Origin of the sequence: Halolactibacillus sp. JCM 19043 (assembly GCF_001310395.1) — a bacterium.
Lineage (GTDB): Bacteria > Bacillota > Bacilli > Bacillales > Amphibacillaceae > Halolactibacillus > Halolactibacillus miurensis.
In genome coordinates this window covers 1-56,472 of record NZ_BAXD01000021.1, presented here as the reverse complement: position 1 = coordinate 56,472, position 56,472 = coordinate 1, and the positions used below count along the sequence as shown (strand labels likewise).

49 protein-coding genes and 7 pseudogenes are annotated in these 56,472 nt (G+C 37.8%); 46 read left to right on the top strand and 10 right to left on the bottom strand.

What is annotated here, in order from left to right:
- Window positions 1-159: 159 nt before the first annotated feature.
- From JCM19043_RS18885 to JCM19043_RS16505, 10 genes and pseudogenes are all read left to right on the top strand, one after another.
- Complete coding sequence (locus tag JCM19043_RS18885; protein ID WP_369813845.1) at window positions 160-324, top strand: hypothetical protein; 165 nt, start codon at window positions 160-162, stop codon at window positions 322-324.
- Window positions 321-763, top strand: a pseudogene (locus JCM19043_RS18880) (YitT family protein); the annotation flags it as partial. The gene JCM19043_RS18885 and the pseudogene JCM19043_RS18880, both read left to right, overlap by 4 nt.
- An 18-nt stretch (window positions 764-781) precedes the next feature.
- Window positions 782-1,024 carry a YitT family protein gene (locus JCM19043_RS18875; RefSeq protein ID WP_369813847.1) on the top strand — a complete coding sequence of 81 codons (243 nt, stop codon included), beginning with the start codon at window positions 782-784 and terminating at the stop codon, window positions 1,022-1,024.
- Between the two features lie 286 nt (window positions 1,025-1,310).
- Entirely contained in the window at window positions 1,311-1,997 is a 687-nt protein-coding gene (ftsE, locus tag JCM19043_RS10615; RefSeq protein WP_062322391.1) for a cell division ATP-binding protein FtsE, read from the top strand.
- Window positions 1,987-2,880, top strand: a complete 894-nt coding sequence (gene ftsX, locus JCM19043_RS10610; protein WP_062322389.1) for a permease-like cell division protein FtsX — start codon at window positions 1,987-1,989, stop codon at window positions 2,878-2,880. Before ftsE ends, ftsX begins: the two co-directional genes overlap by 11 nt.
- Window positions 2,881-2,948: 68 nt before the next feature.
- Window positions 2,949-4,379, top strand: a complete 1,431-nt coding sequence (locus tag JCM19043_RS10605) for a murein hydrolase activator EnvC (protein WP_062322387.1) — start codon at window positions 2,949-2,951, stop codon at window positions 4,377-4,379.
- Between the two features lie 161 nt (window positions 4,380-4,540).
- Window positions 4,541-5,622 (top strand): annotated as a pseudogene (locus tag JCM19043_RS10600) (S41 family peptidase); the annotation flags it as partial.
- Between the two features lie 144 nt (window positions 5,623-5,766).
- Entirely contained in the window at window positions 5,767-6,015 is a 249-nt protein-coding gene (locus tag JCM19043_RS18870; protein ID WP_369813846.1) for a peptidoglycan-binding domain-containing protein, read from the top strand.
- 283 nt (window positions 6,016-6,298) lie between these two features.
- Complete coding sequence (locus tag JCM19043_RS10595; protein WP_062322385.1) at window positions 6,299-7,183, top strand: hypothetical protein; 885 nt, start codon at window positions 6,299-6,301, stop codon at window positions 7,181-7,183.
- Entirely contained in the window at window positions 7,147-7,350 is a 204-nt protein-coding gene (locus tag JCM19043_RS16505; protein ID WP_156321398.1) for a hypothetical protein, read from the top strand. The genes JCM19043_RS10595 and JCM19043_RS16505 overlap by 37 nt, the downstream gene beginning before the upstream one ends.
- A 150-nt stretch (window positions 7,351-7,500) precedes the next feature.
- On the opposite strand, the gene JCM19043_RS10590 is transcribed toward JCM19043_RS16505, so the two are convergent.
- Window positions 7,501-10,311: a DEAD/DEAH box helicase gene (locus JCM19043_RS10590; RefSeq protein ID WP_062322383.1), complete on the bottom strand. Its 2,811-nt coding sequence runs from the start codon at window positions 10,309-10,311 to the stop codon at window positions 7,501-7,503.
- A gap of 19 nt (window positions 10,312-10,330) precedes the next feature.
- Window positions 10,331-10,660 carry an SWIM zinc finger domain-containing protein gene (locus tag JCM19043_RS10585; protein WP_062322381.1) on the bottom strand — a complete coding sequence of 110 codons (330 nt, stop codon included), beginning with the start codon at window positions 10,658-10,660 and terminating at the stop codon, window positions 10,331-10,333.
- Window positions 10,661-10,956: 296 nt separating this feature from the next.
- Here JCM19043_RS10585 and JCM19043_RS10580 point away from each other — a divergent pair, with 296 nt between their 5' ends.
- The 30 genes and pseudogenes from JCM19043_RS10580 to JCM19043_RS10440 all read left to right on the top strand — a co-directional run bounded on the left by JCM19043_RS10580 (window position 10,957) and on the right by JCM19043_RS10440 (window position 43,939).
- Window positions 10,957-12,540: a peptide chain release factor 3 gene (locus tag JCM19043_RS10580; protein WP_062322379.1), complete on the top strand. Its 1,584-nt coding sequence runs from the start codon at window positions 10,957-10,959 to the stop codon at window positions 12,538-12,540.
- A 207-nt stretch (window positions 12,541-12,747) separates the two neighbouring features.
- Window positions 12,748-14,724 carry an excinuclease ABC subunit UvrB gene (gene uvrB / locus JCM19043_RS10575; RefSeq protein ID WP_062322377.1) on the top strand — a complete coding sequence of 659 codons (1,977 nt, stop codon included), beginning with the start codon at window positions 12,748-12,750 and terminating at the stop codon, window positions 14,722-14,724.
- Entirely contained in the window at window positions 14,721-17,567 is a 2,847-nt protein-coding gene (uvrA, locus tag JCM19043_RS10570; protein ID WP_062322375.1) for an excinuclease ABC subunit UvrA, read from the top strand. The genes uvrB and uvrA overlap by 4 nt, the downstream gene beginning before the upstream one ends.
- Before the next feature lie 84 nt (window positions 17,568-17,651).
- Window positions 17,652-17,849: a PspC domain-containing protein gene (locus tag JCM19043_RS10565; RefSeq protein ID WP_062322374.1), complete on the top strand. Its 198-nt coding sequence runs from the start codon at window positions 17,652-17,654 to the stop codon at window positions 17,847-17,849.
- Entirely contained in the window at window positions 17,849-18,190 is a 342-nt protein-coding gene (locus JCM19043_RS10560) for a phage holin family protein (protein WP_062322373.1), read from the top strand. The genes JCM19043_RS10565 and JCM19043_RS10560 overlap by 1 nt, the downstream gene beginning before the upstream one ends.
- A gap of 153 nt (window positions 18,191-18,343) precedes the next feature.
- Window positions 18,344-19,162, top strand: a complete 819-nt coding sequence (locus JCM19043_RS10555; protein WP_062322371.1) for a chorismate-binding protein — start codon at window positions 18,344-18,346, stop codon at window positions 19,160-19,162.
- 17 nt (window positions 19,163-19,179) lie between these two features.
- Window positions 19,180-20,079: an aminotransferase class IV gene (locus JCM19043_RS18205; RefSeq protein ID WP_197274798.1), complete on the top strand. Its 900-nt coding sequence runs from the start codon at window positions 19,180-19,182 to the stop codon at window positions 20,077-20,079.
- A gap of 103 nt (window positions 20,080-20,182) precedes the next feature.
- Window positions 20,183-21,133: an HPr(Ser) kinase/phosphatase gene (gene hprK / locus JCM19043_RS10545; protein ID WP_062322367.1), complete on the top strand. Its 951-nt coding sequence runs from the start codon at window positions 20,183-20,185 to the stop codon at window positions 21,131-21,133.
- 32 nt (window positions 21,134-21,165) lie between these two features.
- Window positions 21,166-21,681, top strand: a complete 516-nt coding sequence (gene lgt, locus JCM19043_RS18865; protein ID WP_231631505.1) for a prolipoprotein diacylglyceryl transferase — start codon at window positions 21,166-21,168, stop codon at window positions 21,679-21,681.
- Window positions 21,618-21,995, top strand: coding sequence for a prolipoprotein diacylglyceryl transferase family protein (locus tag JCM19043_RS18860; protein WP_231631504.1), 378 nt, complete (start codon window positions 21,618-21,620; stop codon window positions 21,993-21,995). Before lgt ends, JCM19043_RS18860 begins: the two co-directional genes overlap by 64 nt.
- An 81-nt stretch (window positions 21,996-22,076) precedes the next feature.
- Window positions 22,077-23,006: a nucleoside recognition domain-containing protein gene (locus JCM19043_RS10535; RefSeq protein WP_062322364.1), complete on the top strand. Its 930-nt coding sequence runs from the start codon at window positions 22,077-22,079 to the stop codon at window positions 23,004-23,006.
- Window positions 23,007-23,014: 8 nt separating this feature from the next.
- Entirely contained in the window at window positions 23,015-23,683 is a 669-nt protein-coding gene (gene ppaX / locus JCM19043_RS10530; RefSeq protein ID WP_062322362.1) for a pyrophosphatase PpaX, read from the top strand.
- Window positions 23,656-24,149 (top strand): annotated as a pseudogene (locus tag JCM19043_RS10525) (DapH/DapD/GlmU-related protein). Before ppaX ends, JCM19043_RS10525 begins: the two are co-directional and overlap by 28 nt.
- Window positions 24,139-25,710: an FAD-dependent oxidoreductase gene (locus JCM19043_RS10520; protein WP_062322360.1), complete on the top strand. Its 1,572-nt coding sequence runs from the start codon at window positions 24,139-24,141 to the stop codon at window positions 25,708-25,710. Before JCM19043_RS10525 ends, JCM19043_RS10520 begins: the two are co-directional and overlap by 11 nt.
- 78 nt (window positions 25,711-25,788) lie before the next feature.
- Complete coding sequence (locus JCM19043_RS10515) at window positions 25,789-26,832, top strand: lipopolysaccharide assembly protein LapB (RefSeq protein WP_062322358.1); 1,044 nt, start codon at window positions 25,789-25,791, stop codon at window positions 26,830-26,832.
- A 79-nt stretch (window positions 26,833-26,911) separates the two neighbouring features.
- Window positions 26,912-27,862, top strand: a complete 951-nt coding sequence (gene trxB, locus JCM19043_RS10510; protein ID WP_062322357.1) for a thioredoxin-disulfide reductase — start codon at window positions 26,912-26,914, stop codon at window positions 27,860-27,862.
- 717 nt (window positions 27,863-28,579) lie between these two features.
- A complete protein-coding gene (locus JCM19043_RS10505) occupies window positions 28,580-29,686 on the top strand; it encodes a ring-opening amidohydrolase (RefSeq protein ID WP_062322355.1) in 1,107 nt (368 codons plus the stop codon).
- Between the two features lie 214 nt (window positions 29,687-29,900).
- Window positions 29,901-31,151: a hypothetical protein gene (locus JCM19043_RS10500; protein ID WP_062322353.1), complete on the top strand. Its 1,251-nt coding sequence runs from the start codon at window positions 29,901-29,903 to the stop codon at window positions 31,149-31,151.
- Between the two features lie 48 nt (window positions 31,152-31,199).
- Window positions 31,200-32,495 (top strand): uracil-xanthine permease family protein, encoded by a 1,296-nt coding sequence (locus JCM19043_RS10495; protein ID WP_062322351.1) that lies wholly within the window; start codon window positions 31,200-31,202, stop codon window positions 32,493-32,495.
- Window positions 32,496-32,929: 434 nt separating this feature from the next.
- On the top strand, window positions 32,930-33,388 hold the full coding sequence (locus tag JCM19043_RS10490; RefSeq protein WP_062322348.1) for an 8-oxo-dGTP diphosphatase: 459 nt from the start codon (window positions 32,930-32,932) through the stop codon (window positions 33,386-33,388).
- A 14-nt stretch (window positions 33,389-33,402) separates the two neighbouring features.
- Window positions 33,403-34,284, top strand: coding sequence for an RNase adapter RapZ (gene rapZ, locus JCM19043_RS10485; protein ID WP_062322346.1), 882 nt, complete (start codon window positions 33,403-33,405; stop codon window positions 34,282-34,284).
- Window positions 34,285-34,286: 2 nt separating this feature from the next.
- Window positions 34,287-35,264: a YvcK family protein gene (yvcK, locus tag JCM19043_RS10480; RefSeq protein WP_062322344.1), complete on the top strand. Its 978-nt coding sequence runs from the start codon at window positions 34,287-34,289 to the stop codon at window positions 35,262-35,264.
- A 7-nt stretch (window positions 35,265-35,271) separates the two neighbouring features.
- Window positions 35,272-36,234: a DNA-binding protein WhiA gene (gene whiA / locus JCM19043_RS10475; protein WP_062322341.1), complete on the top strand. Its 963-nt coding sequence runs from the start codon at window positions 35,272-35,274 to the stop codon at window positions 36,232-36,234.
- Window positions 36,235-36,304: 70 nt separating this feature from the next.
- Entirely contained in the window at window positions 36,305-36,559 is a 255-nt protein-coding gene (locus JCM19043_RS10470) for an HPr family phosphocarrier protein (protein WP_177220639.1), read from the top strand.
- Window positions 36,560-36,637: 78 nt separating this feature from the next.
- Window positions 36,638-37,539, top strand: a pseudogene (locus JCM19043_RS10465) (ABC transporter ATP-binding protein).
- Window positions 37,532-38,797: an ABC transporter permease gene (locus JCM19043_RS10460; RefSeq protein WP_062322337.1), complete on the top strand. Its 1,266-nt coding sequence runs from the start codon at window positions 37,532-37,534 to the stop codon at window positions 38,795-38,797. The pseudogene JCM19043_RS10465 and the gene JCM19043_RS10460 overlap by 8 nt, the downstream one beginning before the upstream one ends.
- A gap of 458 nt (window positions 38,798-39,255) precedes the next feature.
- Window positions 39,256-40,467 (top strand): DNA repair exonuclease, encoded by a 1,212-nt coding sequence (locus tag JCM19043_RS10455; RefSeq protein WP_062322335.1) that lies wholly within the window; start codon window positions 39,256-39,258, stop codon window positions 40,465-40,467.
- On the top strand, window positions 40,457-40,993 hold the full coding sequence (locus tag JCM19043_RS10450; protein WP_062322333.1) for an AAA family ATPase: 537 nt from the start codon (window positions 40,457-40,459) through the stop codon (window positions 40,991-40,993). Before JCM19043_RS10455 ends, JCM19043_RS10450 begins: the two co-directional genes overlap by 11 nt.
- Window positions 40,956-43,313, top strand: coding sequence for an ATP-binding protein (locus JCM19043_RS10445; protein WP_062322331.1), 2,358 nt, complete (start codon window positions 40,956-40,958; stop codon window positions 43,311-43,313). Before JCM19043_RS10450 ends, JCM19043_RS10445 begins: the two co-directional genes overlap by 38 nt.
- A gap of 68 nt (window positions 43,314-43,381) precedes the next feature.
- The gene (locus JCM19043_RS10440) at window positions 43,382-43,939 is read left to right on the top strand and encodes a GbsR/MarR family transcriptional regulator (protein ID WP_062322329.1); all 558 of its coding nucleotides are present in this window, start codon (window positions 43,382-43,384) and stop codon (window positions 43,937-43,939) included.
- A 57-nt stretch (window positions 43,940-43,996) separates the two neighbouring features.
- Here the strand turns inward: JCM19043_RS10440 and JCM19043_RS10435 are convergent, their stop codons facing one another.
- The 3 genes from JCM19043_RS10435 to JCM19043_RS10425 form a co-directional block, all read right to left on the bottom strand.
- Complete coding sequence (locus JCM19043_RS10435) at window positions 43,997-45,235, bottom strand: hypothetical protein (RefSeq protein WP_062322327.1); 1,239 nt, start codon at window positions 45,233-45,235, stop codon at window positions 43,997-43,999.
- A gap of 205 nt (window positions 45,236-45,440) precedes the next feature.
- A complete protein-coding gene (locus JCM19043_RS10430; RefSeq protein ID WP_062322325.1) occupies window positions 45,441-46,397 on the bottom strand; it encodes a peptidylprolyl isomerase in 957 nt (318 codons plus the stop codon).
- Window positions 46,398-46,672: 275 nt separating this feature from the next.
- The gene (locus JCM19043_RS10425) at window positions 46,673-47,167 is read right to left on the bottom strand and encodes a GbsR/MarR family transcriptional regulator (protein WP_062322322.1); all 495 of its coding nucleotides are present in this window, start codon (window positions 47,165-47,167) and stop codon (window positions 46,673-46,675) included.
- 344 nt (window positions 47,168-47,511) lie between these two features.
- Between JCM19043_RS10425 and JCM19043_RS10420 the strand changes: the two genes are divergently transcribed.
- From JCM19043_RS10420 to JCM19043_RS10410, 3 genes and pseudogenes are all read left to right on the top strand, one after another.
- Window positions 47,512-48,708: a glycine betaine/L-proline ABC transporter ATP-binding protein gene (locus JCM19043_RS10420; RefSeq protein WP_062322320.1), complete on the top strand. Its 1,197-nt coding sequence runs from the start codon at window positions 47,512-47,514 to the stop codon at window positions 48,706-48,708.
- Window positions 48,701-49,539: pseudogene (locus tag JCM19043_RS10415) on the top strand (ABC transporter permease). Before JCM19043_RS10420 ends, JCM19043_RS10415 begins: the two are co-directional and overlap by 8 nt.
- A gap of 141 nt (window positions 49,540-49,680) precedes the next feature.
- Window positions 49,681-50,595 (top strand): glycine betaine ABC transporter substrate-binding protein, encoded by a 915-nt coding sequence (locus tag JCM19043_RS10410; RefSeq protein WP_062322318.1) that lies wholly within the window; start codon window positions 49,681-49,683, stop codon window positions 50,593-50,595.
- A 44-nt stretch (window positions 50,596-50,639) separates the two neighbouring features.
- On the opposite strand, the gene JCM19043_RS10405 is transcribed toward JCM19043_RS10410, so the two are convergent.
- The 4 genes from JCM19043_RS10405 to JCM19043_RS10395 form a co-directional block, all read right to left on the bottom strand.
- On the bottom strand, window positions 50,640-51,089 hold the full coding sequence (locus tag JCM19043_RS10405; RefSeq protein WP_231631503.1) for a YtxH domain-containing protein: 450 nt from the start codon (window positions 51,087-51,089) through the stop codon (window positions 50,640-50,642).
- A 150-nt stretch (window positions 51,090-51,239) separates the two neighbouring features.
- On the bottom strand, window positions 51,240-51,395 hold the full coding sequence (locus JCM19043_RS18855) for a tryptophan transporter (RefSeq protein WP_369813844.1): 156 nt from the start codon (window positions 51,393-51,395) through the stop codon (window positions 51,240-51,242).
- A 41-nt stretch (window positions 51,396-51,436) separates the two neighbouring features.
- Window positions 51,437-51,757: a tryptophan transporter gene (locus JCM19043_RS18850; protein ID WP_369813843.1), complete on the bottom strand. Its 321-nt coding sequence runs from the start codon at window positions 51,755-51,757 to the stop codon at window positions 51,437-51,439.
- 106 nt (window positions 51,758-51,863) lie between these two features.
- Window positions 51,864-52,292 (bottom strand): HIT family protein, encoded by a 429-nt coding sequence (locus JCM19043_RS10395; RefSeq protein ID WP_062322316.1) that lies wholly within the window; start codon window positions 52,290-52,292, stop codon window positions 51,864-51,866.
- A 92-nt stretch (window positions 52,293-52,384) separates the two neighbouring features.
- On the opposite strand from JCM19043_RS10395, the pseudogene JCM19043_RS10390 reads away from it, so the two are divergent.
- The 3 genes and pseudogenes from JCM19043_RS10390 (at window position 52,385) to JCM19043_RS10380 (ending at window position 56,078) form a co-directional block, all read left to right on the top strand.
- Window positions 52,385-53,129 (top strand): annotated as a pseudogene (locus JCM19043_RS10390) (ABC transporter ATP-binding protein).
- Window positions 53,113-54,335: pseudogene (locus JCM19043_RS10385) on the top strand (ABC transporter permease). The pseudogenes JCM19043_RS10390 and JCM19043_RS10385 overlap by 17 nt, the downstream one beginning before the upstream one ends.
- A 423-nt stretch (window positions 54,336-54,758) precedes the next feature.
- On the top strand, window positions 54,759-56,078 hold the full coding sequence (locus tag JCM19043_RS10380) for a hypothetical protein (protein ID WP_062322312.1): 1,320 nt from the start codon (window positions 54,759-54,761) through the stop codon (window positions 56,076-56,078).
- A 142-nt stretch (window positions 56,079-56,220) separates the two neighbouring features.
- On the opposite strand, the gene JCM19043_RS16895 is transcribed toward JCM19043_RS10380, so the two are convergent.
- A partial coding sequence (locus JCM19043_RS16895) for a M20/M25/M40 family metallo-hydrolase (protein WP_369813842.1) occupies window positions 56,221-56,472 on the bottom strand: 252 nt, incomplete at its 5' end.

Sequence of the window (56,472 nt, the reverse complement as noted above, 5' to 3'; positions counted from 1 at the left end):
GTGGCCTCGTTAAATGCTGGATGTCTCCTTTTTTAGTATGATTTTAATCCTTTACTCTAATAATGAGATGGTGTGTTAACGGGAAAAAGCCAGTTGTTTCCTATGAGATTATCTGATATACTCCTTTAGGTTGTGATAAATTGCTAAGGGGTGGATGTAATGATACAAAGATATAGACGTGAACCGATGCCAAGACCTTTAGTATTGACATTTGAGTATAGTTTAGTCTTACTCGGTTCTTTTATGATTGCGATTGGCTTTAATTTATTTTTACTACCGAATCAAGTCGCCTCTGGTGCGTTGCCGGTATTAGTACGATTTTGAATAGTGTCTTTGGCTATAGTCCAGAAATTGTCCAGTGGGCGATTAATATCCCGCTGTTTGTCTTAGGGATTTTTATTTTAGGTAAAAACTTTGGGATGAAACATTTGTTGGTACGGTCGCTGTTCCGTTTTTTGTTGGTGTGAGTAGCGCCTGGCCAGCAGCGACACCGGATCCATTACTCGGCGCGATTTTTGGTGGCATGGCTTGTGGTGTCGGAATCGGCATTGTCTTTCGCGGGAAAGGATCGACTGGTGGTATTGATTTAGCGGCACAGATCTTACATAAATATGTGCCCCTTCCTTTTGGTATTTGTATAGCTCTTTTTGATGGGGTAATCGTTTTAACAGCTACATTTGTCTTTTCGGTTGAACAAGGGTTATACGCATTAATCGGACTTTTTGTTACGAGTCGAACGATTGATTTAGTCCAAGTTGGACTGAATAGTTCGAAGAACTTAATGATTATTACTGATCATGTGGAACCAGTGAGAGAAGCTTTACTTAATCAAGTTGACCGAGGTGTCACTGTCTGGCAAGCAGAAGGCGGTTATACAAAAGAAGAACGCCGCATGATTATGTGTGTGGTGAATCAAAATGAATTTAGTCGTACGTCACAAATTATTAAATTGATTGATCCTAAAGCTTTCATTGTCGTCATGAATGCTAGTGAAGTGATTGGTGAAGGCTTCACGAAGCATTAATCAAATAATATCAAAACCTCTTTCAACCGTTATTAGGTTAAAAGAGGTTTTTTTAATAAAAGAAACTAAAACACTTATTATATTAGGTGTTTTAACTAAAATAGTCTCTTCCCCCCCTTACTTCTAGGATTCGGAAATTTATTGAAGGAAATGAAATCAAACTGTAACATTATAAAGGTAAAAAAATGGCGGATGAAATGTTATAATAGTAAAGCATGAGCAAATATGTCACAAAAACAGGTGAATTGTTTGCTTAATCAAACATAGTAAAGGTGATTGGATAATTATGATAAAAATGAAAGACATTCGAAAAACATATCCAAATGGTGTACAAGCCTTAAATGGCATAACGATAGATATCGACCTCGGCGAATTTGTTTATTTAGTTGGGCAAAGTGGTGCCGGGAAATCAACATTCATTAAAATCATCTTCGGAGATGAGAAAGCAACATCGGGTGATGTGCAAGTCGCCGGACATGATGTTGTCAATATGAAGCGTAAAGAAATCCCTTACTTACGACGGGATATTGGCGTCGTCTTTCAAGATTTCAAACTCTTACCGACCATGACTGTTTATGAAAATGTTGCTTTTGCGTTAGAAGTTGTAGAAGAAACACCAAAAAATATTCGTAAACGTGTGATGGAAGTTCTTGACCAAGTGGGACTTAAAAATAAGGCAAGGTTTATTCCGGATGAACTCTCTGGTGGCGAACAACAACGGGTCGCGATCGCAAGAGCTATTGCCAATTATCCGAAATTACTCATTGCTGATGAGCCTACGGGTAACTTAGATCCAGATACATCGTGGGAAATTATGAAAATATTAGAAGAAATTAATGCAGCAGGAACGACCATTATTATGGCAACCCACAGTAAAGAAATTGTGAATACAATTAAACGACGTGTTATCGCTATTGAAGGCGGTATGATTGTGCGTGACCAGCATCGAGGTGATTACGGCTATGAGAGCTAGAACTTTTAAACGACATATTAGAGAAGGACTTAAAAATACTTGGCGTAACAGTTGGATGACGTTAGCTTCAGTTGGGGCCGTTACGACAACGCTAATTTTAGTTGGTGCTTTTTTAGTCTTATTGTTAAATATTAACCATATTGCAGAAAATCTCGAAGAAGATGTAGAAATTAAAGTGCTTGTCGATTTAACGGCGAATGAGGCAGAAACAGCCTCTGTTGGAGACGAACTTGAACGGCTCGATAATGTAAAGAGCGTCACGTTTTCAACTCGAGAAGAAGAACTTGAACGATTAATGTCAGGTTTAGGGGATGAGGGAGATATCTTCGGTCTACAAGACCAAGAGAATCCGTTAAACGATGCTTATATTATAAAACTTGACGATCCAACCCAAACCGTCGCAATGGCACAAGAAATTGAAAGCTTTGACCATGTTGAAGATGTCAATTATGGTGAGGATTTTGTGCAAAACCTCTTTGACTTTAATGCCTATGCAAGAAACATTGGTCTAGTATTAATTGTAGCCTTGCTCTTTACCGCGATTTTCCTTATTTCTAATACGATTAAGATTACCATCTTTGCAAGACGTAAAGAAATTGAAATCATGCAGCTTGTTGGTGCGACGAAATGGTTTATTCGTTGGCCATTCTTCGTAGAAGGTATGCTACTCGGAGTATTAGGTAGTGTTATACCGATCAGTCTTTTGATTGGTGGCTATTACTATTTAGATCAAAACATGAGCGTCGTTCAACAATTTGATTTTATCACGCTTCTCCCTTTCTCACCATTTGTTTGGCAAGTATCGGGTGTCATCATCCTCATTGGTGTCGTCATCGGTATATGGGGTAGTGTGATGAGTGTACGGAAATTCTTAAAAGTGTAACGAGAAATGCAGATGGCGCTGTTATAGCGCCATCATTCTATAAAAATTAGAAAGAAGGAGTTGGCAAAATGAAAAAGATATTGGCATACATATTTATTTCTGTTTTGATGGTGAATATGGTTGTTCCTCTCTCACAGCCTGTGGTAGCTCAATCGATTAATGAATTAAAGCAGGAACTTGAGGCGTTAGAAGAAGAACGTCAAAACATAAATAGCAATGCGAGTGACGCTGAAGAAAAGATAAAAGAAAATGAAGCGCGTCAACAACAAGTAAAAGCGAAAATTGCGGAATTAGATGAAGATTTAGCCGTCACAGCCGATCAACTAGAGACCAAAGAAAATGAAATCACTGTCACTGAAAATGAGATTTCAACGATTCAAACGAACATAACAACAACTGAAAATGATATTACTGAAACAGAAGCAGAAATCGTTCAATTAAACGAAGAAATTGAAGATTTAATGAAGCGTATTGATGAGCGACAGGAATTAATTAGTTCGCGTCTTCGTTCGATGCAACGCACCGGTGGAAATGCAACATACCTAGAGCTCGTCTTTAGTGCGCAAAGTTTTAGTGATTTTATCTCCCGATTAACAGCAGTATCGAAGATTTTAGATTCAGATAAAAATATTATGGAAATACAAAAACAAGATAAATTAGATTTAGAAACAAAACGGGTAGAAGTTGAAACGAAAAAGGCCGACTTAGAAACAAAACGAACAGAATTAACAGCGGCTAAAGAAGAGTTAGAGTCGAAAAAAGCGACACTTGTTTCTCAAAGACAAGAACTTGCACAAATCCAAGAACAATTAAACATTCAGCGTGCCAATCAATCTGACTTAATGGTACAGTTAGAAGAGGAACATGCTGAGTTAGAAGAATATAAAGTCACATTAGCTGACCAACAAGAAATTAAACGTAAGGAAGCAGCAGCCATTCAACAAGCTATTAAAAATGCTGAAGAACAAGCTAAAAAAGAAGAACAGTTAAGTCAAGAGGATGGTAATTCAGCAAGTGCGGGTTCACCTGATTCAGGATCATCTGGCGGTGGGACACTCTTTTGGCCAGCTTCTACTCGCCGTGTGACATCACCCTTTAATCCAAACCGTGTGCACCCGGTTACCGGTGTCGTAAAACCACACCGAGGAATGGATATTGCCGCACCAGGTACACAACAAATTTATGCCGCAGCTGATGGTGTGGTTGTGGATACGTATACCGAATATGACGGACGCATGAATGGATATGGTGATGCGATTCTATTAACGCACTATATCGACATAGATGGTGATGGTGATAAAGAACAAGTATCCACGCTATATGCTCACTTGCGTTCAGGTACAACGCGTGTAAGCCCTGGACAATCAGTCTCAAGAGGCCAACAGATTGCGCTTATGGGGAATACGGGTATCGGAACCGGTCAACACTTACACTTTGAAGTTCATCTAGGGGGTTGGGCGCATGCGAATGCCGTTAACCCAGCCAATTACTTGTATTAAGTTAAAATAACCTCATCAAATATTGATGGATTATGATTTGAGGCATCACGCGACAGGCGTGGTGCCCTTTTAATATCGTACTAGCAAAAAATATGTTAGACTTAGTAAAGTAAACGCTTAGTTAAACAAATGTTAAAGATGTGGAGTGGTCAGGGTTGCGTATGAAAAAAAGTGTTCTTATGATGTTATTAATTGCTGCTTTAGTTTTAGGTGGTGGCATAAGCTATGCGGTAACTGAATGGGTATTGGTCGATGAAAGTAAGACAACACCGTCAGGAATCACAGAAGAACGTTATGAAGAGATGTTAAATGAGTTATCAGATTCCGTTCAGCTACCGAAAGTTGTACAAGCTTTTAATCAAATTCAGTCGAATTATATTGAAGATATTACCGAACAACAACTCATAGAAGGTGCCATTAGCGGTATGCTTGAGAGTTTGGGTGATCCTTACAGTGAGTACTTAGATGTTGAAACGATGGAAGCTTTCAATGAACAAATCGAAGCCTCTTTTGAAGGCATTGGGGCAGAAGTCAGCATGATCAATGGCGTTGTGACGATTGTGTCACCTTTAAAGGATTCTCCCGCTGAAAAGGCAGGTTTACGTCCAAACGATCAAGTTGTGACTATTGAAGGTGAGTCGACAGAAGGTTTGGATTTACTTGAAGCGGTCTCAAAAATACGTGGAGAAAAAGGAACAGAAGTTAAGATTGAAGTGAGACGTCAAAACTCTGATCAACTCATTCCGTTCACTATTACTCGAGATACAATTCCTTTAGAAACGGTCTATAGTGACGTGATTGAACAGAATGACGAACAGCTTGGTTATATTGAAATAACGAACTTTTCAGAGACAACCGCTACACGATTTAAAGAAGAATTAACGACGTTTGAATCGAAGGGTATTGATGGATTAATCATTGATGTCCGCGGGAATCCAGGTGGTTTATTAGATGTTGTTCAAGAAATCTTGCGGGAATTTATCCCAAGTGATCGACCGTATATGCAAGTAGAAGATGGTAACGGGGAAAGAGAACGCTTCTTTTCAAATACTGAGGCAGAAAAACCCTATCCCGTGACAGTGTTAATTGATGAAGGGAGTGCTTCTGCTTCTGAAATTTTGGCGGTGTCATTAAAAGAAGCCATTCATGCGAATATTGTCGGTCAGAGAGCTTTGGTAAAGGCACGGTTCAAACGACATTGGATATGGGCGATGGCAGTTCACTTAAGCTAACAATTTTAAAATGGTTATCTGCCGAAGGGACGTCGATTCATGAAGTTGGTGTAGAGCCGACAGTGGCAGTTAAGCAACCCGATTATTATTACTCATCACCTATCGTTCTTGATGAGACTGTAAAAGTGGACGCCGTCTCGACTAACGTAAGATTTATGCAAGAAATGCTAAAAGGTCTGGGCTATGATATTGACCGGACGGACGGTTATTTCTCTAGCGAGACTGCTTCCACGTTAAAAGCTTTTCAAGATGATCAAGGGTTATCAGTGACAGGAGACCTCAATCAAGAAACAGCTGAGCGGCTTCAAGGTGAAATTATACAGCGCATTCGTGATGGAAAGGACGATCGACAAAAAGAAGAAGCGATTGATATCACAAGACAACAAGCACAAACAAATGAATAAAGCTTAATTAAGAGCCCCTGTCTCATCGATAGGGGCTCATTTGTTAGTAATATTTTAATTGGGAATCATATCCGTGCTTTAAAATATGATATAGTAGAAGTGGAGAATTTATAAATGGTCTGTTGTTGAATAGCATGCCGTATAGATATTTTTAACTGTAAAAGGAGTGAGTGAGCCACGTGGAAGTTATCATCATTGAAGTATTAAAGGGGATTGCTGGTTTTTTATTAACCCATTATTTTATTGGTTTTTTATTCTAATATACATATCCTCAACTAAAAGAGTGGAAAAGGAACGGTTAACATTTGGTTATAAAGTATTTCCAACGCTAGATGAGTGGTACGGCTTAAAGCGCATTGGATTAATTTTGAGCGTCTTACTTTCCTTGCTTTTTATTGGCTTAGGTATCTTTTTACCGCCATTGATGATCGGTTTACTCATCATCTTTTCACTGCTCTTTTCGTTCACTGGCAAATTTAGCTGGCTTAATAGTGTTTATATCTTTGGCGCAAGTAGTTTAACTTTATTGTTTTATCCCTATTATGAAAGTTACTTACCTGATTTACTCAAAGTGACGTTAACCCTTGATCATTGGATTATTTTCACGATTTTAATGGGCATATTTATTCTAGCGGAAGCCTTTCTTTTAACGCGTACGCGTGATGATCAAACGTTCCCGGAGCGTTTTATTGGATCGCGTGGAAAGCAAGTGGGGCAACACCGGATTAAAAAACTGGCGCTGCTTCCCTTACTGTTTATTTGGCCAATTGGTGACCTTGATATCTTCTTCCAGTATTGGCCGGTCTTTGATTATCAAGGAGAAAGTTACGGTTTAATTTTCTTTCCATTACTATTAGGACTTGAGCATGTCATTCGTACGCAACGACCAAAGGTGTTTAGTCAGTGGTTACTTAAACGTTTAACGCTATTAGGCTTAATCGTTATCGGATTTAGTTTATTGGGATTTCTTTATGCGCCATTTATTCTTTTAAGTATCATTGTTGGCCTGATTGGCCGGGAAATTTTGCTTTTTATGACAAGGCAACATGAAGCCAATCATACGTCTTTATATAGTCCCTCTGCACAAGGATTAAAAGTACTAGCGTCCATCCTTTCTCACCTGCGAGTGACATGGGCATTGAAATTGGAGAAGTCATTACTAAAGTGAATGGTCATCGAGTGTCTAACGGTGATGAGTTTTATGAAGCTCTTCAATCTAATTTAGCTTTTTGTAAGATAGAAATTTATAACCTTGATGGTGAGATTCGCTTTACACAACGTGCCTATTATGAAGGAGATCATCACCAACTCGGTTTAGTATTTGTCGAAGGTTGATAAGTTTGAACACAAACTGTTACTAACCCCTCCTATAATCTTTGAATTTGAGGGAGAGGTTCACGCATATACTGTCACACAAAACAGCCACTAGCGGCTGTTTTTGTGTGAGCTGAAGGTTGGTGGATGATTATAGACATCAAAGAAAATTTATAACTCAGATTCAACAGATAACAGTGAGAGGATATCGTCTTTTGATAACGAGGAAAGTAATGTTTCCCCTGGTTCAATCACTTCATTGACTAATGCCCGCTTTTTTTGCTGGAGGTTAAAGATTTTTTCTTCAATCGTTCCCTCAGTGATTAAGCGGATCACTTCTACTTTCTTTGTTTGTCCAATCCGGTGTGCCCGTCCGGCTGCTTGCTGTTCAACGGCAGGATTCCACCATAAGTCAAATAAGATGACCGTATCCGCGCCGGTGAGGTTAAGTCCAGTCCCACCCGCTTTTAAAGAAATAAGAAACAGATCTTTTGCCCCGTCATTGAACTGATCGACTTTTTCTAACCGTTCCATTGACGGGGTTTGTCCATCAAGATAAAAGTGAGTTATTCCAAGGTCTTCAAGTTCATTAGCGATTATTTTCAACATACTTGGAAACTGTGAAAATAATAGGACGCGGCGATTTTCTTCTTTTAGCTGTGTTAATAATATTTTCAATAAATCAAGCTTCCCTGAGTCACCCGTATAATTTTCTAAAAATAGACTAGGATGACAACAAATTTGTCTTAATCGGGTTAAGCCAGATAAAATATCAAGTTTATTTTCATTAAAGGGCGTCTTATTTAATGTATCTTTTATTTTATTGACATAAGATAGGTACACTTGTTTTTGATCACGTGTTAAATCGGTGTATTTCTCGTATTCGAACTTTTCTGGTAAGTCAGTAAGGACATCGGTTTTTAAACGACGTAAAATAAATGGTCGGACCATCTGTTTGATTGCGGCTGTGTCTAGGGATAGAAAATATTTCTTTGTCCCTAAGAAACCAGGAGAGAGCGTTTGGAAAATAGACCATAACTCTTCTAACCGATTTTCAATGGGCGTTCCGCTAAGGGCGAATCTGTGCGTCGCCGTGATGGCTCTGGCAGCTTTTGCTGTTTGGGTTAAGTGGTTTTTAATCGCTTGTGCTTCGTCTAAAATAAAGTGAGTGAACGTCATCGTTTGATATAAATCACTATCCTGACGTAGTAATGGATAAGAAGTAATCCATACATCACTTGGTTGTTCAATTTGTTTCTTTCGTTCTTGTTGATTCCCACTGACCACTTGAACCGTTAAAGTTGGAGCAAAGCGTTCGAATTCTTTCTTCCAGTTATAGATGAGTGAAGAAGGGGCAACGATTAAACTTTTTGTTTCGTGTTTTTCTTCATAGTCACTCAATATATAGGTGATCGTTTGTAATGTTTTACCTAACCCCATTTCATCAGCTAAGATACCGCCTAAATGATACGCACTCAACGTTTTAAACCACTGGTAACCGACATGTTGATAGTCCCGCAGCTTGGCTTCGATATGAGGTAAAGGATACGTTGTGTTCTGAGCCACTTGTAAATCCATAATTAAAGTGTCAAAGGTTGCTTCATAAGCGGTCGTATCACGGAAATAATCATCAACGACAGTCGCGTGTACTGGACTTAAATGAAGGCCATCCTTTTTAACATCACTTTTTTTCAATTTTAACGAAGCAGCAAAAGCTTTAAATTGTTCGAACGCCTCACTCTCTAAATCAACAAGTGGTCCTTGTTTCGGACGAAAATAGCGTTTTTTTTCAATCAATGCTTTCATTAATTCATGAACGTCTTGCTCATTTATTCCATTGATATCAAAATCAATGGATAAGACGTTTAAACGGTCATCAAATCGAATCGAGGGGTCAAATTGAATCGCTTCATCATTGACCATGGCTTTTAGTTGATCTGATAAATAGACGTGATATTTTTCTTTTAACTCAGGCACAACGTCTAAAAGAAAGTCATAGATTTTATCCACATGAAAGAGTTGAAAACGCTGATTGATATATTGGAAGCCGAACTGTCGTAATTGTTCAATCACTATCTCTTCTCCCTTAATATCACGCACAATAATTTGATCAGTGTCTTTTAATGACTGATTAAAAGAAAAGCGGAAATCACCATATTGATAGTCGACAGTCACACCGAGTGATTCACCGATGAACTCTAAATAAATATGGACAAGAAGCGGTGCTTCATATAATTTTGATTTGACATTATCCGTCATAGTAACCGTGCCGATGGCTTCAAGCATTGGCAATACAAACGTTAAAAAGCTTTGGAAATCGCTTGGTGAAAGACTGAGTTGTTGTGATAAGTGTCTGGGCATTTCTTTCATAATTTTATCTACAATAGTCTTTTGTTGGTCGGATAACGTGTAAATACTGGATTGCTTGATAAAGACTTGATAATAAGGTGAATAGCGATAACTTAAAAAATCATCAAAGGAAATCACCTGGCTCTCTGTCTCAGTATCAATGGTGAACTCAATGCGATGGTCTAGCGGTAAGAGTGATAATTCGCTGTACTCTTTTTGTGTATCTGATTTAAAGGTTAATGGTTGTGTCATTAATAACGTGAATAATTCTTCAAATAAATAAGGCGGAACAATCATCAAACGCTGTTGTTGTTCAGCGTATAAGTCTTTATAGGCGCGCTCGTTCGTAAGGGCATATTTTAGTAAATGTAAAATTCTTTGGTCTGTTTCTTGAAATTGATGTTGTTTTGGTGAATATGAAAATTTATCGGTAATTTGATAGGATTGTTTGTAATATACCGCTTCGATAAAATCGCGCAAATCCTTCACAATAAATGGTTTGGCATCACCGACATACAACCCAATGACAAACCGCTTATCATCAGTAAAAGATGGACTCACTTCATTTAAGAGATAGTGAACGCGTAACGTGTGTTTTTCTTTAGGAATAACCGGTTCTTTAAAAGCATCCAATAACCGTAAGGAGAAAGGATCACTTTTTTTTAGCCTCGGGTACGTTTGCTTCTAAATGCGGTTGTTGATGCTTACTGATGGCCAGTAACACCGCAGCAATGTGCTTACACGTCCCGTGCGTATGAAACGCAGGACACGTACAACGCGTTTCTAAATCATCGTCATCATAGACGAAGATATTGACATGGAAGGTTTCGCTGCCTCTGACATCAGCTTTCCACATGTTAATCGCTTGATTGTAACTTAAATGATTCACACGTCCTTTTTTATAGTAATCCAGACCACGACGGTAGAACCGTTGGCCTGTTAATGTCATAATTTCTTTTGGTTCAAAAATCATCCGTGGCATAGAAAAACCCCTTTTAAAAAATGCTATCTTATTATTATAACAAAGATTAAGCGTAAAGAGCAGAACTTACGACAATAGTCATTGACTTTTTTTCGTGTTTTGTGCTACTTTCATTAACAGAGTGACAAGAAATCGAACGTGTGAGGGGTAAAAACATGTAAAGGCAATAGACTTAATGAAGAGTAATGACGGTAAAGATGAAATGATGATAAAATTTTTCTCAGCTATAAATTTTCTTAGGTGTGTATATTACCCCCTTTAAAAACGAATAGACTGTTAAGAGAGAAGGAAATGAAATGAGTATTAAAGAAGAAAAAGATATGCGTAAAACGTTTGCGATTATTTCCCACCCAGATGCGGGTAAAACGACCATGACTGAAAAACTACTCATGTTTGGTAATTTAATTAGAGAAGCTGGGACCGTAAAAGGAAAAAAATCAGGAAAATTTGCGACAAGTGACTGGATGGAAATCGAAAAGCAACGTGGGATTTCAGTCACCTCTAGTGTAATGAATTTTCCTTATAAAGACTATAAAGTTAATATCCTTGATACCCCAGGGCACGAAGACTTCAGTGAAGATACGTACCGGACATTAACGGCGGTGGATAGCGTAGTCATGATTATTGATGCGACAAAAGGAATCGAAGCACAAACGATTAAATTATTTAAAGTTTGTAAAATGCGCGGAATTCCTATTTTTACATTTATCAATAAATTAGACCGTGAAGGACGTGAACCCTTTGATTTATTAGACCAAATTGAGGAAGTATTAGAAATCGAAACCTATCCGATGAACTGGCCGGTCGGTATGGGGAAACGATTCCTCGGTATTTTAGACCGTTATAACGATCAATTTGTTAAGTTTAACGGGAATGAACGTGAAAGTTTCATTCCGTTTGATGCATTACACAGTGGTGATTACAAAGACATCACCGAAGATCCAACATTTAAAGAAACAGAGGAAGAAATGTTGCTGTTAGATGAAGCGGGGGATCAGTTTAATTTAGATAAAGTATTAAAAGGTGACCAAACGCCGGTCTTCTTTGGTAGTGCGTTAGCTCCATTTGGTGTTGAGACGTTTTTTGATACCTTTATTGATTTAGCTCCAACACCGCAAGCCCGTAAAACGACAGAAGGTTTAATTGAACCAGAACAAGAACAGTTCTCAGGCTTTATCTTTAAAATTCAAGCCAATATGAATCCCGCTCACCGTGACCGAGTAGCATTCTTACGTGTTTGTTCAGGGAAGTTTGAGCGCGGTATGTCAGTCACCTTACCACGAACGGGGAAATCATTCAAATTAAATCAGACTCAACAATTCGTCGCCTCAAGTCGAGATACCGTTGACGAAGCTTATCCAGGTGATATCATTGGCATTTATGATCCAGGCGTTTACCGGATTGGGGACACACTTCTTGAAGGAAAACAAACATTTGAATATGATGAATTACCACAATTCCCACCAGAATTATTTAAGCGTGTAACCGCGAAGAACGTCATGAAATCAAAGCAGTTTAAAAAAGGTTTAGAACAGCTCGTTCAAGAAGGGGCTATCCAGCTCTTTAAGACCTATCCGATGGAAAATTATATTATTGGAGCTGTAGGTGAGTTGCAGTATCAAGTATTTGAACATCGAATGAAATATGAGTACAATGTCGATGTCATGTTCGAATCAATTGGCGAACGTATTCCGCGCTGGTTAACAGATAACCAAGTCGATACGTCACTGTTTGATGACCGGAATTTACTCGTAAAAGACCGGGAAGGAGCATTTTTAGTCTTATTTAAAAATGACTTTGCCTTGCGCTGGTTTACCGATAAACACAAAGACATTGAATTAATCGATTTATTTGAAGTCAATCAATACAATCAAGGGTAAGTTAAAGGCTTAGGAGCAACACTCCTAAGCCTTTTGGTTTGGTTTCTGGTCTAAATCATGCTTCAATAAGAAAAGCACCACAAACCATGACAGAGTTGATGATATTAAAGAATGTTTGTTCGCTTTTCGACTAATATTTGTGTATAATAGGTTTACACAAAGCGTCGGAAGGTAAACTATATAAGTGAAAAGAACGGAGGAAAGAAGATGTCTCAATCTTTTGAGCTTATCTCACAATATCAGCCCGCAGGTGATCAACCGAAGGCGATTGATGCACTTGTTAAAGGCGTCAATGAAAATAAACGCATGCAAACGTTACTCGGGGCAACAGGGACTGGTAAGACTTTTACGGTCTCGAATGTTGTCACAGAAGTAAAAAAACCAACACTCGTTATTGCGCATAATAAAACACTTGCGGGTCAACTATATAGTGAATTCAAAGAATTTTTCCCGAATAATGCAGTAGAGTATTTTGTCAGCTACTATGATTACTATCAACCAGAGGCGTACGTCCCATCAACAGATACTTTTATCGAAAAAGATGCATCGATTAATGATGAAATAGATAAATTACGCCACTCAGCAACGTCATCCTTATTTGAACGAGAGGATGTGTTAATCGTTGCGAGTGTGTCATGTATTTATGGCTTAGGTTCACCAGAAGAATATCGCTCGCAAGTCCTGAGTCTGCGTGTCGGTATGGATAAAGACCGTGACCAATTATTGCGAGAACTGGTGGATATCCAATATGCGCGTAATGATATTGATTTCCAGCGCGGCACGTTTAGAGTGAGAGGCGACTCGGTAGAGATTATTCCAGCGTCTAGAGAAGAACATTGTGTCAGAATTGAATTTTTCGGTGACGACATTGACCGGATTAGGGAAGTCGATGCTTTAACAGGTGAGATTTTAGGCGATCGTGAACATATCGCTATTTTCCCGGCTTCTCACTTTGTGACTGGTGAAGATAAATTGAAAATTGCGATGAAAAATATCGAAGCCGAAATGAAAGAACAAGTAAAGTACTTTAAAGAACACGATAAACTAATCGAAGCTCAACGCATTGAACAGAGAACCCGCTATGATTTAGAGATGATGGCGGAGATGGGCTTTTGTTCTGGGATTGAAAATTATTCACGCCACTTAACGTTGCGTGAAGCCGGATCAACGCCGTATACGCTCATCGATTACTTCCCAGATGACTTTTTGATTGTCATCGATGAGTCACATGTCACCTTGCCTCAGATCCGGGGAATGTTTAATGGTGATAAAGCGCGTAAACAAGTCCTTGTTGATCATGGTTTTAGACTGCCGTCAGCTCTTGATAACCGTCCTTTGACATTTACAGAGTTTGAAGAAAAGGCAAATCAACTCATTTTCGTCTCGGCAACACCTGGTCCATATGAATTAGAACATACACCAGAAATGGTGGAACAAATTATTAGACCTACAGGTCTGCTTGATCCATCCGTCGATATCAGACCGATTGAAGGTCAGATTGATGACTTGATCCATGAGATTAATCTCCGTGCGAAACAAAATGAACGGGTATTGATTACAACGTTAACGAAAAAAATGTCTGAGGATTTAACGGATTATTTGAAAGAGATTGGGATGAAGGTCGCTTACTTACACTCGGAAATTAAAACGCTAGAGCGGATTGAAATTATTCGTGATTTGCGGGTCGGTAAATATGACGTCTTAATTGGCATCAACTTATTACGGGAAGGAATCGATATCCCTGAAGTGTCGCTTGTCGCAATTTTAGATGCTGACAAAGAAGGTTTCTTACGTTCAGATCGGGCCCTTATCCAAACAATGGGCCGAGCGGCGCGTAATGAACATGGTCAAGTAATTATGTATGCCGATCGTGTGACAGACTCCATGCGCCGAGCCATTGATGAAACGGAACGTCGTCGTGAAAAACAGATGGCTTACAATGAAACACATGGTATTGTACCGAAAACTATTAATAAAGAAGTACGTGATGTCATCCGCGCAACGGTTGAAGCGATGGATGAAGAGACGTTACCGAAAACAAATATTGATGAGATGACAAAGAAAGAACGGGCCATCTTTATCGAACAAATGGAAGTAGAAATGAAGCAAGCAGCCAAAGACTTAAACTTTGAAAAAGCCGCAGAATTGCGTGATTTAGTCTTTGAACTGAAAGCGGAAGGATGAGTGTATTGGTGAAAAAACACATATCAATTAAGGGTGCCCGCGTGCACAACTTGAAAAATATCGATATTGATATTCCAAAAGATAAACTCGTCGTCTTAACGGGTTTATCAGGTTCAGGGAAGTCTTCACTTGCCTTTGATACGATTTATGCCGAAGGGCAACGCCGTTATGTTGAATCGCTATCAGCTTATGCGAGACAGTTTTTAGGTCAGATGGACAAACCGGATGTCGATACGATTGAAGGTCTGTCTCCAGCCATTTCAATTGATCAGAAAACGACGAGTAACAACCCGCGTTCCACGGTCGCAACCGTGACAGAAATTTATGATTACATGCGGTTATTATGGGCAAGGATTGGTCACCCGACGTGTCCGATTCATGGCGTTGAGATTGCGTCACAATCTGTTGAAGAGATTGTTGACCAAATCTTAGCACTAGAAGAACGCTCGAAATTACAACTCTTAGCACCGGTAATTTCAGGTCGTAAAGGTGAACATGTAAAAGTATTAGAAAACTTACAAAAAGAAGGATACGTTCGTCTTCGCATTGACGGCGAGATGGTAGAGATTACTGATGATATTCAATTAGAAAAGACAAAAAAGCATACCATTGAAGTTGTTGTTGACCGTATTGTCGTAAAAGAGGGGATTAAGAGCCGCTTAAGTGATTCAGTTGAAGCAGCACTTAAGCTCGGTGATGGGCAATTAATTGTTGATGTCATTGGACAGGAAGAATTACAGTTTAGTGAGCGTCATGCGTGTCCGATGTGTGGTTTTTCCATTTCAGAACTTGAACCACGACTGTTCTCATTCAACGCTCCTTACGGTGCTTGTCCAACGTGTGATGGCTTAGGACATAAAAAAGAAGTCGATGTTGATTTAGTGATTCCAGATAAGACCCTCACGTTAAATGAAGGGGCCATTCTGGCTTGGCAACCGACGAGTTCGCAGTATTACCCGCAATTACTGAAAAGCGTCTGCGATCACTATGATATTGATATGGATATACCGGTGAAAGATTTACCGAAAAAGCATATGAATAAGATTTTACATGGCAGTGGCAAAACGAAAATTCGCTTCAAATACGAGAATGATTATGGCATGAGCCGTGATACGAAAATTGAATTTGAAGGTGTATTAAATAACATTGAACGACGCTTTAAAGAAACGTCTTCTGACTATATTCGTGAGCAAATGGAAAAATATATGGCAGAGTCTGACTGTCCGACGTGTGACGGGTATCGGTTAAATGAAGAAGCACGAGCGGTGTTAATTAACCACCGTCATATTGGTGAAATTTCTAACTTGCCTGTCACTGAAGCTCGTGATTTCTTTGAGACGTTAACGTTAACCGAACAAGAAAAGCAAATCGCTAAGCTGATTCTAAAAGAGTTGGATGAACGTTTAACTTTTCTCATCAATGTTGGACTTGATTATTTAACGCTCTCTAGAAAAGCAGGGACACTCTCAGGCGGTGAAGCACAGCGTATTCGTCTTGCGACACAAATTGGGTCGGCACTGACTGGTGTCTTATATGTGCTTGATGAACCATCGATTGGTTTACACCAACGGGATAATGATCGATTAATTGGGACATTAAAAAACATGCGAGATTTAGGGAATACCCTTATTGTCGTTGAGCATGATGAAGATACGATGCTCGCAGCCGATCACCTGATTGATATAGGACCAGGTGCGGGTGAACACGGGGGAGAAATTGTTGCCCAAGGAACACCCAAGCAAGTGATGGCTAATAAGAAATCATTAACCGGGCAGTATCTATCGGGTAAAAAACAAATCCATGTCCCAAATGAGAGACGCAAGCCAGATGAACGTTGGTTACGCGTTAAAGGGGCGTCTGAAAATAACTTAAAACATGTGGATGTCGATATTCCCATTGGGGTCATGACGGGTGTGACCGGGGTATCTGGTTCCGGTAAAAGTTCGTTAATCAATCAGATTGTGCATAAAAAACTGGCTCAATTGTTAAACCGATCGAAACAACGTCCGGGAAAACATGATAAGTTAGAAGGGCACGAACATTTAGAAAAAGTGATTGATATCGATCAATCACCGATTGGCCGAACACCACGTTCAAATCCGGCGACTTACACGGGTGTCTTTGATGATATTCGTGATGTATTCGCTCAAACGAACGAAGCCAAAGTAAGGGGTTATAAAAAAGGCCGTTTTAGCTTTAACGTCAAAGGTGGACGTTGCGAAGCTTGTCGTGGCGACGGGATTATTAAAATTGAAATGCACTTCTTACCAGATGTTTATGTTCCTTGTGAAGTCTGTGATGGTAGAAGGTATAACCGGGAAACATTAGAAGTAAAATATAAAGGGAAAAATATTGCGGATGTGTTAGAGATGACAATTGAAGAAGCACTTGATTTCTTTAAAAACATTCCGAAAATTAAACGTAAGCTCCAAACAATTTATGACGTTGGACTTGGTTATGTGAGACTAGGTCAGCCAGCAACGACCCTGTCAGGTGGGGAAGCACAACGGGTGAAACTAGCTAGTGAGTTACACAAACGTTCTAACGGTAAAACACTCTATATTTTAGATGAACCGACGACAGGATTACATGTCGATGATATTTCCCGGTTATTAGAAGTATTAAATCGTTTGGTTGAAAATGGCGATACGGTTTTAATTATTGAACACAACTTAGATGTCATTAAAACATGTGATTATTTAATTGATTTAGGCCCTGAAGGGGGCGACCGCGGGGGGACAATCGTGGAAACGGGCACCCCAGAAGTCATCTGTGAACACGAGGAGTCGTACACAGGGAAATATCTAGCTCCGCTATTGGCTAAAGCAAAAAACAATAGTTAAACGATAGGTTTAAAACGGCTTAAAAAAAGGAATAAATAAACGACTCATTATTAATATGAATTGTTTTGAATGGAGGAATGACAGATGAGTAAAAAATTATATCGATCTAACCGAGACGTGATGTTGGCGGGTGTATTAGGTGGTTTAGCTGAGTACTTTAACGTCGATTCTACTTGGGTGAGACTAGCTTTTGTCGTGATTCTATTATTCACCGCAGGTATGCCTATCTTTTTATATATCGCCGCAGCGATTATTATCCCAAAAAGTGACGTGTATAACTGATGCGTTGGATACTTTCATTAATACTACAAGCACTGGCGATTATTACCGCTGGATATTTATTTGATGGGTTTTATATTGAATCATTTTGGGTTGCGATTATTGCCGCCGTTATTTTAACACTGCTCAATGCGATTGTTAAACCGATTTTAGTGATTCTAACGTTACCAATTACCATTCTTACCCTTGGGTTGTTTATGTTTATTATTAATGCCATCACATTAATGCTTGCACAAGCGATTATTGGAAGTGGTTTTGTGATTGAAAGCTTTGGTTTGGCTATACTTGCTTCAATTGTGATTTCATTTATTAATATGGTCTTACAAAAAGGTTTAAATGATTAATACTTGTAAACTTTTAAGTCAGATGCCTTTGGTGTCTGGCTTATTTTTCTCTTAGTTGTTTTTAAGTATCTTTAATCGCATGTCGGATAAAGTTTTGATATGATAAGACGTATGTTAGATAAGTTTAGATTTAGATAGGAAGCAGGGAACCGTATGTCTCTTTATTTTCAATTTGATTTTAATCAACCAGATCATCATGAACAACCGCTTGTTTTTGCTAACCCCAAACAGATGTGGCAAACGTCCGCCATTGACGAGGTCATACCGTTATTAAAAGAAGTAGAACAAGCACACCACAACGGCTTGTATGTGGCAGGGTATCTTGCCTATGAAGCAGCACCTGCCTTTGATGATCATTTTGATGTAAAAAAAAACGATCAACCACTACTATTATTTGCAAGTTTTGACGCCCCGTCTGTTAAAAGACAAGACAAAGCGTTACCTTACTATGTTCATCCATGGCACATCGATGAGGACGAAATAAACTATCAAGAAAAAATACATCAAATAAAAGAAGCGATTAGACAAGGCGATACATATCAAGTTAATTATACCGTTCGATTATTTAGCCGATTTTTTGGTGATCCTTATGGCTATTATTTAACATTAAAGGATAAGCAACAGGCGAATTATAGTGCCTATCTAAAACACAACCATCAGCATATTCTCTCGCTCTCACCTGAATTGTTTTTTCATGTCAATGAGTCGCGTATTACAACAAAGCCGATGAAAGGTACGAGTAAACGGGGCGATACACTAGAAGAAGATAGGCAAAACAAACAACATTTAACGTCATCTGAGAAAGAACGCGCAGAAAATATGATGATTGTTGACCTATTAAGGAATGACTTAGGTAGACTTGCCACGAAAGGTTCTGTGAATGTCTCTCAGTTATTATCGGTTGAAACGTATCCGACCGTGCATCAAATGACGTCAACCATTGAAGCAACATTAGATGAAACGAGTGGCTGATTGACTGGTTTCGTGCCTTGTTTCCTTGTGGATCGATTACGGGCCCTAAAATTAAGACGATGTCTTATATTAATGCACTTGAAGAATCTCCTCGCGGTGTTTATTGCGGCACCATTGGTTATCTTACACCTAATAAAGAAGCGATTTTTAATGTACCGATTCGAACCGTTACGATTAATGAGCTCACTCATGAAGCAACGTATGGCGTTGGGGGTGGGATTACGTGGGATTCTATTGACACCGCTGAATACGATGAAGTTCACACGAAGGCGAAAGTATTGGATATTGACACGCACGATTTTTCCCTCTTAGAGTCCTTTTGTTTAAAGGACGGTGTCCTGCAGCGGTTTAGTCAACATATGAATCGCTTAACACGAGCGTCAGAGGTGTTCGGTTATCCGCTTGATTTACAACAAATCAAACAGGCGAAACATCAACTTCAAATCAACTATCCAACGGGACAATATAAGGTAAGATGGCTCGTTGATAAGACCGGTCATTTATCCGTTGATGTGCTTAAAATAAAAGAATTGACAACACCGGTCATCTGTTATTTAGCGAAACAACCCATCGCTAAAAATCATCTATTCAGTCGTTATAAAACAACAAACCGTAAGCATTATCAAGCGTGTGAAGTAAGCGGGCCGACCAACTTTTCAACGTTATTATATAACGAAGACAACGAGTTAACCGAGTTTACGATTGGGAACGTGATTCTTCAAATAAATGGTGTCTTATACACCCCACCGGTGTCCTCAGGGTGTCTACCCGGGATTTATCGTGAAACGCTCCTTGATAAAGGGGAAGTGACTGAAAAAGTCTTAACTTTAAGAGATTTAAAAGAGTCGGAAAAAGTATATCTGACTAACAGTGTGAGAGGTATGGTGGAAGTATCGATGAAGTCAGCGCATAGTTAATGCTTGCCGGGCTATTTCGTGCTACAATAAAGAATGGCAACGCATAGAGCATACGTATGAGAAGTATTCGAAAGTGAACATTTAGAGAGAAGGTGGATTCACCATGGCTAAAGTACAAACAAAAGATTTATTAGACGAGTTTAAACTCGAACTAGTCGCTGGAAAAGACGGACTTGATCGTGAATTTATAATGAGTGATATTTCACGACCAGGTATTGAACTTACTGGTTATTTTAGATATTATCCGAAAGCGCGATTACAGATTCTAGGGAAAACGGAGTTATCTTATTTTAATGAATTAACATCTGAAGAAAGAAAAGACCGGTCATTAAAGCTCTGTTCGAAAGTCACCCCTTGTATTGTGATTACAAGAGGAATGGATATACCGAAAGAAATTATCGAAGCGTGTAATGAAAAAGGTGTCCCATTGTTACGCTCACCGTATAAAACGACGCGTGTCGTCAGTCGGTTAACAAACTTTTTAGAAGCCCGCTTTGCGCCGTTTACGGCCATTCATGGTGTCCTTGTTGATATTCACGGGGTTGGTGTTATGATTATGGGGCAGAGTGGTGTCGGTAAGAGTGAAACGGCACTAGAACTTGTGAAGCGCGGTCACCGCTTAGTCGCAGATGACTCTGTTGAAATTAGACAAGAAGACTATGATCGTTTAATCGGGACAAGTCCTAAACTCATTGAACATCTCCTGGAAATTAGAGGGTTAGGTATTATTAACGTGATGACGCTCTTCGGTGCAAGTGCGGTGCGTTCACATAAAGAAATTGATTATGTGATTAATTTAGAAAATTGGGATGAGAAGAAACAATATGACCGGATTGGAATGGAAGAAGAAACACTCAAAATTATTGATGTAGAAATTCCAAAAGCGACGATTCCTGTGCGTCCTGGTCGTAACGTCGCCGTTATTATAGAAGTAGCGGCGATGAATTTCCGCTTGAAACGATTAGGTTTAAACGCCGCGGAAGAATTCACAGCACGACTGGCTGAAACAATTGAATCGGAAAAACATAACTTAGAACAAAATAAAGAGTTTTAATTAGGTGTCATTAGCTGTTAGGAGGAACACATGTGTTTAGTTTAAATCAAGCGTTAAGCCCTATCTTTTTAGATATTGGGCCGATTACGATTTATTGGTATGCGATTATTATTGTCACCGGGGTTGTCCTCGGACTCGTCCTTGCGACGAAAGAAAGTGTTCGACTTGGTTTGAAAGATGAAACATTCACCGACTTAATTGTTTGGGCGTTGCCAATCGCGATTGTATCTGCCCGGTTGTATTATGTTATTTTTGAATGGGATCGCTACTCAGACCGTGAATGGTGGGCACCGTTTGCGGTTTGGGAAGGCGGGATCGCCATTCACGGAGCCCTCATTGGTTCAGTGATTTTTGCTTATTACTTCTGTAAAAAGCGTGGTATCCCGTTCTATAAACTTGCGGATATTGCCGCTCCGAGTATTATTATCGGTCAAGCCATTGGCCGTTGGGGAAACTTCATGAATCAAGAAGCACATGGTGCCCAGTGTCTGATTGGGCTTACGATACATTTTTACAATACTTACCGTCGTTTATTGAAAATCAAATGACGATTGATGGTGTGCTGTACCACCCGACATTTTTATATGAGTCTGTTTGGAACTTAATCATTTTCGCGCTGCTTATATATCTGCGTCGCGTCAATCCGTTACGCGGGGATATTTTCTTAACGTATGTGATGGGTTACTCAGTCGGCCGCTTCTTTATTGAAGGCATGCGGACGGATAGTTTATATGTTGTTGGTAACTTAAGAACAGCGCAACTTATTTCGATTGTGTTAATTATTGTCAGTCTCGTACTGATGTACCTTAATCCGAAGAAGCATTGGGTCACCGTTCAATACAATGGCAAGAAGCGCAAATAACCTTTTAACCTGTTGATTTTTCAACAGGTTTCTTTTAAGGTAAAATGGTAAAAAAAGATTATAAGAGCTTTGGGGGAAACGATGAAGACAATTTTAACAAGAGGTTTAAATAAAGGGCTGCGTGTGACGTGGACATTAAGTAAGGTGATTTTTCCTATTACATTGATCATTACTTTACTACAATATACACCGGTCTTGCCCTTCTTTATTGACGTGATTGAGCCACTGATGAGTGGAATCGGCCTACCCGGTGAAGCAAGCGTGCCACTTGTGTTAGGATTTTCACTAAATTTATATGCCGGCATTGCGGCCATTATTTCTTTTGAATTTACTGTCAAACAAGTGTTCATTTTAGCTGTGATGTTGAGTTTTGCACACAACTTGTTTGTCGAATCGACCGTTGCGGTTAAGGTTGGCGTGCGTTGGTACATTGTGATTCTTATCCGGTTAAGTTTAGCGCTCATCTCAGCTCTCACGATTCACCATTTTGTGCCTTTTGAACAAACACTCGCACAGTATTCGTTTGAAGAGGTACAGGAAGAAACAGTGTCAGGTGTCGTTAATGTTATGATCCATGCATTCACGACCGCCTTTGATAGTGTATGGGGATTAGCGATGATTGTTGTACCACTTATGATCGCGATGCAGCTGTTCCGTGATTTAGGTTGGCTCGATGTTTTGACAGAATGGCTTTCTCCGTTTACACGGTTACTCGGGATTAAAAGTAACGCGGCGATGACGTTAGTTGCTGGACTCACGATTGGTCTCGCTTTTGGGGCAGGTGTCATGGTCGAGGCGATTAAAGATGATCACGTAGAGAAAAAAGACATGTATTTGAGTTTTATATTTCTTGTCAGTTGTCATGCGGTGGTGGAGGATACCTTGATATTTATTCCGCTTGGCATTCCCATACTCCCACTCTTTTTCATTCGCTTATTGACAGCGGTCACTCTAACTCGTATTGTAAGTATTATCTGGACACGATTTGAAACAAATAAACAAAACATTTAGCGGAGGGTATTATGATTAACACATTATTATTTGACTTAGACGGAACATTAATTGATACAAATGAATTAATTATCGCGTCATTTACACACACATTAAAAAAACATACAGGGAAAGACTATACGAAAGAAGAAATCTTACCGTTTATCGGGCCGCCATTAATTGAAAGCTTGACAAGTGTAGACGCGACACAAGCAGAGGCCATGATGGACACGTATCGTGAACATAACATTGCTGAACACGAAACTTATGTTAAAGCGTATCCTACGGTAGTAGATACAATCAAACGTCTACATGAGTTAGGCTATAAATTAGCGATTGTGACAACGAAAATGACAGATACAGCTAGGCTCGGTTTAGAAATGACAGGTCTTGCGCCTTATTTTGATGTCGTTATCGGTTTAAATGAAGTTGAACATGCTAAACCGCACCCAGAGCCTGTATTAAAAGCGCTAGACGCACTTGGTGAAACACCGATGCATGCACTAATGGTTGGTGATAATTCACATGATATTGAGGCAGGACAAAATGCCGGGACCAAAACAGCAGGTGTGGCATGGACAATAAAAGGAAAAGGCTTTTTAGAACGTTTTAAGCCTGACTATATGTTAGAAGAGTTGAAAGATCTGTTAACCATTCTTGAGGTGGAACTATGCGACAAACAGAACGGTTCAAAGTAGAAGGACCCAATAGTTTATGGCAACTCTATCAAACGGTCCCATTTTTTAAAGTGATGAAGAACTTTGTGGTCATTCAACTTGCAAGATACACGCCGATTTTGCCAGTGAAAAATTGGTTTTACCGGACGTTCCTAGGTATGCGTGTAGGGAAACAAACGTCTTTTGCCTTAATGGTGATGGTCGATCTTATGTTTCCTGAGCGTATTACAGTAGGAAATAATAGTATTATTGGATACAATACAACGGTTCTTACACATGAATATTTAATTAAAGAGTACCGATTAGGTCATGTCACCATTGGTGAGAGGTGATGATCGGTGCGAACTGTACAATCTTACCTGGTGTGACCATTGGCGACGGTGCCATTGTTGCCGCAGGAACCGTTGTTTCTAAAGATATACCAGCTTATGCCTTTGCGAAAGGTAATCCAGTTATGATTACTGAAACAAAAATAGATGGAGAGTAAAGAAGGGATTGCGGTGAAGTTAACGAATACAAATCGAGAAGAGACCATGCGACAGCTTCTTGAAACAACGTATGATGTGATTGTCATAGGTGGTGGTTTAACAGGTGCCAGCATCTTATTTGATTTACAGATGCGTGGATTAAAGACGTTATTAATAGAGAAAAATGATTACGCCTCAGGAGCATCAGAAAGTTTTGATTTACTCGTTTATGATAAAAATACGTTTCAAACGTTGTCTAAACAAAAAAAACAAGAATTACACCAGTTGAATCAAAACATTGGAAAGGCGTTTCAATTCATACCGGCCATTGAACTGGTGGCTAAGGACGTACCAGTGACATCAGAACTTAAAAAGCGGTTATGGCCACTATTAAATAAACGTGCGTTAGATAAACCGGTTGCGTCGGTTCAGTTATCAATGGCGCAAAAAAAGCAATTTGAAACTGTCGGGACAATCACACATACAACCCTCCCATTTGTCGATACAGCACGGTTAACGATTGATTTAATTAAAGCCAGTGTGGCCTTAAATGCAGACGCAATCAATTATCAGATGGTGACGGATATGTATCTATCAGACAACGCCTTACGTGGTGTGTTTGTAGAAGATCAAATCACAGGAGAAACGCATGTCATTTATGCTAAAAAAGTTGTCAACGCGACTGGTTTAGCTAGCTTAGATTTGCACGAACGCCTTCAAAATAAAGCCAGTCCTTCCTTTGCGTTAACACCTAGACGAAAATACCAATGGCTGGTACCTTCATCGGTGTTCACACTTGATTTTCCAGTCATCATTAAACAAGGCTTGTATCCTTATACTGTTTCACTGATTCCAAGGGAGCAGGGTGTGCTTGTGAGTACGGTTCGTCCGAACGGTGAGATGCTCTCAACTAAAGCTGTTTTTTTGGAAGTGAAACAAGAAATCGAGCGTGTGTTTCCTGAGGTTACGTTGGATACAAATCATATCTTCACGTTTAGAACAACGAAAGAAGTCGATACTAATGCCGAAAAAACACCGTTTAATTTTTATAAGTCAAGTCAGGACGTAATCACCGCGATTGGCAGTCCAGTCTCAAATTATCGACAGTATGCTGAAAAAGTTGGCGATGAGGTGACTAAACAATTTAAAGCAGAGTCGGCTATTTTGTACGAACGATCCGATACGAGAACACGCGTTGTATCAACAGATGTGGCAAAAGAGACGGTGTATAGTTTAAATGAAGATATTAGTATGATTCAACTGATGAATAAATATCAAGTGGAACAAAGCCAATTAGAACAGTTAAGTCGCGACGTCGATCGCTTAATGATTCATTATCCTATTCCTAGTCGATTGTTTATGGAGCTTCTCTATACTGTCGAATGTGAAGGGGTATATAAAGCATCGGACTTTCTTCAGCGGCGTTTACGTTTAGGTGTGTTTGATTATACGATACACGGCGCCATTACTTTTCAAATCCTCCGATTTCTTGAATATCGTCTGGCCTGGACAAAAGAGGAACGGTCTTACTATGAGCGGGAAGTTAAGCAATTTATGGTGGAACGTCACCAATTTGATTGATGATAAATAGTGTGAGAATCGCTGTGTCTATGCTATACTTACGGTGAAAGAACACAATCTGTTTAGAAGGGGTATTAAATGACTGTGGAAAATGAGATGTCAAACCCAACCTTACCTAAAAATATTATTCCATTCATTCATGATGGAGATTTTTTCTTTACAAAAGGCGTTGAAGCTTTTTATAAAAGGAAGTTTGATTTAGCCTTAAAATATTTAAAAAAAGCCAAAGATATTGACCCATTAGAAGCGCTTTATCCGTCACAAATGTCAATCATCTATACCGAAATCGGTGCGTATCATGCGGCAAATCAAATTCTGAGTGATGTCATTAAGACACATGGTGATGACTATGTCGATAGCTATTATTTAATTGCGAATAACTATGCCCATTTAGGTCTATTAAATGAGGCACAAAAATATGCCACGCTTTATATGGAAAAAGATCCTGATGGGGAATTTTATTCAGAAGCTGAGCAATTGATTACCATCTTAGATTTAACGTTAGAAGAAGAAATGGATTTCTTTGAAGACGAAGATGAAGACGATTTGTTGATGTATCAAGAAACCGCCTTTTATTATTTACAACAGAAAGATTATCTAAAAGCGACAGCTATCTTAGAAGAAGCTCTTGAGTTATTCCCAGAATATGATTTGTTTCATTTTCAATCACGTTTCGCCCGTTTTTTTAATGGTGAAAAGGAAACGGTTTTAACTGAAGAAGAGGCCGCTCTTATCGCTGAACCAAACCAACTTCAATCTCGTTTTAATTTAATGTTTTTCTATCACGATCTAGGTCAATTAGATAAAGTAAAAGACATGGTTGCTTGTTTTGAAGGGGTGTATCCGATGCAACAGGAACAAGCACTTAAAGTAGCCATTGGTTATACCTTAGCGGGGTATAATGATGAAGCAATCCATCGCTTTAGTCGCTTGCAACAACGGACGGTTAAACACCATGTCGACTACTATACCTACTATGCATTAGCGCTTTATCGAAGTGGTAACGTTGTTGAGGCTGAAGCTTTATTTGAAGAAGCAAAACAACGTCACAAACAGCTGCGAAGTAAGTCGGCGCCCTGGTTAGAAGAACGGATGAGCAGATCAGTGGACGAAAGAAAATAAATATACCATAATGGGTATATAAAGGTACACTCATAATCATTACGATTTAAATCTTAAAACAGAAAGGATTGACGTGAAAATGACTGAAGAACGTATTTATGATGTAATTATTATTGGTGCAGGACCAGCTGGTATGACAGCTGCTGTGTATGCTTCTCGCGCCGATTTAGATACTTTAATGATTGAACGCGGTATTCCAGGGGGACAAATGGCCAATACCGAAGATGTTGAAAACTATCCAGGTTATGAAAGTATTTTAGGTCCAGATCTATCAAACAAAATGTTTGAACATGCGAAAAAATTTGGGGCAGAATATGCTTATGGTGACATTACAAGCATTATTGATGGTCACCGTTATAAAAAAGTAAAAGCGGGCGACAAAGAGTATAAAACAAAAACAATCATTATCGCAACGGGTGCTAAATATAAAAAATTAGGTATTCCAGGTGAGGAAGAATTAGCAGGACGTGGTGTATCTTACTGTGCAGTATGTGACGGGGCATTCTTTAAAGATAAAGAACTCATCGTTATCGGTGGTGGTGACTCGGCTGTTGAAGAAGGGGTTTACCTCACGCGCTACGCTAAGAAAGTTACTATTGTTCACCGCCGTGATGAATTACGCGCACAAAAAATCTTACAAGAACGTGCCTTTAAAAATGAAAAAGTGGATTTCATTTGGGACACGATTGTGACGGATATCAATGGAAAAGATGGTAAAGTAGGTTCAGGGACATTGAAAAACGTTCATACTGATCAAGTAACGGAAAAAACAGCTGATGGTGTATTTATTTATATTGGTCTTGAGCCACTTAGTGGACCATTTGAATCACTTGGTATTACCAATGAAGAAGGGTATATTCCAACTAATGATCAAATGGAAACAGACATTCCGGGTATTTTTGCGGTCGGTGATATTCGTGAGAAAACACTTCGTCAAATCGTCACAGCGACAGGTGACGGTAGTATTGCAGGACAAAATGCTCAACACTATATTGAAGAATTAGAAGAGGAATTAGCAAAACAAATATAGTAAATGTCATCTGTACTTGAGCACGTTCATTCAGTGCGTTCTAACGAGATGACACTACTAATCAAGTCAAACACTTTATATACGTTAATCAACCGGATAGGTTGATACCATAATAGCCTTTGCTGCATTTAACATTGTAGCAAAGGCTATTTACATGTTAAGACAGCAAGGATAATTTATAGAATGAAGGTTTGATAAACTGATGACGCTCAACTAAGCACCGGCAGTGCTCGTTGAAAAATACTAGGTTCATAACGAGAGGATATATGCTGCGATCTGCTAAATCATTAAATAAGTGTCAGTCGCCATCTAATAGAGTATTCGTTAGCTGAGCTTTTTTATTTTTTTGCACGAAATAGCCCGATCAAGTAAAGATGATGACAGCCATTGACCTTGTCTACTCATGTAAAAAACGCTTCAAAGAGAGGCGCGCATTCTATTCGACTTTCCTCAGTAGAAAGATTCCGTCATTTTTCCTCATAAAAAATAAAAATAGTAAAAAACCTTGTTTTTGATTAGGCTAGATGGCTTGTATCATCAAAATAAAAACAGCTAAACTTGCTAAAAATATAAAATTCTTTTTAGCACTTTTACACAATGAATAGTGTTAGAGTGAGTGTTAAGTTTAGTATATCAAATTAAAAGGAAACGTCACGAAAAGAAAGCGTTACCATCCGTGATAATTTGAACTGTATCTATTTTAAGGAGGAAATTAATATGATTGATGTAAACGTTCACAAAATTGAAATGTCTGCACCGGATGATATGACCGAGCTAGATAAATTAATCACCAGTGGAGCAATAAACCCAGAAGACGTCATAGCGGTTTTGGCTAAAACAGAAGGTAATGGTTGCGTAAATGACTTCACAAGAGGTTTTTCTACTTTTGTCTTTAAAAACTATTTAGCAAAAAAAATGCATGTAGATGAGCAGACTGTTGCAAGTAAAGTGGCGTTTGTCATGTCAGGTGGTACTGAAGGTGTTATGACACCACATGCTATGATATTCACTCGAAAAGAGGTTGAGAACAAAGAAGAGTCTGAAGAAAAAGGGCTTGTGGCAAATGTAGGATTCACGCGTGATTTCTTACCAGAAGAGATTGGCACATTAACAATGGTTGAAGAAGTTGAACGGGTTGTTAAAAATTTAATAGAAGAATCTGGGATAGAGAACAACGAGGATGTTCACTTTGTTCAAATTAAATGTCCACTACTTACATCCGATCGAATCAGTGATGCGAAAAGAAGAGGAAAATCTGTTGTTGTTGATGATACATACAAATCAATGGGTTACTCAAGAGGCGCATCTGCATTAGGTGTAGCAACAGCTCTTGGTGAGGTAGATAAAGAACAAATAGATGAACAGTCAATTTTAAATGATTGGTCGCTATACTCATCAGTTGCCTCGACATCAGCCGGGGTCGAATTACTTAATTGTGAAGTTATTTTAATGGGTAATTCTAAAAAGTCGGTTAGTAAATTTGCTATTGGTCACAGTGTGATGAAGGATGCTATTGACCTTAATAGTGTATTAGAGGCGATTAAAAATAGTGGCCTTGATATAGACGGGCTACCAACAGAGCAACAAAAAAGTAAAATTGTTAACGTTCTAGCAAAGGCAGAAGCTTCTCCTGATGGTGAAGTAAGAGGTAGACGTAATACCATGTTAACGGACTCTGATATCAATCATACAAGACAGGCGAGAGCTGTTGTAAATGGTGTCATTGCTTCTATAGTAGGAGATCCGATGGTTTATGTGTCTGGTGGGGCAGAGCACCAAGGACCTGCAGGTGGTGGCCCTATATCTGTCATTATTGAAAAGTAATATTTGTATCAGTAAGAATAATAAATAAGAGGGTATAAGACAATACCCTCTTACTTTATTTCCTGCAAGTTTTCGTGTGTGTTTAAAGCAATCATTCTTCTTTGTCATATCTAATAGTGGGTAGTTCTGAGGCAAACAATATTTCAAATTGGAGTTATAGTCAATCAATGATTAGGCAGTGATTTATCTAAAAAATGAAATAGAGGTGTTCAATTTGAGTTTACTAGTTAATTTAATCCCAGTTATTATTATTTTAGTCCTTCTATTTATGAGAAAACACATGTTAATTGCTGGTCTTGCCGGAGGAGTGGTCGCTTTATTAATTGGCGGCATAACAATTCCTGAAGCATCTGGTATTGTACTTAGTGGTATTTCTAATATGCTAGGAATTACTGTACCTATTCTTTATGCATCTGCAGCTGTCATGGTATCAAAAGCTGGCAGTATTCAATCGTTAATAGAATTAGCTAAAAGATCATTAAAAGGAAAATTCGGTATTTTAGCCGGTATTATTGTATTAATTCAAGGTTTAGCTACATATATGGCCGGTATGGGTGCTGGGAATACTATGGTAACAGCACCTTTAATGGCAGCGGCTGTAGGAGCAGTACCAGAAGTGATTGCAGCTATGGCAATAATATCTGCTATAGGTTTTACAACATCACCAGCATCAACTGAAACAGCTCTAACAGCTGAAAGTGCTGGGATAGAAGTCACAGCACACGCATCGATTATGCTTCCATATGTTATAGGGTTTTACTTGCTAGCGATAGGTCTTGCTATTTACGGGGTTTATAAACGTGGGAGATTAGTAGGTTCAACTGAAAAAGAAGACCAATATGCTGATGTTAAAAGTTTAACATTAATTAAATACGCTCTTCCATCAATTGCTCTATTGTTGATGGTTGTAGCTGGTTCAAGTTTAAATGGTGTTTTGGGTATAACATTATTTACACCAATCACTACTGTCATTTTTACAGCTATACTAACAGTGTTATTAACACCGTTAAATTCTGATTCAACGAGTGAAGCTTTAATTGATGGTTCTAGATTTATTTTAACGACGTTATTTTCTGTAGGTATTTTCTTAGGTTTTATTAATATTGTTGCTGAATTAGGTGTTTTCGAACAAATTGCTGATTTAGCTAGTCAAGTACCTCAATTTTTAGTCTTACCAGTTGCTATGATATTGGCATTTTTAATCGCCATACCATCCGGTGCATTCGCTGCAGGTGTACTTACTTTAACTTTACCGACACTAGCAGTTCTTGGTTTACCAGCTGAGGCAATGGGATTTGTAGCGATTGCAACCGGATTAGGAACACAAGTCAGTCCAGTACAAATTAACGTTGCTGCCTTAGCGGATGGTTTTAATAAAGATATAATGACAATAATAAAAGATCAAGCTAAGTTTATTATCGGCATGCTAATTGTTGTCATGATTGTGGCGGTCATATTTGTATAGTCTGAAATATGATTATATTTTAGACTGTACTGATCAGGTGGTGTTAAAATGAGTAATGAATCAGATTTAGATATTATATACGGAATAAATGATCAACCAACTTTGAAAAAAGCTGTTCCTTTAGCTTTTCAGCATATACTGGCTATGTTTGCAGCAAATGCAACACTGCCATTATTAATATCATCAATATTAAATTTATCTGCTGCTCAAACAACGTTATTAATTCAATCAGCTTTACTAATGTCAGGTGTGACAACGCTCATTCAAATTAGTAGAAATAGAGGCATTGGTTCTCGCTTGCCTCTCGTTATGGGCACGAGTAACGCTTTTATATCAACAAGTCTGGCTATTGCAACAGATTTTGGGATTGGTGCTGTATTTGGTGCTGCTTTTATCGGTGGTCTTGTTGAGTTTTTTATAGGTAAATATTTAGACAAATTACAACGGTTTTTTCCACCGCTAGTTAATGCTATCGTTGTACTAACTATAGGTATAACGCTTATACCTGTTGGTATAACCCAAGCAGCAGGTAGTATAAATACAGGTAGTTTAAGGAATTTGTTCGTTGCCTTAGTCGTGCTGATAAGTATTATTATTTTTCATCAAAGTTCACATGTATTTTTAAAATCATCATCAATATTATTGGGGATTGTTGTTGGGTATGTTATGTCATACTTTTTAGGTATGGTAGATTTCTCAGCGATTACACAGACGAGTTGGCTTTCTTTTCCTAAACCTTATCAGTTTCAGTGGAAATTTGAACCTGTAGCTATTTTCTCGATGATCTTTATGTATCTTGCAACCTCTATTGAAACTTTAGGTGATGTCTCAGCACTGACTAGAGGGGCAGAAGGACGAGAACCAACGAATGAAGAGATGTCTGGGGCAATTATGGCTGATGGTCTGTCGAGTAGCTTAGCCTCACTATTTAATTCGTTTCCAAATACATCCTATACTCAAAATGTTGGTGTCGTTAGTTTAACGGGGGTTTTCAGTCGATATATTGTTAAGTTAGGTGCATTTATCTTATTGATATTATCTTTTGTACCAAAGTTTTCTGCTATTATATCGGTTATGCCAGAACCTGTTTTAGGCGGTGCGGCAATAGCTATGTTCTCCATGGTAGCAGTGTCGGGAATATCCCTGATGCAAACAATAAAATTAAATAGTAGAAATATGTTAATTATTGCGATTTCTCTAGGTTTAGGAGTGGGTTTAAATCTTGTACCTGAAGCAACACAACAATTGCCTCTTAACATGCAAATTGTACTTACGTCAGGTGTTGTTCCTGCTGCAGTGACATCTATTATTTTAAATGTTATACTTCCTGAGTCAGATCAGTAAGGGATTGCTGTTGTTTGATATGAAAAAAATGTTGTAAAGTCGTATATTAGCTGATAACTTAAGTGAGCTAAAGTAATATCGTACACTTATAGTGCTTATTTGATTAAATAATTTACCTGTTCTTAATCTCACTGTAATCAAACTGCAAAACAAGTGGGGTATACTATAATTAAGTAATTAACCCCCCTTTTAATATACGAAAATGATTGGCGCAGTATATGAGCTTTTGCTTATATTCTGCGTCTTTTTTTTTGTGGATTTTTTTCTTGAATGTACCAAGATGGCCTGTCGTTTTTTTGGGTTAAGATATTTAATATGCTACAGTTAAAAGTTAACGTAAGAGAGAATTGAATTTTTTAAGTGGAAACAATCGATTGCGACTGTAAGTTTTGCTATAATGAAGAAAGAGTGTTAAAAGGAAGTGAGTGAACAATATGCAGCGTGTCACTAATTGTTTAATTATAGATCAGGATAAAGTTCTGTTACTAAAAAAACCACGTTATGGTTGGTATGCGATGCCAGGTGGAAAAATGGAACCGCATGAAACTGTTCAAGAAGCAGTGATAAGAGAAGTGTATGAAGAGACAGGTTTAAAAATAACGAACCCGAAAATTATGAGTATTGCTAACATAAATAAACCATCGGCTAAACCACCAAAAGATGACTGGATGATGTTTACTTTTGTCGTGAAAGGCTATGAGGGGACGCTTGTAGAAGAGTGTCCAGAAGGTGAGTTAGAATGGATTGATCTTAATGACGTATCAATAATTCCTACAGCCCCGAGCGATCGGATTATTCATGATTATACGCTGAAACAAGATCGCATCCTTTATGCGCAATTTGAGCTAGATGAAAAGGATCAATTAATCAGCTTTAAAACCCAAGACAATTAGAGGAGGCAAAAGAGATGACGAATCCAAAGGAAACATCACTTGTTATTATTACAGGTATGAGTGGCGCTGGTAAAACTGTAGCGGTTCAAAGTTTTGAAGATTTAGGTTACTACTGTGTCGATAACTTGCCACCTGCTTTATTACCAAAGTTCTTAGAATTAATGAAAGATGCGTCGAATAACATCAATAAAGTTGCACTTGTGATTGATTTACGAGGGCGCGAATTTTTTGATACTTTATTTGAAAGTTTAGATACGCTCTCAGACTTAACCTGGATTGATGAGCATATATTATTTTTAGATGCCCAAGATCAAACACTTGTGTCTCGCTACAAAGAAACGAGACGCTCTCACCCGCTTTCACCAAAGGGTTTACCGTTAGAGGGGATTAAAAAGGAACGCCAATTGTTAAGTGAACTACGTGGGCGTGCTCAACACTTTATTGAAACAACGAATTTGAAACCGAAGGAATTGCGCGAAAAAATCGTGCAAAAGTATGGAGAGCTTGAGCAAAAAATCTTCTCTGTTCATACAATGTCATTTGGGTTTAAATATGGAATGCCAATTGATGCTGATTTAGTTTTTGATGTGCGCTTTTTACCAAATCCACATTATGTGGAACACTTGCAGCCTCAAACTGGATTAAATTCTGACGTGCGGGATTATGTATTTAAATGGGCAGAAACACAAAAGTTTGTCGATAAGTGGTTAGACTTGCTTAGTTTTATGCTTCCCCAGTATAAAAAAGAAGGTAAGTCTCAGCTCGTCATTGCCATCGGCTGTACTGGCGGCCAACACCGTTCAGTGGCTCTAGCAGAACATGTCGCTAAATACTTCTCAGATCAATATACGACGCATGTTTCCCACCGTGATATTGATAAGCGGAAAGGGCATTAAAGATGGAAGAACATCTAAAGAAAGTAACGGTCCTAGGTGGTGGCACAGGTATGCCAGTTATTTTACGTGGATTGAAGAAATACCCGATTGATTTATCAGCCATTGTAACTGTCGCAGATGATGGGGGATCATCTGGACGGTTACGAACAGAAATGTCCATGCCAGCACCAGGAGATATTCGAAATGTTATTGCCGCTTTATCTGAAGTTGAACCGATGATGGGAGCTCTACTCCAGCATCGATTTGATTTAGGTGAAGAAGGCTTAAAAGGACACTCTATGGGTAATTTAATCTTAGCGGCAATGACAGCTGTCACAGGAGATTTTTACTTAGGAATTAAAGAAATTGAAAAGGTCTTTAACGTGAAAGGTCAAATCTATCCTGTTGCCAATCAAAACTTATTTCTTAGCGCAGAAATGAAAGACGGTGAGATTGTTGTTGGTGAGTCAAATATTCCAAAGGCTAATAAGCCGATTCACCGGGTCTTTTTAGAACCAGAAACAGCTGAACCGCTCCCGGAAGCAATGGAAGCGATTATCGCTTCAGACCTTATCGTTATTTCACCAGGGAGTTTATACACGAGTACGTTACCGAATTTAATCGTTCCGCAAGTAGCAGATGCTTTAAGACGCACAGATGCAGAGGTTGTCTATGTTTGTAACGTGATGACTCAAAGTGGGGAAACTGATGGCTTTACCGCATATGACCACGCCAGGGTCATACTAGAACATGTAGGTGAAGGTGTGATAGATACAATCTTGGTTCATAGTGAAGGGTTTAGTCAAGATATACTAGATCGTTATTTAGAAGAACAGGCAAAGCCAGTCGTCTATGATAAAGAACGATTAGAAACGCTTGGTTTAGAAATAATTGAAGGAAATATTATTACTGATCACGATCATGTCTTGCGACATGATAAAGATAAAGTCGCAAAAATATTATGCGGCCTTATTGGTATTTGTGATCCATTAGAAAGGTGAATGTCTTATGTCTTTTGCTTCAGAAATCAAAAAAGAGCTGACGCAAATTGATAACAATGATTGTTGTAAAGAAGCTGAACTTGCCGCCTTGATTCGAATGAATGGTGCCGTATCTATTGCTCGAATGACGTATGTCCTTGATGTTCAGACGGAAAATGCTGCGATTGCTAGACGTATTTACACACTCATAAAATCATTGTATCCACATCCTATCAAATTGCTTGTACGTAAAAAAATGAAATTGAAAAAAAACAATGTCTACATTGTAAGAATAGAAGAAGGCGCAAAAGATATTTTATTAGATTTAGCGATTTTAAAAGAACCATTTACCTTCGTTCGAACAATTTCTAAACAGTACTTAAAGAAAACGTGTTGTAAACGGGCCTACTTACGTGGCGCCTTTCTTGCGGGAGGGTCAATTAATAATCCAGAAACATCTTCGTATCACTTAGAAATTGCCAATAGTTATGAAGAACATAATGATGCTTTGCAAAAATTGATGAACGGCTTCGATTTACATGCGCGTACACTTGAACGTCGTAACGGATATATTACCTATATTAAAGAAGCTGAAAAAATCACCGAGTTTTTAAATTATATTGGTGCACATCATGCGCTATTTAAGTTTGAAGATGTTCGTATTATTCGGGATATGCGTAATTCAGTTAACCGCTTAGTGAACTGTGAGACGGCTAACCTAAACAAAACGATTGGAGCAGCCTTTAGACAAGTCGAAAATATACGCTTTATTGAAAGAACCGTCGGTCTAGAAGCCCTACCTGATAAGTTAAAAGAAATTGCAAGACTAAGAGTTGACCACCAAGAAGTCTCGTTAAAAGAATTAGGAGAACTTGTTAGTGGATCACCCATCAGTAAATCAGGTGTCAATCACCGTTTAAAGAAGATTGATCAATTTGCTGATCAATTACGTGGAGAGTATCCGATTCAAAAACAGTCCGAAACTCACTAACATAAGTTACAATAAATAGCGTATAATGAAACTGTTGTAAAAATAATTGATTCTTTGTCTAAAGGAGCGAGTGGTTATGAAGTGTATTGTAAATGTCAATCCTGGTCTTCAAGCGAGTCCAGCATCCAGCTTTGTTCAAACAGCGAATCGGTTTTCATCGGAAATTTACTTAACGAAAGGTGAACGACGTGTGAATGCGAAAAGCATTATGGGTCTGTTAAGTTTAGCGATTGCTAAAGGTGATACTATTGAACTAAAAGCAACAGGTGGCGACAGTGATGAAGCTATCCAAGCACTCGGCGATTTTTTACGACAAGACAACTAACCCCAAGACTAAAAGCAACAATACCACTAGAGGTACTGTTGCTTTTTATAATAAATGGGTAGTAGAGGAGGAAATACAATGGCATTACATATTAATAATGTGACGAAACAATTCGGTACGTTTACAGCCGTGGATGATTTATCCATTACAATCAATGAAAATCAAATTTTTGGCTTTCTTGGCGCAAATGGTGCAGGTAAAACCACCACTTTTAGAATGATTTTAGGATTGATTGATGAAACAAAGGGTAATATCAGTTGGGATGGCCGTCAAATTGATTACAGTATCACTGATTCAATTGGGTACTTACCAGAAGAACGTGGGCTGTATCCGAAGATGCAAGTAAAAGAACAAATGATTTATCTGGGACGGTTGAGAGGGATGGAAAAAAGTCAATCATTAAAGAATTAGATTACTGGTTAGATAGATTTAAAATTCCTGATTATAAAGAGAAAAAAGTAGAAGAATTATCAAAAGGGAATCAACAAAAGATTCAATTTATCTCAGCGGTCATTAATCAGCCTAAATTACTTATTTTAGATGAACCGTTCTCAGGACTTGATCCAGTCAATGTAGAATTATTAAAAGAAGCAGTTATTGAGCTGAAAGATAAAGGGACAACCATTGTCTTTTCATCTCATCAAATGTCGACGGTAGAAGAACTCTGTGAATCGCTCTGTATTATGGTTAAAGGTAAGCCTGTTGTTCAAGGGGCACTAAAAGATATTAAGCGCCAATTCGGCAAGAAAAACGTCTTAATTCACGCAGATATGGATTTGAATTTCTTAAAAGAGGTTCCTGGTGTTGTAAAATATGCTGAAACGGCAGAAGGATGTCGCTTACAGATTAATGATGAAGTCGTTTCACAAGCCATTCTAAAAGAACTCATCGTGCGTGATGGTTTTATCAAGCGGTTTGATTTACTCGAACCATCTTTAAATGACATCTTTATTGAGAAAGTTGGTGAGTCTTATGAATAAATTTTGGGTCGTTTTATCACAAACATATATGACACGATTTAAATCAAAATCTTTCAAAATAACTACGGCATTATTTTTAGTATTTATTCTTGCGATTGGTAATATTGACCGTATTATTGAACTATTTAATTCTGATGAAGAACCATCAGTCACGACGGTGGCAGTTGTTGATGAGACAAATCTTTATGGCGATTACTTATCTAATATGGAAAGTCAAACACTGCAATATGACGTGACTACAGAAAGTGTCGCGTCATTAAATGAATCGGTATTAGAAGGTGAAATTGATGGTGTATTAACCTTATCAAATGATGAGTCTCAACCATTCACCGCGACACTTCGCTTAGAAGATGTCTTAAATAATAGTATTGAATATGAAGTAAATGAACTTCTGCAGCAACTAAAAGTAATGGTGATGACTGAGGAATCGGGTATTGATGGTGAAGTCTTGAAGTCTATCTATTCACCCGTGTCATTCCAATTAGAAGCTATTGAAAAAGCAGATGGTACGACATCAAAAACTGAAGAAGAAATAAGCGGCGCACGCGGGCTTGTCTATGTAATGCTATTCTTGTTATACTTTGCGGTTATTACGTATGGTCAAATGATTGCGACTGATATCGCGAATGAAAAAACATCACGAGTTATGGAGATATTAATCTCAAGTTCCAGTCCAGTTTCACAAATGTTTGCGAAGATTATTGGGATTGCTTTACTTGGTTTAACGCAAATCTCGATACTTATTGCGACAGGATTCTTTGTGATTCAAACACGTGCAAGTGACTTTGAGGGTGATTTCTTTGAAGTTTTCGGTTTTAGTGATATTGATGTGTCCGTTTATGTTTATGCGCTTGTCTTTTTCTTACTCGGGTACTTATTATATGCGACATTGTCAGCAATGCTTGGCTCACTGGTTAGTCGAATGGAAGACGTTGGTCAGTTAATGTTCCCAGTGATTATTTTAATCGTTATTGCCTTTATGGTATCGATGTTTGGATTAGAATCACCGGAATCAACGTTAGTTACGGTGATGTCTTATATCCCATTCTTTAGTCCACTGGTGATGTTTTTACGGGTAGGGCTTCTCGGCATTCCTTTTTATGAAGTTATGTTAAGCATTGGTATTTTACTAGTAACAATTTTCATTCTTGGTTATGTCGGCGCAAAAGTATACCGTGGTGGTGTATTAATGTACGGCGGTGGATTTAAGTTGAAAGATTTAAAACAAGTCATGCATTTAAGTAAGAAGAGCAAATAGTAAAAAATATAAATAAGTGCGTTCTCTGTAACTCAATAAAGAGAACGCACTTATTTTTTCATGTCATGAAATATGTGCTCATCATTTAGGGACAACCCAAATAATAAATGACGTCTGAAAGCAAAGTTGAGCATTGGAATATGGGTCAACGATTATGCCAACATGAGGGACGCCATTGTGGTCATTGCTTAAGGGGGAGAGATTAATTTAATAATGTAATATTTAAAGTTTTAAATATGATCGATAAAAGTAGTAAAGCGATATATTTAAACCATAGTGTTTTTAACGCTTCAAATAAATAATGGAGGATTTATATGCATAAACGAAGTGTACGTTAAGTCAATCAATGGTGTTCGAAAAATTAACAGTATGCATACTAAATTAATGGCAGGAATGAATGGGAGAAACGTGCGTTCTCTGTTAAAATAAAAGAAGTAATAAGAAAGTTGGTGAAAAGGATGAAAGAAACGATTCGCTTTATCCATAGTGCTGATTTACATTTGGATCGACCGTTTGTTGGTTTATCTAAACTCGGACATAAACAAGTAGAAAAAATGAAACATAGCGCTTTTTTAGCACTGAACCGATTAGTTGAGTTAGCGATTACAAAAAAGGTTCATTTTGTGGTCATTGTTGGAGATATATTCGATCAAGCAAGTACGACTATTTTTGCTGAAGTGAAATTTAAGCAAGCACTAGAAAAATTAAATCAGCACAGCATCCATGTTTATCTTTCTTTTGGTAACCATGACTATCATCAAACAGGCGAGATGACGTTTGATTATTTAGAACATGTGCACGTATTTAATCAGCAACAGATCTCATCATTTACATATAGAAATTCATCAGGAACCACGGTTCAACTACAAGGATTCAGCTATGAAACACGTCATGTGACAGATGATCTTTCTCGTGGTTTTTCAATCGATCATACATGTGATTATCAAGTAGGTATGCTGCATGGTAGTGTTGGGGCATCAACTGAACATGAAACATATGCGCCATTTCAACTAGACTGGTTAAAATCACTTGGTTTTGACTACTTTGCACTTGGTCATATTCATAAACGACAAGTACTCAGCGATAACCCACCCGTTGTTTATTCAGGTAATATTCAAGGGGGTTCAAAAAAAGAAACAGGTGAGAAAGGATGCTTCTTAGTTGAACTAACAGAGACTGGCACAGTTTTTACCTTCCACTCACTTCAAAGTGTATGTTTTGAGACACTCGAAATAGATGGTGCCTCTATTTATACGGTTGATGACCTTATTCATACGTTACGGGAGTGTTTAGAAAAGCAGGATGCAGAGTCGATGTTAGCTATTGAGATTTATCATCCCACGGATACATTGATATCATTGTATCACGCACAAGGTTTTAATGACGTACTTCAGTTACTAAATGAGGAAAATGATGATCAAAGTTATTTCATAGACCTTGTGGTTAAACAGCCGCCTGTCACATTACATAAGCACGATCCTTTCTTTCAAACGTTAACGCATCAGTTTAAGGAAGCAAGCGATGTGTCATATGTCGATGAGTTGTTCCAACATCAACGAGCTAGACGATTCCTAGATGCACTAACAAAGGATGAATTAGCTTCTGCTTCGGATGAGGCTTTTCATTATCTGTATTACCAACTGATTGGGGGTAACGTACATGAGGATTAACACATTTACTATCTATCAGTTCGGAAAATTAGTCAATAAAACATATGAGATAAATCGTGAGAGCTTAATTGTGATTAGTGGTCAAAATGAATCAGGTAAAACACACGTGCGGTACTTTCTGACGTATATGCTCGTGGGCCTCACAAAACAAGAGTTAGAACGATTTAATTATCAACCGAATCATTTCTTTGGTGGCGAATTAACCATTCAATGTGACGATAAAGTCTTTACCTTATATCGAACGGATAAGTTAAACCATCAATTACTCGTTAAAGATGAACAAGAGAATGACATCCCAATGGATGTGTTTAGTCAATACGTTCAACGAGTCAACCGAGAATTCTTTGACCGTATTTTTCATTTTGATGTGTTGTCCATTCAAAAAGAACAGACAGATTCGCCGGAACAATTAGGTGACTTATTGTTATCTCTTAGTATGTCAGGGACTGATGCGATTGAACGGACCGAAAAAAAATTAAAGAAAGCACTTGAGCGCCTGTTTAAAAAAGGCTGGCACGAATCCTGAGTTAAACCAACAACTCAAAACATTAGAATCGATGGAGAAACAGCTAAAAGAACTAAAAGAAAAAGAATCAGGTTATCACGTGCTTGAACAAGACATCAAAGAAATAGAAAAGTCAATCGACCAATTACATGATGATATCGATGAAGTTAAACAACAGCTCTTTTTTTATCAGACATATCAACAACTGTATCACATCATTGAAAATTACCAAGTAGCAAATCGTTACCTCTTAGAGCATAGTAAGCCACACGTAAAGCGAGAAATAAATAAAGCTGACGTCATAGCCTGGCATGAAAAGAAACGTGATCTATTACAACAAGTGTCCTATCAACAACAACTGATTGAACGTAAAAAGGAAAAAATAAAAGACAGTCAAACACGCTTGGGAGAAGCCTCATTTTATCAATTTTTATCAACCATTAACGATCATGAATCATACTGGCGTGAACAGCATCACATATTTTTACAAACAAAGACAGAGCTTGACCGTGTCATGACAGCTATACAGGACGAAAAGAGAAACATAGGCTTACAACTGGATGATGAGATGGTCCAACAGTTAGCTTTACCTAAAGAAAATGTTGCTGAATTGGACACAATGACAACGCTGTATAAAGAACTAGATGACGATCTAACATCTAAACAAGCGGAACTGGAATTACTGCTAAGTGAGGGAGATAGTCTTTCGTACGAACGGCATCAATTAGAAGAGGCGCTATTAAATGATTATGAGCGTCAGGATATAGAAGATGCTATCGAATCATTAAAGCGTAAGCATGACAGGGCTATTACACCTAAGCAGTTACTACCGGTATTTAGTCTTGCCTCGGGTGTCTTAATTATGACCTTCATTGCTCTTTATGTGATGAATAGCTTTCAACCATTCATTATTATCGGTTTAATGATGGTATATATGATTAGTTTAGTTAGTCTGATATATGTGAAGCAACGACCTAAGGTGTCAGCTAGAGAAGTACCAACACAACAAGAAGAAAATCAGTTACAGCACTATTATCAGGTTTTAACTAGGGATGAAACGGCTAAAAGAAAAAGAGATGAGTTAACACGTGATTGGCTAATTTTTACGAGAGATGTGGAGGTAAAAGAAAAAGAAATAAAGAAACAAAAAGAACGAAAAACACATGTTTCTCGAAATATAGATAGATTTAAAGGCCGATATCCGTTTCTTAGTCACGTAGTTGAACCTAGGTATAGTGCAGTGTTGGCAAGTGTCTATCAGTTAAAGTGTCTTTTAGAGGAAAAAGCTACATTAATAACATCACTAACATTGCGTGAAGAAAAGCTTAAACAGTTTAAACAATCAATAATTGATCAGTGTGACATTACCGAACAAACCTCAATGGAAGGCATGCTGAAGCTAGTACGTCATCAATATGATGAACATAAACATGCCCGCGAGCGTCATACTGAATTAACCGAAGAATTACGAGGGTTAGAAGATGAGGCTCAACAAATAGAAGCGACATTAATGCCAGTTGTTGATGCGTTAGCTGAGGCATATGATGCCTATCATGTGAAGGATTTTGAAGCTTTTATTGCTCAACATGAAAAAGTCATACACTATAAAGAAATGATACAACAAAAAAGTGAGATGAAACAAAAGTTAGAGCTACGTTTTTCGCCTCGTGCGTTAAAGTCTATTTTTTCTGAACCACTGATAAATGAACGGTTACTGAAAGAGTACCTCGATGAACATGAGGATAAGAAGCAACGACTTGATGATGCACACATGTCGATAATGAAACAACTGGCCACGTTGAAAGCGGAAAAGCAACAAATGGAGTCCTCGACAAGTTACCGGGATTTACACTATCAATTCCAAATGAAACGAGAGGCGTTTAATCAACAAGCAAATGAGTGGCTAATGTATAAAATAAGTTATGAACAACTGCTTAAAACAAAGCGATTGTTTCAAGCATCGATGCTGCCTGGTATTTTAGATAAAGCAAGCGAGGTCTTTAGGGCGGTAACCAACAATCGCTATCACTCGATTGATTATGACGATGTGTCCAAGCAACTATTTGTGACGCATGGACAAGGTCAGTTGGTTGCCATGGAATTATCACAAGGCACACTAGATCAGCTAGTGATTGCGATTCGGTTAGGAGTCGCGATGGTTTTAAATCAATCCATTGATTTGCCATTTATTATTGATGATAGTTTCGTTCATTTTGATGAAGGACGTAAAAAACGGTTGCTTGATTATTTAAGTCAAGAACAGCGTCAAAGTTTTTATTTCACGACAGCACCTAAAGAGCGACTAACCGATTACCAAGTCATTGACTTAGAAGTCGAATAGTATCTTTTCAAGAAGTAGAAGTCATGATAAGATGGTACATTGATAGCGCGTGATGGGAGAGAAGTATAATGGAAGGAAAAGATGAGCAAAGAATACATGAAGCGTATGAAGAAACCATTGATAAATTTATTCAAATGATTGCGAAAAACATGAGTCTTTATGGTATTACACCCTCAATTGGACGGTTATATGGGAAGATTTATTTCAATGATGCACCGATGACATTAGATGATATGCGTGAAGCACTTGAAATGAGCAAAACCAGTATGTCAACAGGTGTAAGAGCGTTAACAGAGATGAAAATGGTAGAACCGGCGTTTAAAAAAGGCGTTAGAAAAGATTTGTACAAGTCCGAGGAAAACTGGTATAAATCTTTTACAACACTGTTTGGTAATCGTTGGCGCCATTACACAGAGACAAATATTGAAGAAGCTGATGAAGCAGTTGAAGCGTTACTTAAAATTAAAGAACAAACAACGGATGACGTATTTATTGAAAGAATTGAACATGATATTGAGCGACTAAGCTATGCGAAAAATTATTATAAGTGGCTGATGCGTTTTATTCAGGTCGTCGAATCAGGAGAAATATTTGATTATATTCCAAAAGAAGAACAGTCGGAGTGACTGTTCTTCTTTTTATGAAATATTAACGAGTGATTAAAAAGTAGAATTAAATGCTTGCTACTCTCGGTAGTAGGCCATTTCTTCATTTTCATATCGACTATCAAAGTAATCGACAAGGTGGATTAAGTACCCTTCCGCTGTTTGAGGCGCTCTGACAGCAGACCCCCACTCAGGTAGGCCGTGGTGACATAAGATGCAGTGATTGATTTGATGAATATGTGATAAGGGTAAAGGTGTTTTTAATTGACCAAGCATCTGTTGTAGTAGCATGACACCATAAGGAATGTGACCGACTAAGACACCTATAGGATCCATTTCTATTCCGCCTTGTGCGCGGGAATCTAGTTCTTTTTTATCTGCGTGGGGATAAAGAAAATCAAACGCTTGATAACTTTTTCCTGCATAATCATATTCTAATAATTTACCTAAGTCATGATAAAGAATAGACGTATATAAAGTGTTAAAGTTTATTGACGCTTGATCAAGACTCACTAATTGATTCAACATTTTATATAAATGATCAAGTGTATCTTGCCAAACAGGACGTTTTCGTTCTGTTTTTTCTTTTTTTGCCTCCGCATAAACTTCGTGCTTATATACTTTTTCAACAACCGCAATGAGATAAAGTAAGGCTTCGACAGGTCCTTTTTCGTGGTGTTGGATATAGTAAGTAAACCGCATTAAACCCGTCGTATGTTTAATCAGCCCGCCAATGTAGTTATGGTGAAACCCTTTAGCGGCAGGGGCGAGTAAAAAATCATCCCAAAAATAACGTAATGTTTCAAGGGCAAGTGTCTTGTATCGCTCATTTAACGTTGTTAAATAGAAAACGAGTTCTTCTGCAATCTCTTTTAAATCAAGTTTAGGAAAAGGGAGCAAGGTAAATGGTTCGATAGCTTGCTCCACTGGGGCAAGGTGGTTAATAGTCAAAGATTTATTTTGATTGTATTCATCAACGACTGCTGTGACATCAAAGACACGATGTTTTTCTAGTAATGGAAGCGTTTGTTTGATAGCCCCTTGATTATCCCACATTTTTGCCCGGTACATCCCATTTTGATTACTAAAGGTGAGAGTAAGATACTCTTTATTTGTTTTTGTTAGTCTCACGTCGTAATCGTTAAGTAATAAGCGTTCATGAACTTTTGCGCCAGCTTCAAAATGATCAAGAATGAAGGTTGCTTCAGCATCTTTTATTTCAGGGAAGGTTAAAGATTGAATGATATTACCTACTTCGTCATTAAGATCAATTGAATAAGCAATTTTTGAATAGAAATAGTCAATCGTACGTGTCATAGAGTCACTTCCTTTTATATATCGTTATGTTCATCTTATCAGAATTGTTTTGGGTATGCCATAGAGTATGACATTTGATATCATCAGTCAAATTTTAATTCTGTAAGAAAGATAGATAATTAGAACCTAACCACGATGACTCAATATAAAAGAAAAACACTTACAGAGAGAGATCTCTGTAAGTGTCTGTAGTAAAAAAGAGTAATTATTCGGCTGATTCATCCGTTGTATCGTCTGTCTCTTCGGTGTCAGCATCAGCATCTTCTTCAATATCTAAATCTTCTTCTAAGTCAGCTGCAGGATCTTCAAAGACAAAAGTATCTTCAAACTCTTCGATTTTTACATCGATATCTGCATCTTTAAGTAATTGCATGATTTTTTCTTGCGCTTGAGTAGAATCAACTTTTGTTGTCGCAATTTCTGACTCTAATTGTTCGCGTACATCTTCTAATGCTTCCACATCACTTTCAACTGGACGCTTATCCGTTACGTAGATGATGTGATAACCATATTCAGATTGAACAGGTTCACTGATATCACCAATTTCTAATTCGTAAGCTTTGTCCTCAAATGCAGGTACCATTTGACCACGTGAGAAGTAACCAACAGAACCGCCTTCAGCAGCAGAACCAGAATCGGTTGAATATTCTTCAGCTAAGGCAGCAAAGTCTTCACCACTTGTGGCACGTTCGTATAATTCATTAGCTAATTCTTCATCTTCAACTAAGATATGAGAAGCTTGTACTTCATTAATCATACGGTTGTATTGTGTTTCAATTTCCTCATCTGTTACTTCTACACCATCAGCAAGTGCTTTTTGTTGAAGCATTTGCATCCGTAATTGTTCTTCAAAAGCAGCTTCAGAGGCAATACCTTGTTGTTGAAGTAACATTTCAAACATGTCACCATATTGTTCACGGTACATATTCATTTGATCTTCAATGGCAGACTCATCAATCTCATATTTTGATTCTAAAATTGTCTTTAGTACCATATTTTGAAGAACGCTCTCACCGGCAGTTGCTTTTAATTCTTCGTAAAAAGCATCCTTTGTAATATTACCTTCGTTTGTTTCAACGACTACCTCAGCGTCATCTCCAGAACAAGCGCTAAGTCCGATGAGACTTGCCGTAATTGTGGCAACCATAACTAACTTTTTCATTAAACACACTCCTACTTTAAATTATAAGACGTTCTGTCTTGTTTTTGTTTACCTTAGTTAATATATCATATTTTTGTCTTAAAAAAGAGGTGGAATCGTAAATTCCTCTATTTTTACATATTTTTTTCACGATTGTGTAAACGTGACCAAAGACTTCTACTATTAAACTTTCTGCTATCAAATGCTCTTGCGAGCTGTTTGACATGTGAAGGATCACTTGTTTTAGCTAGAAAAGAAGCTATCTAACACAGTAAGGTTAGACAACTTCTTAATTTTCAAGATATACGATCGTCATCATTGATTTCTTGACAGGTTGTTTTTAACTGGATAAAAGCTTTCTCAAGATGTTTGTGAAAAATGAGCATCTGTTTGACTTTTGTTTCAATTAACTCACCTTGAGGTCTGTCTGAAATTTTTTTCTCTATAGAAGATAAACTTTGTTTTTGCATCGATGTGTGACTTAACCATTTATCAAGATAATAATGCATAAACCGCTGAAATAAATCATCGGTTGTCGTATATAAATCTTTTCTTACACCTTTTTTCCATACTTGATTAACTAAATTTAAATCAGATAAATTTCTTATCCCAGTATTAACAGATGTTTTGCTTTTACCTGTTGTTTGGCTCATTTCATCAAGTGTCATCGGTTGATGGTTTAGAAAAAGGATCGTAAACAGTCTAGAATCGCTCGGAGAGAGATCAAAAAGCTCGAGTGTTTTTGAAAACTCATTAATGACATCATCAGTTAAATAAGATTCAGGCTGCATATGTGAGCTCCTTTCTATTGTAAGAATAAATTAAACCTAATATAAGCTTACATAAATTTCAAAGATAATGGAAATGATAAATTGGATAGTATTACGGAGTATTATGGAGTATTTCTAAGTAAAAGTTTTAATTTGTTTGTACAGTTTAAACTGTATGTAAAATATATTCGAATACTACGGTTTTTGCCGGTTGAACTATTGACTCATTCTAAGGTAAGCTATTAGAGTACTGTATTACGGCAAAAAACATCTAATCCGTTTAAAAGCTGTGTTAACGGGAATTGAAAAGTGAATGTATGAGTATTGACTCATGAGCTTTGTAATTATAAAAGAGGGGTGAGGTTATGCCAGTTATTGAGGTTAAAGGTCTATCGAAAGTTTTTGGTAAGAATGTTAAAGACTCTTTAAAGTTACTGGATGAAGGTAAGAAAAAAGAAGAAATTCTCCAAGCAACAGGTGATACTGTCGGTGTGAATCGTGCGTCATTTGAAGTTAATCAAGGAGAAGTATTTGTTATTATGGGACTTTCAGGAAGTGGTAAATCCACATTGATCCGTTTGATTAATCGTTTGATTGAACCTACTGAAGGTAGCGTAATGGTTGATGGAGAAGATCTAGCACAAATGGATAAAGAGAATCTTCGTCGTGTCCGTCGTGAAAAATTAAGTATGGTATTCCAAAACTTTGGTTTATTCCCATTCCGTACAATCTTAGAAAATGCGGAATACGGTCTAGAAGTACAAGGAATTCCAAAAGAAGAGCGGGCAGAAAAAGCGAAAAGTGCACTTGAAATGGTTGGTTTAGGTAGTTATGTTGATCAATATCCTAATCAATTATCAGGTGGGATGCAACAACGTGTTGGTTTAGCACGAGCATTAGCCAATGATCCAGAAATACTCTTAATGGATGAAGCTTTCTCAGCACTTGATCCATTAATTAGAAAAGATATGCAAGATGAATTGTTAGAATTACAAGACTCCATGCATAAAACGATTATCTTTATCACACACGATTTAGATGAAGCGTTACGTATTGGTGACCGCATTGCTCTTATGAAAGACGGTTCTATTGTACAAATTGGTACACCAGAAGATATTCTGACAAACCCAGCGAATGAGTATGTAGAGCGTTTCGTAGAAGATGTTGATCGTTCAAAAGTCTTAACCGCAGCACATATTATGCACCGTCCTGAAACAGTGAATATTGATAAGCATGGTCCGCGTGTGGCCTTAGAGCGTATGCGTGAGGAAGGGTTATCAAGTATTTATGTTGTTGACGGTCATCGTAACCTTAAAGGTTATGTGACGGCTGACGACGCATCTGATGCGCGTAAGAAAGAAATTAAAGATCTTAATGAAATTTTACGTACGGATGTACCAAAAGTACCACTTGATAAGCCCATGCAAGAAATTATTGAAATTATTTATGACACACCTGTACCAATCGCAGTTGTTGATGGTGAGAAGTTAAAAGGGATCATTATTAGAGGGTCATTCCTTGCGGCACTTGCAGGTGAAGGAGAGGTGAAGTCTAATGTTTGATTTTATTCCAGAAATTCCAGTAGCTGATTGGGTTGATGATTTAACTGAGTGGATTGTAGAAACATTTGCATTTATTTTTGATCCACTTAAGAATGAGTTCGGTGACTTTATAGAATGGATTGCTGATTTACTTGGAGCTATTCCACCGATTATTATTATGGTGCTCGTCGTTGTTGGTGCGTTCTTTATCACAGGGAAAAAGTTCGGTTTAGCTGCTTTCTCTCTTGTCGGTTTAATCTTCATTGAAAACCAAGGCTTATGGACAGAGCTTATGTCAACATTCACACTTGTCTTAATGGCTAGTTTACTCTCTGTCATTGTTGGTGTACCTGTTGGTATTTTAATGTCTAAAAGTAAAGTCGCAGAAGCTATTATCTTACCAATTCTTGACTTCATGCAAACAATGCCAGCATTTGTCTATTTGATTCCTGCCGTTGCTTTCTTCAGTATCGGTATGGTACCGGGGATCTTTGCCTCACTCATCTTTGCGACACCACCAACTGTTCGTTTTACGAACTTAGGTATTCGCCAAGTGTCGACAGAACTTAAAGAGGCAGCTGAAGCATTTGGTTCAACCGGTGCTCAAAAGTTGTTTAAATTAGAACTTCCTATGGCAAAGGGAACGATCATGGCTGGTATTAACCAAACGGTTATGTTAGCCTTGTCTATGGTTGTTATTGCATCAATGATTGGAGCACCTGGTTTGGGTAACCCGGTAGTATCAGCCTACAACGTGCACAGGCTGGTGCTGGTTTTGTAGCCGGTATTTCCATCGTTATTTTAGCGATTATCATGGACCGTTACACTCAAAGTATTTACAAGAAGAAATAAGTAAACAATTTAAGTTTTGTATAGAGTTATGAATAAGTGAGTTGACATCCGCAAGGATCTCATTCACTTGAATAGAGTTAATAACTTTTTCAGTGTGACTGGAAAGTTGTTATAGATAAAAATTAAAAGGAGGACGATTGAATGTTTAAAAAGTCATGGAAACATGTTGGTTTAATGTTAGTTTTAGCTTTAACACTTGTACTTGCTGCATGTGGTGAAGAGGATAGTGCTGGTGATGATACAGCAAATGAAGGTGAAGGTAATTTAGGTAACAAGGAAATTGAATTAGTCTATGTAGAATGGGATTCAGAAATTGCCTCTACAAACGTTATTGCTCAGGTATTAGAAGAAAAGGGTTATGACGTCAATATTCGCGGTATTGATAATGCGATTATGTGGGAAGCTGTAGCTAATGGTGATGCTGACGGTATGGTAGCGGCATGGTTACCAGCAACTCATGGTGATCTTTATGAACAACATAAAGATAATATGGTAGGATTAGGGCCAAACTTAGAAGGCGCTAAAATCGGTCTTGTCGTTCCAACTTATATGGAAGATGTTAATTCAATTGCTGATTTAGCAGATTACACAGATGAATTTGGTGGCGAAATTACTGGTATTGAACCAGGTGCTGGTGTTGTACAAGCAGCTGAACAATCTTTAGAAGATTATAGTTTAGCTGATTGGACAGTTGCAACGTCATCAAGTGGTGCAATGACAACTGTTTTAGGTCAAAAATATGATAATGAAGAAGCGGTTGTTGTCACTGGTTGGACGCCACACTGGAAGTTCGCTTCATATGACCTCAAATATTTAGAAGATCCTGAAGGTTCATTTGGTGGTGCTGAAACGATTGAAACATTCGTACGCGAAGGTTTTGAAGCAGATAGCCCAGCAGCATATGAAGTACTTGATAACTTCTTCTGGGAGCCAGCTGATATGGAGACAGTCATGTTAGAAATGTCAGAAGGTACTGATCCTGAAGATGCTGCAGCAAACTGGATTGAAAATAACCGTGATAAAGTTGATGCATGGTTAGAAACTTCTGCAGAATAATAAAAATCAAGTGATATATTATCATAGTTAGTAACAAGGTACGCTTACATCTTTATGTGGGCGTACCTTGTTTGTGTGCGTATTAAAAAGACGATAGCAATTATTATAATCACTATCGTCAAGTTAGGTTGTATAATATTAAGAGAGTTGTGTTTCTTGTTCGAGTTCTTGTAGGCGTGCTTCAATTTCTTTAAGGTAATGTTCGATATTGTCTTGATGTGGCTTAATCGTTTGTTGCCACTGCTCAATCGACCTTTCATGTCTTTTGATAAATCTTTAATCAGTTCGGCACCTTCTTTTGATGTCGCAATAATCTGGTCAGATAACAACTTGCCGTTTACTTTCGCTTTTTCAATAGCTTCTTTTACTTCGTTTGCTTGTGATTTAAAATGCTCACGTGTATCTTTTCCTGAACGCGGTGCGTTAAGTAGTGTGACACCAGCACCTACAGCACTCCCGACCACTAGACCTAACGCTAATGATTTAGCTTTCATTCATCCCACTCCTTTTTTCTTATCTTCTTATTATCTTCTCGTAATTTGTCTAAGTCAAACCTAAAAAACACAAAAAACTTTGAAAAAAGCTAAAATAAATCCCCTTAACATTAAATGCTAAAGGGATTAATGTGTGCATGTTTAACTACTCTAAGCAAATGACATTTGTGACCGTTGTAAGATTGATTTAACAATCGGGTACAGAATAATCGTAAAAACGACATTAAACAATGTAGCAGGTAAGACGACCGCTACAAATAGTGCGATAAATGACCCGGGCATTTGACCAATGACGAAAAGGGCCATCGCTAGAAAAACTGAACCACTTACAATTGTGCCAAGTGCGGCTAATATGGGGCGATAATTTTTTTGTCTAGTTGTTTAGGTACTAACATGAATAAGCCAAAGAATACAAATGCCGTAATAGGTTTTTCAACTAAATTTGAAATCTGACCACCTGGGACAGTCGTTGTTAAGGCTGAAATAACTCCAGTTGCAATACTAAGCACAAGGACATAATTCGCTTTAGGGAAAATCAGAATACCTAAGAACATCATGGGTAACATAATGTCTGGCTTCATTCCAAATAATATGGGTGGTGCAATAATATGAAGCACAGCCCCAATCCCCATAAATAATGCGAGTAATACTAAATCTTTTGTCTTCATCCTAATCTCTCCTCTTCTAAGCTAAACTGTCGTATTCCATTTGTGTCCTCATGACCAAATGCGAATAGTTTTACCCATTATAACATATGCTAGTAGAATGTAAAGTCTAAATATTCTCACTAATTGTCTGAGCGATGGCTGAACGCTCGTCATTTGTGTAATCATCATTATGTGTGATCCACTTCGCATCAAATCCATCGGATTCATCATAACGCGGAATCAAGTGGATATGTAAGTGGAAGACTGATTGCCCGGCAAATTCGCCCGTGTTACTTAAAACGTTCATCCCGATGGGGTTAAAGGCTTTCTCAATTGCACGTGCTACTTTCGGTACACGCGCGAATAATGTGCTTGCCACGTCTTCTTTTGTTTCATAAATGTTTTTTACGTGTGTCTTTGGTACAATGAGTGTGTGGCCTTTTGTTACTTGACTAATATCAAGAAAGGCAAAGACGTCTTCATCTTCGTAAACTTTTGCTGACGGGATCTCACCGTCAATAATTTTACAAAAAATACAGTTTGGATCATGTGTCATAGACTGTCACTCCTTTTTTATTTTAGTGTATCATGATTAATTAAGGAAAAGCAAAGAAGAAAGAGGAAGCAGATGAAAGGGAGGAAAAATGCGTGTCTGATTTATTACATATTGACCACTTGATAGGTGGTTATACCAAAAAATGTGTTGAACGATGTGTCATTTAAAGTAAATAAAGGTGAGCTAGTAGGGCTCATTGGGTTAAACGGTGCGGGTAAGAGTACAACGATTAAACACATTATTGGTTTGATGGAACCAAGAAAAGGTAAGGTAGCGCTAGGAAATGTCACGCTACAAGAAGATGAAGAAAAGTATCGTAAAGCCTTTACCTATATACCTGAAATGCCTTTACTATATGATGAATTAACCCTGAGGGAACATTTGAAATTAACGGCTATGGCTTATGGGCTGGATGAGCAAACATTTAATGAGCGAGTATCCCCTCTATTAAAAGCCTTTCGCTTGGAACGTGAAATCGATTGGTTTCCGATTCACTTTTCTAAAGGAATGAAACAAAAAGTGATGATTCTTTGTGCCTTCTTAGTGGAACCGGATCTTTATATTGTTGATGAACCATTTGTTGGCTTAGATCCACTTGCTATTCAAGCTTTTCTAGAGCTGATGGTCAAAGAAAAGGAGCGCGGTGCTGGTATTTTAATGTCGACGCATATCCTTGCCACAGCGGAACGTTACTGTGACCGGTTTATTATTCTTCATAACGGAGAGGTTAAAGCGGAAGGGACATTAAATGAATTACAAAATCAATTAAACATGCCGAATCAAACGCTTGATGATATTTACATCATGTTGACGAAAGAAGATGTTGTCAATGGATAGCCAGCAATTGTTTAAAGAGCGCTTTACTGCACACATAAAGCATGTGATGCGGTATGCACAGTATATATTAAATGGCCATATTGCGATTGCCTTATCTTTTTAGTCGTTGCTTTTGCGGTTATTTACCAACAGTTTTTATTAGACTTACCAGAAGCTTTTCCAGTTAGTTTAGTGATGAGTATATTATTTTCACTCGTGATTTTATATAACCCGATTCAAACATTTACTAAACAAGCAGACTTAGTCTTTTTACTGCCTGCGATTGAATCATTGAAAGGATTCTTTTATCGAGGACTTGTCTATAGTTTCTTTTTTCAAAGCTACCTGATGATTATGATTCTTGCTGCGCTTAGTCCTTTATATCATGCTCGATTCACATCAGGAAACTATCTGTTCATTATTTTTCTGTTTCTTATTTTTAAATTATGGCATTTTCTTATGCGTTGGGCTAGTTTACGGTTACGTGATCAAACATTTCTATTTTATACAAAAATGGGGTTGTTTATTGTTCAAACCTTTGTCTGGTACAGTTACTTTAAAAACTGGACAATGATGTTTATTATCGGTGTGATTGGTTTGTTTTTAATTCTCAGTTATCTGTTACATCGTGGATTTAATCATAGTTTGGCACTTGATCAATTAATTACGAATGATCAACATCGACTCGAGCGCTTTTATCGTTTAGCCAGTCTATTTACGGATGTAAGAGAATTGAGTACGCGAGTGAAAAAACGTCGATTGTTATCGCGGATGTTAACCTCACGTGTGATGCTTAAACAGAGTGAGACCTATACGTATCTTTACCGACTTACCTTTAGCCGAAGTGAGGATTACTTAGGTTTGTCTAGCCGTCTAGTCGTAATCGGTGGGATTGCTTTAGCTGCAATTGACCAACCTATATTAAGTTTTGGGGTGGGGGTATTATTTATCTACCTGATTGGGATTCAACTTCTACCACTTTTTTCGCATCACGATACGAAGTTGTGGCTTATGTTGTATCCTGTCAACAAACAAGAGAAGATGCGGACTTTTCTTCAACTGCTTACAGCGTTACTGAGTATTGTTGTACTTATGTTTACATCAACTTTAATGTTCCGGTTAACGGTACTTGATGGACTATTATTTCTAGTGCTCGCCAGTGTTTTCTCCTATGGATTTGTATGGATTTATGCGAAAAGCAAAGTGAGTGCTGTTAAGGGTTCTTAAGCAGCTTTTTTAAAAGGCGTATTTAAAACAGGGGATAGTATAGCGAAAAGGGTTATTGTTATGTTTTATTCTATCGCAAAAATTGAGTCTCATATTTGTATTTGTAAGGTAAATGTGCTATCCTAAAGCAGTGTGTGTGGTAGTCCAGTGCAGCTAGTTGTTTTCCATTGTAAATATATCGCTTGTATAAAGAAGATCTGTAATTAGATGAGGAAATAAGTTATGAAAATAACATTATAGTGAGGCAGTATTATATGTGGATGTGACAACTTGGTATGTCAATACAAAAATATACAACCATCGACAAAATACATCTATATACATATGTGGATATATTTAGGGTGATTAAAGGGGCTTCAGTCTTTCCAGATTAGAAGATCGAATAGGTTTACTATTAAATATTTTTAACAAGGAGAAAAAATGATGTCAAAAAAATTAGAAATGATTAGTAAAATAATAATTATCATCATTACATTGGTTGTTATTTCCAACTCAGTTAATTATACTTTTGCATCTTCTAGCCTAACACTTCCACCATTAAAACCTGAATCATTTCGAATCGGTTTAATAGACTCATCCATAGGTGATTCATCCGTTGGTACAGCATTATCGAAGGGAATAAGAGCAGGAGATCAATCAATACAAGAGTTAAGTTTAGAAACTAATAGTATTCCTGAAGATATTGACTCAGTATGGATATCTAAAAAGGATCTAATAAAAGCTAATGCTAAACATTTATTTAAAGAAGCGAAAAAGTATAAAAAACCTTTTTATATTTATGGTGATGGACTAAATATAAAAGAAGTCAGTGATGCTTTAGGAGCTGAAATTGATTTAGATGTCAGGTTTAGTTCAGGAGATAAAGAGAACGTTAACGAAACATCTAATCTTGATATGATGGGTTATAAATTTGAGAATGAAAAAATAATCCCCTCATTCATCTTGTCAATAAACACAGAGAAACAGCTAAATAAAGAAAAACAACAATATGATTTAGAAGGATTAAAAAAGCACGCAAGATATTACGACATTAAAATTAATCGAGAAAGACAACAAAAAACTTCATCCAATTTTCTCTCACCAACTGTTATTAATGCGGCTGGAATGAATGTAAATCTTCCCTCATCTTTTAAACAAGTGTATACTTGGGACGTAACAGTTTATAATTGGGTTGAAGTGAGTTCGGGTAATTATAAACGTGCCTCTACCTATCATGTTTATGAAGTTTATAAAGATGATACACCTAGTAACCCTGACTATAAAAGTTATGCAACTTTTCGATTGGATGCAGTACATTTAGATTCATTTCAAGAATTTCACTCTCGTAATGTGCTTTATGCACAAAATGGTGGAGTGATTACAAAAAATTATGAACCTGAAAATACATCATTTGATGGTAGCACAAGTATAAGTCTTGGTTGGCCAGTTTCGGCAAGTTTAACTTTTAACACCCAAGATCCTGTTGATATATACAATTCTTCAATTGATTGGCAAAATGATAAGCATTCTTTTTATGTCAATGATAATGAGTTGTTTGATACTAGGTTAAGACCAGGTGATGTATGGGTAGCAAATCTAGGTTATCATATACCTCAAAATGCGACTTGGCATGAGTGGGGTAATAAAATGTCCCATAAAAAAGAAGGCGTATGGAGCGGAGCAAATCCATCCGAGTATAAGAATAAATCTAAATCTTATTATAGGACTTCTGGAGATTATGTATATTGGCGGCTATCAAGGTAATCTAATAATATAAACGGTGATTGATAGAATGAGATAGCTAATGCTAAGTATGTGATCATCAATCATTTGAAATTTTAAAAAACTTAACCAACAATAATGCTGACTTTTTTATGTGTCATCATTATTGTTGGTTTTTTGTCTGCTAATTAAACGATGCGATAATAGCAAGGAAAGTGTTACTAGCAATTCTCATCGCTTGTTCATTAAAATCAAACTTTGGATGGTGATGGGGATAAAATGGACCGTCTGTTCTTGCGCCCGTGAAGAAAAAAGCGCCTGGTTTTTCTAATAAGTAATAACTAAAGTCTTCACCTGTCATCGATGGACGAGTGAAAGAAGCATCTGTTACACCTGGTATTTCTTTAGCAATATCAATGACACGCTTAGCTTCAGC

Bases quoted from the DNA above. Each gene is read 5' to 3' on its own strand.
- JCM19043_RS18885 (WP_369813845.1), top strand. From the start codon at position 160: ATGATACAAAGATATAGACGTGAACCGATGCCAAGACCTTTAGTATTG.
- JCM19043_RS18875 (WP_369813847.1), top strand. From the start codon at position 782: ATGATTATTACTGATCATGTGGAACCAGTGAGAGAAGCTTTACTTAAT.
- ftsE (WP_062322391.1), top strand. From the start codon at position 1,311: ATGATAAAAATGAAAGACATTCGAAAAACATATCCAAATGGTGTACAA.
- ftsX (WP_062322389.1), top strand. From the start codon at position 1,987: ATGAGAGCTAGAACTTTTAAACGACATATTAGAGAAGGACTTAAAAAT.
- JCM19043_RS10605 (WP_062322387.1), top strand. From the start codon at position 2,949: ATGAAAAAGATATTGGCATACATATTTATTTCTGTTTTGATGGTGAAT.
- JCM19043_RS18870 (WP_369813846.1), top strand. From the start codon at position 5,767: ATGCAAGAAATGCTAAAAGGTCTGGGCTATGATATTGACCGGACGGAC.
- JCM19043_RS16505 (WP_156321398.1), top strand. From the start codon at position 7,147: ATGGGCATTGAAATTGGAGAAGTCATTACTAAAGTGAATGGTCATCGA.
- JCM19043_RS10585 (WP_062322381.1), bottom strand. From the start codon at position 10,660: ATGCCACGGATGATTTTTGAACCAAAAGAAATTATGACATTAACAGGC.
- JCM19043_RS10580 (WP_062322379.1), top strand. From the start codon at position 10,957: ATGAGTATTAAAGAAGAAAAAGATATGCGTAAAACGTTTGCGATTATT.
- uvrB (WP_062322377.1), top strand. From the start codon at position 12,748: ATGTCTCAATCTTTTGAGCTTATCTCACAATATCAGCCCGCAGGTGAT.
- uvrA (WP_062322375.1), top strand. From the start codon at position 14,721: ATGAGTGTATTGGTGAAAAAACACATATCAATTAAGGGTGCCCGCGTG.
- JCM19043_RS10565 (WP_062322374.1), top strand. From the start codon at position 17,652: ATGAGTAAAAAATTATATCGATCTAACCGAGACGTGATGTTGGCGGGT.
- JCM19043_RS10560 (WP_062322373.1), top strand. From the start codon at position 17,849: ATGCGTTGGATACTTTCATTAATACTACAAGCACTGGCGATTATTACC.
- JCM19043_RS10555 (WP_062322371.1), top strand. From the start codon at position 18,344: ATGTCTCTTTATTTTCAATTTGATTTTAATCAACCAGATCATCATGAA.
- hprK (WP_062322367.1), top strand. From the start codon at position 20,183: ATGGCTAAAGTACAAACAAAAGATTTATTAGACGAGTTTAAACTCGAA.
- JCM19043_RS10535 (WP_062322364.1), top strand. From the start codon at position 22,077: ATGAAGACAATTTTAACAAGAGGTTTAAATAAAGGGCTGCGTGTGACG.
- JCM19043_RS10520 (WP_062322360.1), top strand. From the start codon at position 24,139: ATGGAGAGTAAAGAAGGGATTGCGGTGAAGTTAACGAATACAAATCGA.
- JCM19043_RS10515 (WP_062322358.1), top strand. From the start codon at position 25,789: ATGACTGTGGAAAATGAGATGTCAAACCCAACCTTACCTAAAAATATT.
- trxB (WP_062322357.1), top strand. From the start codon at position 26,912: ATGACTGAAGAACGTATTTATGATGTAATTATTATTGGTGCAGGACCA.
- JCM19043_RS10505 (WP_062322355.1), top strand. From the start codon at position 28,580: ATGATTGATGTAAACGTTCACAAAATTGAAATGTCTGCACCGGATGAT.
- JCM19043_RS10495 (WP_062322351.1), top strand. From the start codon at position 31,200: ATGAGTAATGAATCAGATTTAGATATTATATACGGAATAAATGATCAA.
- JCM19043_RS10490 (WP_062322348.1), top strand. From the start codon at position 32,930: ATGCAGCGTGTCACTAATTGTTTAATTATAGATCAGGATAAAGTTCTG.
- rapZ (WP_062322346.1), top strand. From the start codon at position 33,403: ATGACGAATCCAAAGGAAACATCACTTGTTATTATTACAGGTATGAGT.
- yvcK (WP_062322344.1), top strand. From the start codon at position 34,287: ATGGAAGAACATCTAAAGAAAGTAACGGTCCTAGGTGGTGGCACAGGT.
- whiA (WP_062322341.1), top strand. From the start codon at position 35,272: ATGTCTTTTGCTTCAGAAATCAAAAAAGAGCTGACGCAAATTGATAAC.
- JCM19043_RS10460 (WP_062322337.1), top strand. From the start codon at position 37,532: ATGAATAAATTTTGGGTCGTTTTATCACAAACATATATGACACGATTT.
- JCM19043_RS10455 (WP_062322335.1), top strand. From the start codon at position 39,256: ATGAAAGAAACGATTCGCTTTATCCATAGTGCTGATTTACATTTGGAT.
- JCM19043_RS10450 (WP_062322333.1), top strand. From the start codon at position 40,457: ATGAGGATTAACACATTTACTATCTATCAGTTCGGAAAATTAGTCAAT.
- JCM19043_RS10440 (WP_062322329.1), top strand. From the start codon at position 43,382: ATGGAAGGAAAAGATGAGCAAAGAATACATGAAGCGTATGAAGAAACC.
- JCM19043_RS10435 (WP_062322327.1), bottom strand. From the start codon at position 45,235: ATGACACGTACGATTGACTATTTCTATTCAAAAATTGCTTATTCAATT.
- JCM19043_RS10430 (WP_062322325.1), bottom strand. From the start codon at position 46,397: ATGAAAAAGTTAGTTATGGTTGCCACAATTACGGCAAGTCTCATCGGA.
- JCM19043_RS10425 (WP_062322322.1), bottom strand. From the start codon at position 47,167: ATGCAGCCTGAATCTTATTTAACTGATGATGTCATTAATGAGTTTTCA.
- JCM19043_RS10420 (WP_062322320.1), top strand. From the start codon at position 47,512: ATGCCAGTTATTGAGGTTAAAGGTCTATCGAAAGTTTTTGGTAAGAAT.
- JCM19043_RS10410 (WP_062322318.1), top strand. From the start codon at position 49,681: ATGTTTAAAAAGTCATGGAAACATGTTGGTTTAATGTTAGTTTTAGCT.
- JCM19043_RS10405 (WP_231631503.1), bottom strand. From the start codon at position 51,089: ATGAAAGCTAAATCATTAGCGTTAGGTCTAGTGGTCGGGAGTGCTGTA.
- JCM19043_RS18855 (WP_369813844.1), bottom strand. From the start codon at position 51,395: ATGGCCCTTTTCGTCATTGGTCAAATGCCCGGGTCATTTATCGCACTA.
- JCM19043_RS18850 (WP_369813843.1), bottom strand. From the start codon at position 51,757: ATGAAGACAAAAGATTTAGTATTACTCGCATTATTTATGGGGATTGGG.
- JCM19043_RS10395 (WP_062322316.1), bottom strand. From the start codon at position 52,292: ATGACACATGATCCAAACTGTATTTTTTGTAAAATTATTGACGGTGAG.
- JCM19043_RS10380 (WP_062322312.1), top strand. From the start codon at position 54,759: ATGTCAAAAAAATTAGAAATGATTAGTAAAATAATAATTATCATCATT.